This window comes from Alteromonas gilva (genome assembly GCF_028595265.1).
GTDB lineage: Bacteria > Pseudomonadota > Gammaproteobacteria > Enterobacterales > Alteromonadaceae > Alteromonas > Alteromonas gilva.
On sequence record NZ_JAQQXP010000003.1, the window covers coordinates 461091 to 518761 of the forward strand.

Below are 57671 nucleotides of genomic sequence, written 5' to 3' on the forward strand. Positions count from 1 at the left end.
TACCCAGTCACCGTCGTTAATGTAATGAACGCCATTGATCATCATGCTTTCCGGGTGGTGAATGTGGCCGCAGATAATACCATCAAGGCCGCGTTCGGCGGCGTAGTCACAGCCTGCATTACGATAGCGCTCAATCGCTTTATTGGCACCTTTGATGTGTTTTTTGATATAGCCGGCCAATGACCAGTAGTGGTTATTTCGCCAGGCTCTGAAACGGTTACACCAACGGTTAAGGAACAAAAGCAAATCGTAGCCCTTGTCGCCAATCCAGGCGTGAAACTTACCCAATGCCACATCAGCGTCAAACTGATCGCCATGCAGCACCAGATATCTCTTTCCTGAGGCGGTAGTGTGCACTAACTCACGTTCTATCTGGATGTCGCCAAAAGACATGCCGGCATATTTTTGAATGGGCGCGTCGTGATTACCCGGCAGATATACCACCCGGGTGCCACGATTGCTCATCGCCATTAGCTCGTGCATGACGCGATTATGGCTGTCCGGCCAGCGAAACTGCTTTTCCATTTGCCACATATCAACAATGTCACCAACCAGATACAGGGTATCGACAGAAATATTATGCAAAAATTCGAGCAGAAATTCGGCTTTACAGTCTTTATTGCCGAGATGGATATCCGATAACCAGACGGCGTTGTAATGAAGTGTTGGCATAGCGTCACCCTTGTCAGTCGCGAGCATTACTGTGCGGTACTGTAGCCGGGGCTATTGACAGTTAAGTGACGATGACTTGACGGTTTGGTGACGAGTAGTTGAAGGTTAAATGACAGGCATAAAAAAAGCGCCGAAGCGCTTTTTTAAACTATTCGTCGGTGGGGATTAACCCAGCGCTTTAATTTGCGCAGCCAGACGGCTCTTATGACGAGCAGCTTTGTTCTTGTGAATCAAACCTTTTGTAGCCATTCTGTCAAGAATTGGAGTGGCAGCAGTCAGTGCAGCCTGGGCACCTTCTTTATCACCAGAGGCGATAGCCGCTACTACTTTTTTAATACTTGTACGAGTCATGGAGCGACGGCTGGCATTATGCTGGCGACGCTTTTCGGCTTGAATTGCACGTTTCTTAGCAGACTTGATGTTAGCCAAGGTGTAACTCCCAAAAAAATTCATGTCAAAAACGAGGGTGCGGATTGTGCCTAGATACCGGCTATTTGTCAAACAATTTATCGAAGTTATCGGTATTTTTATTAACGGTGGTGATGACTGCCGTATTTTGCGACGCGCTGCGATACAACTTTTAACCGCTGCACAATACAATAAAGCGCCCTTTAAGGCAATACGTCTGCTTTGCCAAAGGCCGCTTTGGCTGCGGCATTGCGCCGCGGTGTACGCGCCGTGGCTGGCTATCGCCCATGCCATATGGCGAGGTGATACGCAGACATTAACCGCACAATTTAGTTAGCTCACTTTTGTCTGTTTACGCTAGAATAGCGCAAAATAGCTATCGGTGATGACGCTTTCGTTCAGCGTGCACCCAAAAAGGATTGTCGTGTCGAGGAAATTAATTAAATCGGGCCTGATTGTCAGTACCATGACATTGCTTTCGCGGGTCCTGGGGTTGGTAAGGGATGTGGTGATTGCCCGCTTTATGGGGGATGGCGCGGCGGCAGATGTGTTCTTTTTTGCCAATAAGATCCCTAATTTTCTGCGCCGCCTGTTTGCAGAGGGTGCATTCGCGCAAGCATTTATTCCGGTCCTCACCGAAGTCCATGCCGAACGGGATGAAAGCCAGTTACGCCTCTTTGTTGCCCATGTCTCAGGCACCCTCGGCGCTATTGTGTTTGTTACGGCATTGTTAGGCGTGATCATTTCACCGGTGATTACGGCCCTGTTTGGTGCCGGCTGGTTTATTGACTACCTCAACGACGAGCCGGCTGGCGACAAGTTTGAACTAGCCAGTACCATGCTCAAAATTACCTTTCCTTACATTGCGTTTATTTCACTAACCGGCTTGTCCGGGGCGATTTTAAATACACTCAATAAATTCGCCGTCGCGTCATTTACGCCGGTATTGCTCAACGTATGTATTATTGCCTGCGCCTACTGGCTCACCCCCTTCATGGAGCAACCAGCATTTGCGTTAGCCTGGGGAGTGTTTATCGGCGGTATTGTGCAGTTAGGCTTTCAGTTACCGTTTTTATATCGGGCGGGGTTGTTAGTTAAACCCCGCTGGGGATGGCGTGACCCCGGCGTCGTAAAGGTCAGAACCTTAATGATTCCAGCTTTGTTTGGCGTGTCGGTGGGACAGATCAACTTGCTGCTGGATACCTTTATTGCCAGTTTTCTGGTAACCGGCTCCATCAGCTGGTTGTATTATTCCGACCGCTTGCTGGAGTTTCCCTTAGGGCTGTTCGGCATTGCTATTGCCACGGTTATTTTGCCCACCTTATCGCGTAATCACGTGGGTAAGGACGCCCTCGGGTTTGCTGGTAATATGGACTGGGCGGTACGTATGGTGTGCTTACTTGGCATTCCTGCTGCGGCAGGGCTTGGGGTATTGGCCGAACCCATACTGTCGGTCATATTTCAACGTGGTGCTTTTACCGCTGAAACTGCTCGTATGGCCTCTTATAGCCTGATGGCTTATGCCTTTGGCTTACTGAGTTTTATGCTGGTAAAGGTATTGGCGCCGGGTTACTACTCGCGCCAGGATACCAAAACACCGGTTAAAATTGGCGTCGGTTGTATGGCTGCCAACATGGTGTTTAATCTTATTTTTGCCATACCGTATGGCTATATTGGCCTGGCCATTGCCACGAGCCTGTCAGCCACTCTGAATGCGGCGTTGCTCTATGTTGGCCTGAGCCGTCAAAAGGTCTATACCCTGAGTCGTTTGACCATTGGTTTTGTCGTGCGTGTGGTGTTGGCTACATGCGCGATGGTAGCGGCCATCGTGTGGTTTCAGCAGGATGTAACATTTACTGCGTTGACCTTCAGCGAGCAACTGGCGTCTTTAATGCTGACAATCGGCATTGCGCTGGCGGTGTTTGGCACCAGCATGCTCGCTATGGGTATTCGTCTGCGACATTTTAAATCTCAGCACATTAAGGCCTCTTAGCGATTGGTATTGCTGGCCGGGTAGTTTATAATCGGCCGCTTTGTAGCATTTTCATCTCAATAAAGGTTGCTGTTAAACGTGGAGCTAATCCGGGGCCTTAACAATTTAAAAGCCCATCATCACGGGTGCGTACTGACTATTGGCAAGTTTGACGGTGTTCATTTGGGGCATCAGGCTGTACTTGATAGTGTTATTAAGCAAGCCCGGCGCTTGTCCTTGCCCGCCACAGTTATGGTTTTCGAACCGCATCCTGAAGAGGTATTTACGCCACATTCCGCGCCGGCGCGGATCAGTCCGCTTGCTGAAAAGTACCAGTTGCTCAAAGCCCAGGGAGTGGACCGGCTGTTATGTGTCAGGTTTAACGCTGCCTTTGCTGCTCAGTCTGCTGATACGTTTATTGAGCAGTTGTTGGTGCAAAAGCTGGGCGTGAAATTTTTAGTTGTAGGCGATGACTTTCGTTTCGGTAAAGGCCGCACCGGTGATTTTGACCGTTTGCAGCAAGCCGGTGAAAAGTACGGTTTTGAGCTGGTAAGTACGCAAAGTTACCGGATGGCAGATTGCCGCATAAGTTCCACGGCGGTGCGCGAAGCTCTGGCCGATGGAAACTTTAGCCTCGCGCACAATATGCTAGGGCGGGCATTTTTTATTTCCGGGCGGGTGATTCACGGCGAAAAGAAAGGCCGTACTATTGGATTCCCCACCGCGAATGTATTGCTAAATCGCTGCCAAACCCCCATTACCGGGGTATTCGCAGTGAAACTCAATATCGCTGGCAGCTACTATACCGGGGTTGCTAATATCGGTTCCAGGCCAACCGTTAATGGCCAGCGTAAGCAGTTAGAAGTGCATATCTTTGACTTTGAAGGCTCCTTATATGGCCAGCGGATCCAGGTAATGCCGGTGGCAAAAATTCGAGATGAGAAACGCTTTGACGGGCTTGATGCCCTGCGTCAGCAAATCGCACGCGATGTTGAGCAGGCACAGCAAGTATTAATGAATAACGACGACCTGTTACAGGTCTGAACCGGGTTGACACCCGATAACGTGGACGGATAGAACAAACGCTATGAGTGATTACAAAGCCACATTGAATTTGCCTGAAACGCCATTCCCCATGCGCGGGAATCTGGCTAATCGCGAACCTCAAATGTTGAAAGACTGGGAACAACAAGGCTTGTATCAGCAGATTCGCCAGGCGAAATCGGGCAAACCACCCTTTGTGCTGCATGATGGCCCTCCCTACGCCAATGGCGATATTCACATTGGTCATGCGGTGAATAAAATCCTCAAAGATATTATTGTGAAGTCTAAAACACTGGCCGATTTTGACGCGCCTTATGTGCCGGGCTGGGATTGTCACGGCTTACCCATCGAGCTTATGGTTGAAAAGAAAGTGGGTAAACCGGGTAACAAGGTTAGCGCAGCGGAGTTTCGTCAGAAATGCCGTGATTACGCGCAAAAGCAAATCGATGGGCAATTGGCCGACTTTAAACGTCTGGGGGTTTTTGGTGAATGGGATAATCCCTACAAAACCATGAATTTTGACTCCGAAGCCAATATCGTTCGGGCGTTAGGTAAAATCATCGATGCGGGCCATCTTGAGAAAGGCTTTAAGCCGGTTCATTGGTGTACCGATTGTGGTTCGGCGCTGGCCGAAGCCGAAGTGGAATATCAGGATAAAACCTCGCCGGCAATTGACGTCAAGTTTCCTCTCAAAGACGTGGCAACCTTTGCCAGTGCCTTTGGTGTCGATGCTGACGCGCTCAATGCCCATAAAGCCGGTGTTGTTATCTGGACTACCACCCCCTGGACATTGCCTGCTAACCTGGCCGTGAGTCTGCATCCTGAACTTGAATACTCGCTGGTAGAGTATGGCGACGACAAACAGTGGATCATGCTGGCGACTGATTTGGTGGCAAGCTGTATGCAGCGTTACGGTCAGCAAGACTATACAACGGTTGCTACCTGCCTGGGCGCAGCGCTCGACAAAGCACATTTGCAGCACCCCTTTCTAGACAAGACATCGTTAATTGTACTGGGCGATCACGTTACAACCGACGCTGGTACCGGCTGTGTACACACAGCGCCTGCACACGGCGTAGATGACTTTAATGTGTGTAAGGGTTATGACATTGAGGTGTATAACCCGGTAGGTAACAATGGTGTCTTCCTGGAAAATACGCCGCTTTTTGCCGGTCAGCATGTATTTAAGGCAAACCCCCTTATCACTGAGACGGTAGCGGAACACGGCAACCTTATTCTCAATGTTGCCTTTGAGCACAGCTATCCTCACTGTTGGCGACATAAAACGCCGATCATCTTCCGAGCGACGCCGCAGTGGTTTATCAGTATGGATAAGCTCGACTTACGCGGCCAGTCACTGAAACAAATAAAACAGACGCAGTGGATTCCTGAGTGGGGCGAAAACCGCATTGCCAAGATGGTAGAGGGGCGTCCGGACTGGTGTATTTCGCGCCAACGTACCTGGGGCGTGCCGATCCCGCTGTATGTGCACAAAATCACTGGTGAATTGCATCCGCAAACCAGCGGTCTCATTGCACAGGTCGCAGCGGAAATTGAAAAATCCGGCATACAGGCCTGGTGGGATATTGATGATGCGGCTTTACTTGGCAGTGATGCCGATCAATACGACAAGGTCACCGATACCCTGGATGTCTGGTTTGATTCAGGCGTTACCCATTTCTTTGTAGTCGATTGTCGCGATGATATCCCGGCGAGTGCGGATCTGTATTTAGAAGGGTCAGATCAACACCGTGGCTGGTTTATGTCATCACTGATGACATCGACGGCGATGCATGGTCATGCGCCTTACAAGCAGGTGCTCACTCATGGCTTTACCGTGGATGCGCAGGGTAAAAAGATGTCTAAATCGCTGGGCAACGTGGTCGCACCGCAGGAGGTCACCAATAAGCTTGGCGCGGATATTTTACGTTTATGGGTGGCGTCTACCGATTACCGTGGTGAGATCACTGTTTCTGACGAAATCCTCAAACGTGCCGCGGATAATTACCGACGTCTGCGCAATACCGCGCGCTTCTTGCTGGCCAACTTAAACGGCTTCAATCCGCTGACAGACGCTGTGCCTGAACAAGACATGGTAGCTTTGGACCGTTGGATCGTGGCGCGGGCGAAGCAGCTCCAGGCTGACATTATCGCCTCCTATGATAAATACGACTTGCTGGTGGTGTCACAAAAACTTAGCCATTTTTGCTCTATTGAGCTCGGCAGTTTTTATCTGGATATTATTAAAGATCGCCAGTACACGGCTAAAGGTGACAGCGTCGCTCGTCGCTCTTGTCAGACTGCGCTGTATCATATTGCCGAGGCGCTGGTGCGCTGGATGGCGCCTATTACCAGCTTTACTGCGCAGGAAATCTGGCAGGAGTTACCGGGTGAGCGCGCTAAATTTGTGTTTACCGAAAGTTGGTATAACGGCCTGGATGCATTCTCGTCCGACAGCCAGTTTAGCGATACTTACTGGCAGCAACTCATGGCGGTTAAGGATGCGGTTAACCACGCACTTGAACAAGCACGAAAAGCACAGCTTTTAGGTGGCTCACTGGAAGCGGCAATAACGCTGTACGCCGATGATACGCTTAAACAACAGCTTGAGCTATTGGCCGATGAACTGCGCTTTGTGTTGATCACATCGGGTGTCACGGTTGCCAGCCTTGCTGACAAGCCTGCCGACGCCAGTAAGACTGACGTTGAAGGTTTGTACGTGGCAGTGGCGAAAAGCACCGGTGAGAAATGCGTACGTTGCTGGCATGTCCGGGATGATGTGGGTTCACATACATCGCACCCTGAGCTGTGCGGACGTTGCGTCACCAATGTTGATGGTGAAGGTGAAGAGCGCCACTATGCCTAGTCCAATAGTGAACTTATTTCGCACCACCGGTTTACGTTTTTTATGGATAAGTGCGATAACAGTGGTACTGGATCTGTGGAGTAAATATGCCGTCATGGATAACATGGAGTTATATGAGTCCATTCAGGTGACAGCGTTTTTTAACCTGACCTATGTGCATAATTATGGCGCTGCATTTAGCTTTTTACATGGCGCCGGTGGCTGGCAACGATGGTTCTTTACTGCCATCGCTGTCACTGTCTGCGTCGTTATTCTATGGTGGTTAAAGCAGACTCCACGGCAGCAAAAGCTGTTGCCCGTGGCGTTTAGCTTTATTCTGGGTGGTGCACTGGGTAACGTGTACGACCGCATCAACCATGGCTATGTGGTCGACTTTCTCGATTTTTACGTAAATACCTGGCATTGGCCGGCCTTCAATATTGCCGACAGCGCTATTTTTATTGGTGCGGCGTTATTGATTTGGGATATGTTGACCTCTAAGAGTGACGACACCCTGGCTAAAAAGCGCACTCACGCCAATCGTTAACCTAACTGACAACCTAGTAAGCCAGAGAGAATTTATTGTGACTGAACAAGTAGCGACAATTCGGGATAACAGCGAAGTTATTATGCATTTCGACCTTAAACTCTCTGATGGATCAGCGGCCGACAGTACCCGGGTCAATAAGAAACCCGCCAAGTTGGTGATGGGCGATGGTAGCCTGACGCCCAATTTTGAAGCATGTTTGCGCGGTTTAAGCGCCGGCGATAAAAAGTCATTTGAACTTGCCCCTGATGATGCCTTTGGGCAGCCCAACCCGGATAATATTCACCACATGGACCGCAGTCGGTTCGGTGCCGATATGGCGTTGGAAGAAGGTATGATTATGGCGTTTTCGCAGCCGGACGGCAGCGAAGTGCCCGGTATTGTTCGCAGTATCGCGGGTGATTCTGTTACCATCGATTTTAACCATCCTCTGGCTGGACAAACTGTCATCTTTGATGTTGAAATCATCGATGTTATCAACGCCGAACGCTAAGGAACCCGTCATATGCAAATTCATTTAGCTAATCCCCGCGGCTTTTGTGCCGGCGTTGACCGGGCGATTACCATCGTTGAGCGTGCCCTGGAAATATTTCAACCGCCTATTTATGTGCGCCACGAAGTGGTGCATAACAAGTTTGTGGTGGATGGGCTCAAAGAGCGCGGCGCGATATTTGTCGATGAACTGCATGAAGTGCCAGACGATAACATTGTGATTTTCTCAGCCCATGGAGTCTCTCAGGCGGTGCGCCAGGAAGCGCAGCGACGTGGCCTGAAAGTCTTTGATGCCACCTGTCCGTTAGTGACCAAGGTTCATCTTGAGGTGACTCGCGCCAGTCGTCGTGGCACCGAATGCATACTCATTGGTCATGCTGGTCATCCTGAAGTGGAAGGCACCATGGGACAGTATGATAATCCGCAGGGTGGGATTTATTTGGTAGAGTCGATTGCCGACGTTGAGCAACTTAAGGTTAAGAACCCCCAGGCGTTGTATTACTGTAGTCAGACAACGCTGTCGGTAGACGATACCGCCGAAGTGATTGATGCCCTCAGAGAACGTTTTCCGGCCATTGAAGGGCCTCGTAAAGATGACATTTGCTATGCCACACAAAACCGTCAGGATGCGGTGCGTGAGTTGGCAGAGGACTGTGAAGTGTTGCTGGTCGTTGGGGCACAAAACAGTTCTAACTCCAACCGCTTACGCGAGCTGGCGGGTAAAATTGGCGCCCAGGCTTACCTTATAGCGGACGAAAGGTGTATACAGCGTGAATGGCTGGAGGGGGTTCAACATATCGGTGTGACCGCCGGTGCTTCAGCGCCCGAAGTATTAGTAAAACGCGTTATTCAGCGTTTACTCGACTGGGGGGCGACCCAGGCCTCCGAGCGTAGCGGGCGCGAAGAAAGTATCGAATTTGCGGTGCCTAAAGAGTTACGAATCAAGCAAGTTAGTTAGGATGCTACCAACAAGTCGCTGGCAGGCGGTTTAACGACTGATCAAGGGTCAGTGCTGTACAGCCGCTGTCAGAGGTCTGACTCCCCTTTGCGGTCGCAGTAAGCGTAAAGGTGGTGGCGCTGACGTTACTTACCGAAAACGTGTAAAAATCTGATGACGGAAGCGTTATGTCGGCTGCCGTGGCGTAGCTGACATTTTGTAACCGGTAGTTTTCCTGGCGCATATGCAATTGCATCAACGCCGTTTGAGCATCTCCCCGGCGTGATTCTCTTACCTGATTTTGGTAAGCCGGAATGGCGACTGCGGCTAAAATCCCCATAATAACAATAGTAATCATCAATTCTATCAGGGTGAAACCGGTACTTTTTGCTTGCTGTTGCATAGTTTGAATATACCCACTAATTAAAATAAATACGTGCTTGTTGACGTATGCAGCATAGAATAAATCAAATACGAAATGTGTTGTGTATTGGTTATGCTAGCTGTGTATATAAAAATATGCCAAGAAACGACGAAAATTGATGCGAAGGTATTGCTATGCGCCAGATAAAGCTACAACAAGGAGTGTCGCTCATCGAAGTCCTCATTGTTGTTGCCATTATTGGTGTGGTACTGACGCTCACCGCGCCAGCCGTTACCTCTTTGCAGCAGCGTCTTACCGTGAAGGGTGCAGTAGAGAATATCTACTTTTTACTGCAGTTGGGTAAAAGCAATGCGATTCGTCAAAGCAATACAATTACGGTGGATACCCACGCTGACACCAGCGGTTGGTGTATGGGAATAACCGATAACCCGAATTGTGATTGCGCAACAGTAAACAGCTGCACCGTGGATGGCCGGGAGCAGGTCGTTAGTTCAGCAGACTTCTCACAGGTTATGATGCAAAATATTACCTTTGACGCAAACGGTCAGGCTCAGTTTGACGGTATACGCGGGATGCCGCCGCTTGGCGCGGCGCAGTTAGAAGTGTCCGACAACACCAATACGGTGCGGCTCAGCATTACGCCCACAGGGCGGGTGGATATATGCAATGTGGCCGGCGACATCGGAGGCTACGACGCATGCTAACTAACAGGCGTGAACAAGGATACACCCTGGTTGAAATCATGATCGCCATGGTTTTGGCTGTCGGCTCGCTGACAGCTGTCGCGTCGTTGGTGGGGTATGGTATTGGCGTCAATGCCAATCTGCTTAACAGCGCGCGTCTGAATGAAGAGTTGGGCAATGCCTATGCGTTGATGGCCAGCGATTTACGTCGTACGGGCTACACCAGCAGCACAGTTGCACTGGTGACAGACCCGGCCAATAACCCCTCACCATTTAATAACACGATTGTCGTCGGTGCTTTCGCCGGTGAACCTGCCAACAGCTGTATCTTATTTGCCTATGACAGCAACGATAATGGCGTATTAGATATTGCAGGCCCCGATGAACGCTTTGGTTTTCGTTTACGTGAAGGGGCTATTGAAATTCGCCGTAACGGCGCACTGTGTACCGATATTGGATGGGAAGACATTACCGACAGTGACTATATTGATGTTGAAAACCTGTTATTCACGCTTAACCAGGTGACTGATAACGGTATTACTACAAGTACCGTAGAGCTCACCCTGCTTGGTGTGCTGGTGGACAATGGTAATTTTTCGCGCGAGTACCGCTCTGAAATAGCAGTGAGAAATTATGATAGCTAAGTCTTGTTGTAGCGCTGCTCAGCGCGGTGCGGTTATCCTCACCGCCGTCATCCTGTTACTCACACTGGCAACGCTGGTGACGCTCTATACCGGCAGGGTAAAGTCCTTTGAAAACCAAATCATCCTCAATAGCCAAAACCGAACTATGGCATTTAACGTTGCTGAAGCCGGCCTGATGCGAGCCCTGGGTGTACTGACCGAAAATCCGCGCTGGGATGGCGCACTTTTTACTGAGGTAATGCCGGGGCAGGGGCGCTTTTCGGTGGCGGGAAACTGGCAAAATATTACCCGTGAATCATCCGTACTACGATTAGTTACCCTGCAGTCAACCGGGATATCGCCAGATGGTTTATCCACTGTTGTAGTGCAGGAGCAAGCATTACTTTATTCGGTTATTGCTAATCCACCGGACGTGCCACTGATTGTTGCCGGCGGCCTGGATGTAAGCGGTAATTTTGAAGTGGTGGCCAATCCTAATGGCGGCGGCGAGGGAGTGCCGTTATCTATCTGGACTGACCTTGATGTCGATATGAATAATGGTAGCGGCACAACCTGTGGTCTGCAGGAATTTACCGATGGTAACTGTAGCGGTTCCCCTTACTCCGAAAAAGGCTTTCAGGACTTAGATATTCTCGATAACGATCCGGATTTTCCGGATGATCTACTGGAATACATCTTTAATGTACCAGAAGCCGAGTGGGCGAGTTTGCGGGCAGAAGCAGATCAAACGCTGCTGTCGTGCGCGTCGCTGGGGCCTGCCAGTGTTGGGCTTATATGGGTAGATGGTGATTGTCAGCTCAATGCCGGTACCATCGTAGGTAGTGCCACGGACCCGGTGATTTTAATTGTTACCGATGGCGATCTCACCATGAATGGCGGTGCCGAAATCAACGGCATGGTGTTTTCGTTTCGCAAGCCAACTACTGTGGCAGCATTTGAAGTGAATATGCTCGGTAGTGCCAGAGTCAATGGTGTGGTGGCTTCTAATCACCCGGTTGGTCACGCAAACGGCACCTACAATTCGGTTTACGATGCGAATGTCCTGGACCAGTTACAACAACATGACGCCTTCCAGCGTGTCGCACGAGTTCCCGGTAGCTGGCGGGATTTTTAGAGGGCAAAATTATGCGTGGTTTTTCATTAATAGAAGTGTTGATTGCATCATTGATCATTATGCTTGGTGTGACCGGCTTTGTAACGCTTCAGTCTGCTTACATGCGCAGCGATGCCGACACTAACCTGCGTCAGGTCGCCATTCAGATGGCACAGGAAAAGCTGGACGACCTGCGCCGTTTTAATGTCATCGAAACTACCCCCGGCCAGATTGCGTATGACGATATTAATACTAACGTGGGTGGCAGCATACAAGCGGGCGACGCAAATGTGACCATCGGCGCTGACAATAAGTCTTATGCTTTTAACCGACAGTGGAATGTGGTTGAGCAATATTTTGTTGATACCGATTTTGACGGTATTGAAGACAGCTGGTTGGACGCCCCTGCCATTGGCGGCCTGGGCTTACCTGTGCCAGCACTGCCGGCCCAAAAGCAGGTTTCGGTTACCATCGGGTGGACTGATACTGAAGGCAATGCCATGAGTGTGGTGGTTGACGGCAATATTGCGCCGGTTAGCGCAGCCAACAGCTTGCAGGCGATCAATGAGAGCGATAATGCCAAGGTACAGCCTGAAGTCGCTTATGTTCCGGGGTTGGCGCCTGATGTTATCTCCTACGACTTAGGCAATAACGAAAGTGTGGAAACCAGCAAACCGGTGCCTGATATTTCCAACCAGGGCGACAACAATGTGGTGCAATTTGAAACCATTCGTTACGAGAGTAATGCCCAAATTGCGGAAAAGCTCGAGCAGGAAGATTTTTTAACCCTTAATTGCAGTTGTAAACTGGCAGGCTCCGGGGATGGCTATACACCGGCAATGACCGTACTTGATGGCGAGGAACTCGTGGTGAAACGCGGTGAAAAAGTCACCAAGGATATCGGTGTAGTTGCCGACAGTAAGCAACCTGCGCTATGCAATGTGTGTTGTCGCGATCATCACGATACGTCGTCGATGATCGCCAGTGAAACCTACTACCGGGCCGAAGCCGGGTTGCCTCACGCCCATTATGATTACCAGGGGGCCGGGAACTTTGTCAAAGCCAGCGGGGTTGGCGATCCCTACACTGAAGCGTGTCGCTTTAAGCGTCTCGACGGTTTTTATGAGCTTTATCCGGACTGGCAGCTTATTGATATTATTGAGTTTGAAACGTCTTACTTAAATGTTGATAGCGTCATTGCAAATTATCGCACGTACACCGAGGGAGTCATTGCCAGTGACATCCAGGGCTCAGCGTATCCGGTGAAACCGACCGATCGGAATATTGAGGTACCACCGGGGGGGTATCAGTTAATTGCGCGCGGTATCTACCTGGATAGAATGACAACGGCTCATCGAAACGCGGTCAAGGCGAAAATTAGCGCCGGCGATCCACAATGGAAGGCCCTGGTGCCATTTTACGACATTAACCTTACCTTACTGTCGGACTGGCAGTCGGCCAATACCAACGTTGCTACGGTCACTAACGAAGCCATTGAGACGATTATCGATCCGAGCAATAATTATTACGGTACTTACAGCCGCGGGCGCGCAGAAGCATTGAATGATGGCAGTACCAATATGAGTGTAACGGCCTTTGCCAATAATGCTGGTATAACCGGCACCGATCCGGTGTCGCCATTAGAATATAGTCAACGGTTAAGTGATGTCTCTATGCTGGTGACGGTTGACAGCAAATCCAGCGCCGAGAAGTTTTTTGGTATCATCGGCAATATCAGCTGTTTGATTACACAGAATAACGTGACCAAATCATGCGAGACCAATAACACCAATAAAGCGGAATATGTCGACTTATCAGACATGATTATTACGGTCACGCCAAGCAAATTCATTTGTCCCGTGACGGTGCCAAAGGGTAAATCGACACCATTTTTCAGTTGTACCAATGTCTCTGAAAACTGGCTCGGTAGCATAGAGTTTAACATCAGTAAGCCCGGCTACGGCGTGTCTTACAAAATTCAAATGCCAGATGGAAGCGTGATTGATGCTAACCAAATCACCCTTACGTCAGGGCTGACGGGTACATCTAATCAGGAATACGGCGTTATCATAGAGCTTAATCAAACCTATTAACAGTGCGGATAGTGACCTGTTGGTGGGGTGAGAGTGCAGACTCTGACTCTGCCAGTGTTACTTACGATCAATTTATACTGCTCCGTGTCATTGCTTAAGGTTAGCGAGCCGGCGTAACCACCGGCCAGACCTCTGGGAGGGGTAAAACGTGACTGGTTATCGTAGTTGGTAAAGGTAGACGCTGTTATCGACGTAAAACGAAACTCCCGCCACCGGACAACAGACTCTACTCCCATTATTGTGCAACTCGAGGCCACCCGGCAATCACAGTCAGTGGTGTCGGTGGTGCCGATACACCATTGATTACCCGGGTGAATGTCGACAACAATATTGTGCTGCTGCATAACGGCGTGGCTTCGTGCAAACTGGAACGAAAAATAAGCCGCCTGAATCGCTCCCTTTAAGTAATGGCTGTTCAGTAACGAGCGAAACCCGGCGGTACCCTGACTCGCAATAACAGTAACAACGGTAATTGCAATCAGCAGTTGTATAAGCGTAAATCCACCCCGATGTTGGTGCATAGTCTGTGTCCTGTAAGTGTTGGCAGACCATAGTAGAAATAACCAATAGCGCTGAGAACTGCGCCAAAGTATGGATTATCCTGCGGCAAGAACATGTTGCTCCGGCTAAGCGGTGTACCTGCGATAACGAGGCGATACCCCAGCGCCATCGATACGACTGTAAGGCGTTACCCTGTGGGGCGAGGTCAATCCAGGCGAAGAATCTTACTGCGACGGTATAATGCCTGCTGACAAGGTCACCAATTTTAACGTAGACTGTATACAGGTACTTAAAACACTCTGGATTATCTAATGGATAAACAAGCAGTTATTGAAGAAATGAAAGTGTTACCCAGTATCGACGTTGAGTTCGAAGTAGCGCGTAGGGTAGGTTTTATTAAACGGCAACTTAAGCAATCCGGTATGAATGCCCTGGTACTGGGCATTAGCGGTGGTATCGATTCGTGCACCCTGGGCCGGTTGGCACAGTTGGCCGTCGATGAGCTTAATGACGAGCATCACGAAAGTTATCAGTTTATCGCGGTGCGCTTGCCTTATCATGTACAAGCCGACGAAGATGATGCGCAGGCGTCGATCGATTTTATCAAGCCATCAAAATCTATTGCAGTGAATGTGCAGCCCGGCGCTGATGCTATCCATCAGCAAACCAGCGCGGCGCTTGATGCTGCTGGTTTGTTACCCGCCGACGAAGCAAAGCAGGACTTTGTAAAAGGTAATGTGAAAGCCCGGACCCGTATGGTCATTCAGTATGAAATAGCCGGTATGCTTGACGGGCTGGTGCTAGGCACCGATCACTCGGCTGAAAACATTACCGGCTTCTACACCAAATATGGCGATGGGGCATGTGATTTGGCGCCCCTGTTTGGTTTAAGTAAACGTCAGGTGCGTCAGGTGGCGGAGCATCTGGGTGCCCCTGCCAAAATTATTCATAAAGCGCCCACGGCCGATCTGGAAACCCTGACGCCGCAAAAGGCCGATGAGCAAGCGCTCGGACTCACCTATGATCAAATAGATGATTTTCTCGAAAATAAAGCGGTTGCACCGGAAGTATCGGAAAAGTTACTGTATATTTATAATCGTACGCAGCATAAACGTGTACCTATTCCTACTATTTACGATGAGTAAGCGACAATGAAAAAAATTGAAGCAATCGTTAAACCTTTTAAACTCGACGAAGTTCGTGAAGCTCTGGCAGATGTTGGTATCGCAGGTATGACGGTGACCGAAGTCAAAGGTTTCGGTCGTCAGAAAGGCCATACCGAATTGTACCGCGGGGCGGAATATCAGGTTGATTTTTTACCCAAGGTAAAAATTGAAATCGTCCTTGATGATGAGCGTGTAGAAATGGCGGTGGAGACTATCCTCAAGTCTGCCAAGACCGGTAAAATTGGCGACGGTAAAATCTTTATCTACAACGTTGAGCAGGCCGTTCGGATCCGGACATCAGAATCCGGTGACGAAGCGATATAATCAGACGCAGTGGTATCTGTAAAACAAAAAAAGCGGCGTGTGTTTACACGCCGCTTTTTTATTTCGAATTGCTCTAATTAATGGTTACAACCACCCGCACCGTGAACGTGGCCGTGGGTCAGTTCATCCTGGGTGGGCTCGCGTACATCGAGTATCTCAACTGAAAATGACAGAGCAATACCAGCGAGCGGATGGTTACCATCGATAATGACTTCGTCATCGGTTTTTTCTACCACAATAACCGACTGCTCTCCGGCGTCGGTGGTTGCCCGAAACTGCATGCCGGGCTCCACATCCATGCCATCAAACATCGTGGCTGGCACTGCCTGAACCAAATGATCAAGGCGCTCGCCATAGGCTTTCTCTGGCGCAATAGTGACGTCAAATTTCTCGCCTGAAGATTTTCCCTGTAACGCTTCCTCGAGTCCGCTAATTAAAAAACGGCTGCCCAAGAGAGCTGATAGCGGCTCGCCACCAGTCGAAGAATCAAGCTCAGTGCCGTCTTCAGTGCTTACCGTGTAGTGAAGCGTTACGACACTATTTGGAGAAATTTGCATAGTACCTGCCTTAATGGTTTTTTAGGTGAATGTTTGAAATTATCAGTGATTAATCTAGCGTATACGGCAAGTCGCAATGGATCAACTCTGCCGCTGTAAAAGTCGAGAGCCGGAAGGCATCATCGGCGCTGGTATTGTTGTTGACGATTGCCAGGATCCAGGTTTCTTCGCCAAGTTCGGCGAGCTGTAAAATTGTGCCACCAGAACGCCAGTGCTCACCGGCCTGTTTTTCCAGTTGAATAGCGCCATCAGCGGCGGCAGCACCAGACGAAGCCTCAGCAGCGATTGCGGTATCAAGTTTAAACACCATCGCGGCCCGTTTGTTTTTACCCAAATAGCGCGTTCGGGCCACAACTTCCTGGCCCATATAACAACCCTTATTAAAGTCAATTGCGTTCAGCGCCTGCAGATTCATCATTTGCGGCACATATTGATTAACGTGAGAGGCGGTTGTGAGCCAGGGAATACCTGCACGAATTTGCAGGGCATCAAAAACGGCTTCGTGATAACACACTATGCCGTCCTGAGAAAGTGATTGCTCAAAGGCCTGAAGGTGTTGTGAATCAATGCCGACTAACAAAGACCCTGCCGGATAATCAAGCTGCAGCGCTATTCCGGCAGGAGACTCTGACAGCGTTAACGCCTTATCGGGCAAACTCGTCATGAGCGTTTTCAACTGTGCTTTAGCGGCGTCGCCGGCAACATAAAAATAGTGGTATTTTGGCTCATCCGGGGCAATAGTAATTTTTGAAAACACCCCGTACTTTTGCAGCTGAGCTGTGGTCGCCTCTAACGCTGCTTTAGGCCCCAGTAATACCAATGCAGAGCTGGTGTGTGCCAGCAAACTGATACTCCAGCTCTTGCCCTTAAAGTCGCAATGAGCCGTGCGGCGAACCTCGCCTTGCGCCAATTTATTTACGTCGACGGTGAGTTGGCTGTGCAAAAAAGTGCTCGCATCGTCACCGGTTAACCGAAGCCCGGCCATCGTCTCCAAAGGCACAATAAAGTTGGCCGCCAGGTCTTTCAGGTTCGCAGGCATTACTGGTTGTAGTTGCATAATCTTAAGCACACTCATTGGTAAGTTTTAGCATTCTGGTAAGTATGTGGGGCGCAATATCAGAAGTTCAAGGGGGGCGTCGTGGCGAGCTTGGCAGACACTGTTACAAAACCGATCCGAAGCGGCTTTAGGTCAGTATCAACCACCTACCAACCGTGATATATTTGCGACCATGTCAATTACACCGAATCAACCTGTTATGTTTACTGCAAAGCGTTATGCTCGTTTAAAATGGGCTTGCCGTCGCGGCATGCTGGAGCTGGATGTACTGTTACTGCCGTTTGTAGAGGAAGCGTTTAATGATTTGTCGGAGCAGGATAAAGAAACCTTTGAACGATTATTAACCTGCGACGACCCGGATTTATTTGCCTGGTTCATGGGGCATCAACGCTGCGAGGATCCTGAACTGGCAAAGTTAGTTGCAACCGTTGTTAACCGAGTCAAAGTATAACGTCAGGCTGGCACTGACAAGGTGCTGGTGGCAACCGCGTCTGTGGCTGAGTGCCTCGGCGTGCGCCATAGCGGTATTGTTGAGTGAGCACCCTGAATGGACGCTGTTAGTGTGCTTGGTAGCAATGGGGCTTTACTGGTGTTTACCGCCAGCTGACACTAAACGACGGCGCAGCACGGTAGAGCAGGTGACGGTATCGGAGTCCGGTCGTTGGGTACCCCTGGTCGCTGAGCGTAACGACAGTCAGGACGCCTGGCAAATAGAAAGCCGTTCTAAGTTGTTGCCATTTGCGTTATATCTGGTGATGGTCAGCGAACGCACCGGGCGGCGAAAATCGCTTTGGATTTTTCCCCGGCATACCAGCGAACTCAGTTACCGGCGACTGGCCAGGATTGTTTTTCGGCAAGGAATACTCTGATTGGTAAATTTATACATCAACGCACTGTTTAAAAAACGCATTCCTATCACGGCTGACAGTTTAGACGCACTGCAGCGTGCTCCGGTGCTGTGGCAAACCTTTTCACCCAGCGTTAAACATTATCATCGCTACTGTCGATTACTGGACTGGCAAAATCAGGCGCAGGTCCATCCCCTTTACTGGCAGGTTCGCGCGCTCCCGCTGCAGCTTAAGTTACTGTCTCACCCGAAAAGCCCGTTTGCCCTGTTGGGGCTGGTGCACCTTGATAACGAAGTAACCGAATATGCTGATGTCCGGGTGGATATTCCCTGCGAAATGGTCGCCCGGTTTAACCGGGTCTATCAGCACCGTAGAGGTCTGGCCGTGGTTGTTCAGGTAACGGCGACGCAACGGGGTCGGCGAGTGTATGATGCGGCAGGCACGTATTTAATGCGCCGGGCGGGCAAAATACCCGGATTAGCCGGCTATGAAGGGCGCAATCAACCGGCCTCTGAGGAAGAACATGATGTGGCGCTGTTTTCGTTTAGTCCCGCTGATGTGCGTCGTTATGCGTGGATCTCCGGCGATGTTAACCCGATACACCTCAGTACGCTGACCGCACGTCTGTTTGGCTTTAAACGCGCTATAGCGCACGGTATGTTTACCAGCGGCCGCGCTATTGCCGCCCTTGACGCGCAACAGCCACTCAGTGGCGAAGCGCTGTCGATATATTTTAAGCGGCCCATGCTATTACCGGCTGACGCGCAGTTGCGCGCCGGTCCGCGCGCTTCCAGCCAATCTTTCTCGTTACAGTCGACCCGTCAGGCAGATCATGCTGAGACCTTTATAGAAGGCATCATTCACCGCTAACGGACTAGCGCTCGAAACCGCCGGTTAAATTACCCGGCTCCGGAGTGCTGTTTGACTTCAAAGGTGTCAATATGGAAGGGCTGGCCGATCCTGAGCGCTCCGGATAATCCAGGTTATAGTGTAACCCCCGGCTTTCTGCGCGCTGCATAGCACAGCGCACGATGAGTTCAGCCACAGTGACCAGATTACGCAGCTCTAACAAGTTATTGCTGACACGAAAGTTCGAGTAATATTCGGTAATTTCCTGTTCCAGCAGTTTAATTCTGCGCATCGCTCGCTCAAGGCGTTTGTTGGTTCGCACAATGCCGACATAATCCCACATGAACAGTCGCAATTCGTGCCAGTTGTGCTGAATAATGACTTCCTCATCTGAATTGGTAACTTTGCTCTCATCCCAGGGGGAAATCGGCTCTTCAGAAGTGGGTTCATCCAGGCGCGCCAAAATGTGCTGCGCTGCTGAGCGGGCAAATACCACGCACTCAAGCAGCGAGTTTGATGCCATACGGTTGGCACCGTGCAACCCAGTGTAGGCCACTTCGCCTACCGCATACACATTGTCGAGATCGGTACGGGCATTAATATCGGTCATCACGCCGCCGCAACTATAGTGGGCAGCAGGCACAACCGGGATGGGCTCGCGGGTAATATCAATGCCGAGTGACCGGCAGCGACGATAAATATTAGGAAAATGTTTTACGATAAAGTCAGCGGGTTTGTGGCTGATGTCTAAATACATACAGTCAGCGCCCAGACGTTTCATTTCGTAGTCAATGGCACGTGCTACCACATCCCGTGGCGCCAGTTCCTTGCGAGGGTCAAACTTTTCCATGAAAGGGGTGCCATCGGCATGCACCAGTTTTGCCCCTTCGCCGCGTAATGCTTCGGAAATCAGAAAGTTGCGGGCCTGTGGATGAAAAAGGCAGGTGGGATGAAACTGGTTAAACTCCATATTGGCCACGCGACAGCCCGCGCGCCAGGCCATCGCAATGCCGTCACCACTGGCGATATCCGGGTTCGAGGTATACTGGTACACTTTACTAGCACCGCCGGTAGCCAGGGTTATAAAGCGGCTGCGGATGACCTCTACCTGCTGGCGTTTGCGGTTCCACACATACACGCCTTTGCAATGGTTGCTGGCTTGTTCACTTTTAATTAAATCAATGGCGTTATAGCGTTCAAAAATATGAATATTAGGATGCTGTGACACCGCTTCATTCAGGGTGATTTGCAGAGCTTCGCCGGTGGCGTCGGCGGCATGCAGTATGCGCCTGAAACTGTGTCCGCCTTCGCGGGTGAGATGGTAACGGTTGTTGCCATCGCCACTGTTATCCTGATCAAAAGGGACACCGTGTTCAATCAGCCATTCCATCGCGCTCTTGGCATTTTGTGCGGTAAAGCGGACAACATCTTCGTCGCACAGATGGGCGCCGGCCTCGAGGGTATCCTGCACATGTGACTCTATGGAGTCGCGTTCGTCGAATACTGCAGCAATGCCACCTTGTGCATAGCGTGTAGAACCCTCATTACAGTCGCTTTTACTGACCAGAATAATACGGCAATAATTCGCGAGTGAAAGTGCCAGACTTAAACCGGCGGCGCCAGAGCCAATAATAAGAACATCACAACTGTGCTCAATATTAGCGTCGCCAGCATTAACCGCTGTATTAGGTGAAGAAGAATTTGAATTCATGTAGTGTAAGGTTCACAATGCGTGATTTCTGGCAAGTCTAATAAAACTCGGCGCAAACGTAAAAGGTTAAACACCATACAAGTGTGCTTTTTCATTAATACCTGGTGTTTAGTTGGGTTAAATAAAAAAAGATCACACTCTTTGCGAACTTTTTGCAAAACACGAAGTCTACTCAATTGCTTGCATGAGCTGTTTGGAATTTAGTTAGTAGGAGAAATAGCTCGAATGAGCGAGCAGATAACTGATCAGCAGTTGGTTGAACGCGTCCAGCGGGGCGATAAAAATGCGTTTAACCTACTGGTAACGCGCTATCAGCATAAAGTAATGCACCTGGTATCGCGCTATGTGAAAAACACCGGCGATGTAGCAGATGTCACGCAGGAAGCTTTTATTAAAGCGTACCGGGCGTTACCCAATTTTCGGGGCGACAGTGCTTTTTACACGTGGTTGTATCGCATAGCCGTAAACAGTGCAAAGAACTATATCGTGGCCCAGGGGCGTAAGCCGCCTGCCAGCGATGTGGATGCTGATGACGCAGATTACTTTGAAGGCAGCGATGCCTTAAAAGAGCATTCTTCACCAGAACGTAGTGTGTTGACTGATGAGCTGGAAGCAACCTTGTATAACGCAATGGAAAAGCTACCAGATGATCTGCGTATGGCAATTACCCTGCGAGAAATCGAAGGATTAAGTTATGAAGAGATTGCAAATGTAATGGCTTGCCCTGTTGGCACCGTGCGCTCGAGAATATTCAGAGCCAGGGAAGCCATAGATAAAGTCATTCAACCATTACTGGAAACTTGATATTGAGCTTAAGGGCTTGGATCAGTTAAAGTAGATTTTGAAACGGTGGTCTAGTGGCTGGATAGTTACCAGCCGGGCGTAACCAGGAAAGTACTATATGACGCAGCAACACGAAAAATTATCGGCTTTTATGGACGGCGAACTTAATGAAAGTGAGTTTGTTGACAATCTTAAAAACGATAGTGAGTTACTGGCAAAATGGCGAAGCTACCATGTAATCCGCAGCGGTTTACGCAAAGAAGCGTCGGTCATGCCGGAGTTTGATATTACTGCTCAGGTTGCGGCAGCTTTAGATGACGAAGCAACTGTCTTGGCACCGAGGTCAAAATGGAAAACAATGCCTGTTATTGGCAAAATTGTACCCCTGATACGTCAGTCGGGTCAGTTTGCAGTGGCGGCTTCGGTGGCGGCAGCGGTGATACTGGGCGTTCAGCAAATGAATATGCCGGCTCCGGAAGAACCGTTTACCACTTATCAGACACTGGGTGTCCCTCAGGCAGGGATGGCGCCGGTAAGTCTGGAACAAAGCAACATGGTGCCGAATACGCAAAATGTAGACAGCGATGCAAAACTGCAAAAACGTCGTCAAATCAATGCGTTGCTTGCCGACCATGAACAACAGCTAAAATTAAAGCAAGCTGAAGAACAAGCAAAACACATAGCGGAACCCGAAGCTAACCAGCCTTAATGAAGAAGTTAACGATGAGATTTTTAAAACAACGCACTGCTTTGGCAGTGCGTTTGTTGTTTGTGGCAGGCCTGTCTCTTGGCAATCAGGCCTTGGCCCTGCCGCAACAAAGTGCTACCGACAGCGAGTTACCGGTGCCATCTGACGCGTCGCCGGACAATGAGTCTGAAAGCAATGGTATAGATCAGGTAGAACGGTTGTCTCTTAACGGCTTGGAATGGCTGGAACGACTGGCACAAGCTAACCGACAATCTAATTTTGAAGTGTCATTTGTGCTTACCCGTCCCGGTCAGGAAGTTATTCCCTACTTGTGGCGTCACGCGCTGCTCGAAAACGGACTGGAAGCTGAGCAGCTGAATTTACAAAATGGCCCTGGCCAGGAAATGATTCGGCTTGGTAATGTCGTCAGTGTATTTGAGCCGGATGTACAACCTTACAGTATTTACGCTGATGCGATCACCGGGCCACTGCCCAGTGATTTGTTGTATGAGCCGCAGGCGCTGGTGGATGCCTATCAGTTTATCACCATCGGGCGAACGCGGGTTTCCGGTCGGCCAGCGCAACAACTGCGTATCGTTAGCCGTGACAACAAACGTTACAATTACCAGCTGTGGCTTGACGAAGAAACCGGCATGCTGCTCAAGCTTAATATGGTAGATTTACAGGGCGCGTTGTTGGAACAAGTGCAGGTGACGGGCATAAAAGTCAGTCCGGAGCCTGCGCCATACTTTGCCAAAATCAACCCTCAGGCGTTGCCCAGCGCCGTGGCCATGACGCCAAAAACGCGTCAGCATCAGTGGGAAGTCCAGTTTATTCCAGTGGGTATGCAGGAAATTAAGCGCGAGACCCGCCGACTTGCAATGACCGGGCAGGTAGTTGAATACAAGTTATTCAGTGATGGCATGGTTGATGTATCCGTTTACGTCCAGCCGGCCCATGATTCTCTCGACTCCGATGTAGTACTGCGCCATTCCACCAATACCTTCCTGTCGCTCACCACCGGGCAGATACAAATTACTGTGATTGGCAAAGTGCCGCCGGCCACAGCCTATGAGATCGCCCATTCGTTGCGTGCAGTGGGGACCTGATGATTACCGAGACAGCCAAAGTTGTGGCGGTGGACGATGATTTAATTACAGTGAGTGCCTCGGTGAAAACCGGCTGCAGTCAGTGTCAGCTGAGCAGTGATTGCGGCACCAGTGCGGTGGCAAAAGCGTTTACCCCGCGTCAACAGCTCCTGTCACTGCGTTCGCCATTGCCGCTGCGCGTTGGAGACCATGTTGTGATCGGCATTCCTGAGCAACGCGTGTTGTTAGCCTCCTGGTTGTTGTATATCGTGCCATTGTTGAGCCTGGTGGGCAGTACGGTATTGCTAAGTCAGTTTACCGCCTGGCATGAACTGGTGGTGTTTGCCATTGGGCTGTTGCTGTCGAGCGCCAGTTTGTGGCTGGTTTCACGGTTTTTCAAGCGCCAACAACACAGCCGTTTTGAGCCGGTGATCATCACTCAGAAGCCCAACAAGGCGCTGCCACTCTAATCCCATCAGCAAACCAAAGCCGGTCAATGGCGAATAGTTAAGCTTGATATTCGCTTTTAAGGCAATAAGTAGGTAAAATCCGCATCCTCGAACGGTGTCTGGGTGATTCGGCTAGCTTATTTTTCAGCCATATCGACAGGCGATTGAACAAATTATTTTGTAGGTAATTTCCAAGCATTATGCAACATAAGCACATACGCAACTTCTCTATCATTGCGCACATCGACCACGGTAAGTCGACATTGTCGGATCGGCTGATTCAACATTGCGGAGGCTTAACCGAACGAGAAATGGCTGCGCAGGTCCTGGACTCCATGGATTTAGAAAGAGAACGGGGAATTACGATTAAGGCGCAGAGTGTGACACTCGACTATAAAGCGCGAGACGGTGAAACCTATCAGCTCAACTTTATCGATACCCCCGGGCACGTAGACTTTAGCTATGAAGTATCCCGTTCATTAGCAGCTTGTGAAGGCGCGCTGTTAGTGGTCGATGCTGGTCAGGGCGTTGAGGCGCAAACGGTAGCAAACTGTTATACCGCTATCGATATGGACATGGAAGTGGTGCCTATCCTGAACAAGATTGACCTGCCTCAGGCCGAGCCTGATCGGGTCGCTGAAGAAATCGAAGATATTATTGGCATAGACGCCCTGGATGCGGTGCATTGCTCGGCTAAAACCGGCATCGGCATTGAAGATGTGCTGGAAGTTATCGTTAAACAGATCCCACCGCCAGAGGGCGACCTGGATGCGCCGCTCAAGGCACTTATCGTCGATTCCTGGTTCGATAATTATCAGGGCGTTGTCTCACTGGTGCGTATTGTTGAAGGCCAGCTTAACGTCAAAGACAAAATTCAGATCATGTCTAATGGTCAGGTACACCAGGCAGATAAAATTGGTGTGTTTACACCTAAACCGGTTGAACGCAAAACCCTGAAGGCCGGTGAGGTTGGTTTTATCATTGCTGGTATCAAAGAAATTCACGGTGCGCCAGTGGGCGATACGATTACCCTGGCTAAAGCACCGGCAGAAAAGATGCTGCCCGGCTTTAAAAAAGTAAAACCACAGGTTTATGCGGGAGTATTCCCGGTAAGCTCTGATGACTACGAAGATTTCCGTGATGCATTGAACAAGCTCAGCCTCAATGACGCCTCGCTGTTTTTTGAGCCGGAGAGCTCCGCTGCACTGGGCTTTGGTTTTCGGGTTGGCTTCCTCGGTATGCTGCACATGGAAATCGTTCAGGAGCGCCTCGAACGCGAGTACGATCTGGATTTGATTACGACGGCACCAACGGTAAATTATCAGGTGTTAAAAACCAACGGTGATCTCATCGAGGTTGATAATCCATCCAAACTGCCTGCCATTAACGATATAGAAGAAATTCGTGAGCCCATGGTAGAAGCCAGTATTCTGGTGCCACAGGAATATCTCGGTAATGTGATAACGCTGTGCGTAGAAAAGCGAGGGATGCAAACCAATATGAGCTACCACGGCAAGCAAGTGGCTGTGGTGTATGAGTTGCCGATGGCCGAAGTGGTTCTGGATTTCTTTGACAGGCTCAAGTCAACAAGCCGCGGCTTTGCGTCCCTGGATTATAGTTTTAAACGTTTCCAAAGCTCGGATATGGTGCGCCTGGATATTCTTATTAACGGCGAGCGGGTTGATGCGTTAGCCGTCATCACGCACAAAGAGAACGCTCAGTCACGCGGGCGTGATCTGGTCGAAAAGTTGCGTGAGCTTATTCCAAGACAAATGTTTGATATTGCTATTCAGGCTGCTATTGGTAATCACGTGGTTGCCCGTAGTACAGTAAAACAGCTACGTAAAAACGTAATCGCCAAGTGTTATGGTGGTGACGTGAGCCGTAAGAAAAAACTGCTGCAAAAGCAAAAGGAAGGTAAAAAACGGATGAAGCAGGTGGGTAATGTGGAACTTCCACAGGACGCGTTCCTGGCCGTATTGAAGGTATCAAAATAATGGCAAATTATTTTTCGATTTTATTAGTAATACTAACCGTCGGCTCTGGCTTGATCTGGCTTGTTGATTCACTGGTTTTTGCACCCAAACGCAAGGCGCGCCGCGAAGCGTTAGCCGGTCATGGTGAGTCGGCGTTAGCACCGAATGAGGAATTGCCCTACATTGTGGATACTGCGCAGCAAATTTTTCCGGTGATTGCGTTTGTGCTGGTGTTGCGTTCTTTTTTATATGAACCCTTTCAAATACCGTCGGGTTCAATGATGCCTACGTTGCTGGTGGGCGATTTTATTTTGGTTGAAAAGTACGCCTATGGCTTAAAAGATCCCGTCTTTCGCCATAAATTCATCGATACGGGAAAACCCGAGCGCGGCGATGTAGTGGTGTTTAAGTATCCTGAAGAGCCTACTGTAGATTACATTAAACGCGTGGTGGGTTTACCCGGCGATACGGTGATCTATCGTGATAAGAAGGTTTATGTTAAGCCGCGCTGCGACAGCGGGCAAGACTGTGCGCCCCAGGCAGTGATGGCGCAGGAATTTGTAAACAGTGGCGAGTTTGTGCAAAACCTGGCCCCGTTAAAACGCGTCACTGAAACACTCGGTGACGTGAAGCATGATATTTTGCAACACCCGGTATCCGAAGCCCATCCATCCAATTTTTATACCCAACCGGGTACAAAAATGAATGAGTGGATTGTTCCTGAAGATCAGTACTTTGTACTGGGTGACAACCGTGATAACAGTCGCGACAGTCGTTTTTGGGGCTTCGTACCGGATGAGAATTTAGTTGGCCAGGCGGTCGCTATCTGGATTAGCTTTGAGTTTGAGCGTGATCCGGACAGTTGGTTACCCTCGTGGATTCCGTCGGGTGTGCGGTTTAACCGGATCGGTGGCATCGAATAATGATCGGTATTGATCGTTACGCCAGATTGTCTCAGTATCTGGGCTATCAATTTGTTGATCAGAGTTTGCTCAAACAGGCGTTAACCCATCGCAGTGCCGCTAAACTTCACAATGAACGCCTCGAATTTTTAGGCGACGCGGTTCTGGGCATGGTCGTCGCGCAAGCATTATACAGTCGTTTCCCAACCGTGCCGGAAGGCAAACTTACCCGCATGCGCTCTTCGTTAGTGAAAGGCGATACCCTGGCCGAGCTTGGCCGTGAGGCGGATGTAGGTCAGTTGCTTGAATTAGGGCCGGGCGAGCTCAAAAGTGGTGGTCACCGCCGCGGGTCGATTATTGCTGATGCAATGGAGGCCATATTTGGCGCGATTTACTTAGAAGCCGGGCTGGAGATCACTTCTGAAGTGATATTGCGCCTGCTACAGTCGCGTATAAAGAAACTCGATCCTAATGAACACCCTAAAGATGCAAAAACCCGGTTACAGGAGTACTTGCAGTCGCGTAAACTGCCTTTGCCGGTCTATGAAGTCGTTCATATCAGTGGTCAGGATCATGATCAGACCTTTGAGGTGCATTGCCATATTGAATCGATGAATAAACCCATGAAAGGCGTCGGCAGCAGCCGCCGCAAAGCCGAACAACAGGCTGCCCGCACGGCACTGGAGATACTCTGTAATGACTGATTCTGAACTTCCTGATATACCAGAAGCTGAAACACGCTGTGGTTTAGTGGCCATTGTAGGGCGTCCTAACGTGGGTAAGTCAACCTTACTCAATCGATTGCTCGGGCAAAAGGTGAGTATCACCTCCCGCAAGCCACAGACCACCCGGCACCGTATACTGGGTATCGACACTGACGGCGATTGCCAGACCGTGTATATCGACACTCCCGGCTTGCACGCGGAAGAAAAACGCACTATTAACCGCCTGATGAATCGTGCTGCATCCAGCTCCTTAGGTGAGGTGAGCCTGGTATTGTTTGTGGTTGAAGGTACGCGCTGGACCACTGACGATGAATTGGTGTTAAACAAGGTTAAGCAATCAGGTTTACCCTGTATCCTGGTGGTGAACAAGTTAGATAAAGTCAACGACGAAGCGTCGCTTATTGCACAGTTGCAAAAGTTATGTGCAATGCATGATTTTGAAGAAGTCATGCCGCTGAGCGCCAAGCAGGCAAAGCAGGTTGAACGGCTACGCGAGCTGGTCAGACGGCGACAACCTCAGAGTGAATTTTATTTTCCCGAAGACTATATCACTGACCGTTCCAGTCGTTTTATGGCGGCCGAAATTATTCGTGAGAAGCTGATGCGTTTTACCGGTGATGAATTACCTTATTCAACAACGGTGGAGATTGAGCAGTTTAAACTGGGTGATAACGGGGTCTACCGCATTAACGGCCTCATACTGGTTGAGCGTGAAACGCAGAAGCGTATGGTCATTGGTAAAGGAGGTAAACACCTTCGTACCATTGGAGAACAAGCCCGGTTAGATATGGAACGATTGTTCGACAACAAGGTGTTTTTAGAACTGTGGGTGAAAGTGAAATCAGGCTGGGCTGACGATGAGCGGGCATTACGCTCACTAGGCTACGGCGAGGACTGAGGATTTGTTATGAGCATTGCCGATCTACGCCGTCAATACAGTCAGGGGCATCTGACCGATACCGATCTGACAGCGCACCCTGTTGATTTATTTAAACGCTGGCTGGGTGATGCGATTAGCGCCGGGATCCCGGATCCCACGGCGATGACAGTGGCGACCGTTGATGCGCACGGTCAACCCTCACAACGTATTGTATTGCTCAAAGACTACGACTCTGAGGGCTTTGTGTTTTATACCAATTTAGGTAGCCGTAAGGCCCGGGAATTGGCTAACAACCCGCGAATTTCGTTGCATTTTCCGTGGTTTTTTATGGAGCGACAGGTACGTATTTGTGGTATTGCTCAAAAACTTTCTGCAGCACAAAATGCCAGATACTTTCTTTCCCGGCCCAAAGACTCACAGCTTGCCGCCTGGGCGTCGCAGCAAAGCCAGCCGATCTCGAGTCGCGAACTGCTTATGACCCAGTTTCAGCAAATGAAAGACAAGTTTGCCAAAAAGGAAATTCCGCTGCCCGATTTTTGGGGCGGCTATAAGGTTATACCCAGTCAAATAGAATTCTGGCAAGGCGGCGAAGACCGCCTTCACGATCGTTTCGAATACACTAAACAAGCGGATAACAGCTGGACAACCCAGCGCCTGATGCCCTGATGATAGATTCGCACTGCCATCTCGACTTACCAGCCTTTGCCAAAGACTGGCAGGCTGTGGTGGCAGAGAGTCAGGGCTGTGGGGTGCGCCGTATATTAATACCGGGCACCACGCCGGCCGGATGGCAGCAACAACGCCGCATGGCAAATCAATGCGCTGTTTTAGACATTGCCTTTGGTTTACACCCTTATTTTTTTCCGCAAAATTCCGACACGGCGCTGAGCGAGCTTGGCGATGCACTGGCCACCAGCGATAGTGCGAACAGGCTTGTGGCGCTCGGTGAGATTGGTATCGACGCGAGCATCGATACGCCGCTTGATACGCAACAAGCGTTATTTGAAGAGCAGCTAAAGCTCGCTGCGCAGTACAATCTGCCGGTTATTCTTCATCACCGCCGCTCGCATCATTTGTTAATCGAATCGATTAAACGCTGTCAATTTTCAGGTGGTGGGGTGGTGCATGCATTTTCCGGCAGCGAGCAGGTAGCACAGAGCTATATCGATATGGGCTTTAAGCTTGGCGTTGGTGGTACCATTACCTACGAGCGGGCGCGCAAAACCAGAAAAGCCCTGGCCAACACTGATATCTGCCACCTGTTACTGGAAACCGATGCCCCGGACATGCCTTTAGCAGGCCGGCAAGGGCAAAGAAACTCGCCTGTCTACCTGCCGGAAGTTGCTGCGGCATTGGCAAGCTTACATAATACGAGCGTAGCTGACGTAAGTGCTCATACCGATGCCAATTACGACTCGCTGTTTGGCAGGCTTGACCACTGTAAATAGCCAATAATCTGTGACTGGCTGTAAATCGCGACCATTGACGTCTGCAATTGAGGCATAACGCGTAACAATGTGGGCAGAGGGCGCGTATCTCCCTGCTGCGCAATGCGCTCACCGTCAGGCAGATAAACCGCGGCCTGCAGGATTGCCGCATCGGCTACCATACTGCGCAACAGACGTTGCAATTCATCACTATTTTGGGTTACCACCGCGCTGGCAACAATTCGGCTGTAGTGCTCGCCAAGGGTTGCGTTTGGCGGGTATTGCATTGTGCCAGAGGGGGCAGACGCGAGTTTCCATAGCACCACAGCCGAAATGACCAGGATCAGGCCGGCGGTAAAAAGAGCAAGAGTTGGTCTAAGCTGCAAGATGAGGCCCTATAGAATAAAAATTAGCTAACTTATTACTAACTGCGCATTTCCCAATGGGCCGGTATCCGTTAGGATCTAAGGATAACAATCACCATGTCGGATTGGGACACTACATCTTGGAACAACAAGCACTTAGTACAACGCAACGGGACAGCGCTTCGTATTTGCGCAGTCTGTTAAAAGAATATCAGAATCTTCGCTGGGATAACACTTACACCACACTGCTCGTAAATGCCGATACCAGCCGCAGTGATAATCAATTACTGGTTAGCAGTCAATTACTTACTGCAGGGCAGCTGGCCGCTATCGCAGCTCAGCTTGAGCCTGTCTTGCAAGTCGGAGCCATGTCGCTGCATCCCCATGACAGCCTGACTACTGCTACCGTGGTGGTGTTTAACATTACCCAAATGGATCAGGATAAGCAGCGTGTTTATGAGCTGCTTGATGCAGCAGCTGCCAGCCATCATTGTGAGGTCGCCCTGGTCAACCGGAATTTGCCGACCTTAAGTGAACCGGGTTTACTTGTTATGGATATGGACTCCACCGTTATTCAAATTGAGTGTATCGACGAGATAGCCAAGCTGGCCGGGCTGGGTGAGCAGGTTTCGGCTGTCACCGAGCAGGCCATGCGGGGAGAGCTGGATTTTAAAGAAAGCCTGCGCTCCCGGGTTGAATGCCTGCGCGGTGTGAATGTGAGTCAACTGGCGCAAATTCGCGCCGGTATTCCGCTTATGCCCGGTCTGCAAAATTTGCTTGCTGTATTGCAGCAGCATGGTTGGAAGATTGCCATTGCCTCTGGCGGGTTTACCTATTTTGCCGGTTATCTGGAGCGCCGCCTGGGCCTGGACGCCTCCAGGGCCAACGAGCTTGAGGCGCAGAACGGCGTACTGACCGGTAATGTGGTAGGCGATATTGTCGATGCCGAGGTTAAAGCGCAAACGGTCCGGGAGTTAGCGGCCAGGTGGCAAATTCCAATGTCGCAAACCGTTGCCATGGGCGACGGCGCTAACGACTTAAAAATGATGAATGTCGCAGCATTGGGTGTCGCCTTTGAAGCTAAGCCTGTGGTCAATGCGCAAGCCGACGTCGCCATTCGCTATTCAGGTCTGGATACCATGCTGGCTTACTTACAATAGCAGTTACTGAGGAGCGGTAGGCTCGTCAGTGATATCGCTGTCGTCATCGTCAGCACCGTCTTCATCGGTGCTGTCAGAACTTTTCTTCGTTTGTAAAATCCGATGGTTTTTGGCAATTGCCTGAACGTCAAAGTTATAACGCATCAATACCTGATCGGTGACATCCACAGCATGCACACAGGCACTGATACTCCATAACCGCGCTTCTAACTCTTTTGCACGGTGAATGGCGTAAACACTGATGTAGTTGATTTCGGACTGGAGCATTTCGACATCGGGTTTGCCCGTCGTTGAAATCGTCACATTGATGGCAATAAACAACCCGTTGCTCATTGCGTCCTGGATAAACTGGCGGCGCTTTTCATCAGAACTGAACCGCTGTGAATATCGCGCATCGATGACCTCGGTCGACTCCGTCGCCTGGGGTTTAAATGCCACTAAAAGTTCGCTGGCGACGGACTGCATTTCGTTTTTTACCCGTCTGATTGCCTGTTGGATAAATGGGGTTTCGAGGTTACGGTCCCGGAACAATGGCTCCAGATTTACTTTCTGACGGTCAGCAAAATGACTGAACAACATTTTCAGACGTGGGTTAGAGTGCCCACTGAGTACCCCGACCTGCGGCTGATATCGACTGCCGTTTTTGGATAACACAAACGCCAGGGTCGAAGGGTTTTTGGCATTAATACACCGTAATGCATGACCAATACCTGGAATTTCTTCTTCATCCGGGTACGTCTTCAGCGACGATTTATTATTTTTGATCAGTTCTGCAAAAAAGCGTCTGGCTGGCAGCCCTTCTTCACCGTTTACCGTTCTCAGGTGGAGTACGTTTCTATCGCCACTGATATGGACGACCCGGTACTGGAGTCTGGAGAGGTCAAATTTGGTGGTAAGTTTTTGCAACTTGGGGAGGCCTACGTCTACCCGCATATTCAAGTCGCCATCGTACTCGCCGTCAATTTCAATGCGCATCCCATTCACGGAGATATCTTCGCTGATGGCACTGATGTCCTGGCCACGGGCATAAACCTGTACCGTTGTTCGCAGCAAGTAGCGAGCCTCCATCCGCTGTTCCTGAAACTTATACCGAAACGATTTAATTGCGGTGGGGACTTTGTTGCGTGCATGACCAAAAACCTTTAGCGCTTTAAGCCGGCTTCGATCCACTTTCAGCTGACTAAATAGCAGCTGTTCCTGATCAGACGTTACGTCAGTAATCTGGGCGATATGTGCCAGGTTTTTTAACTTCGCCATCAGTCGCGGTGCCGGTTTGGCGTTTTGTCTTTTGACTTTTGTGCCCACTTCATCCGGTAATGACAACGGCGCATAAGCCTGCTCTGGCGACATGTCACATATACCTACTTTGAACACACGCCAACTGACTTTTCTGGCACCAAAACCAACAAACAGCTGCTTTAATCCGGGGTCACGGTTTAGCTCGTCATGGGCTGCCGAATAAAAATAAATCCGGCCATTCTGAATATGATTAAAGCTGTAAATATACATCTCTGGTGAGCGGTGTTTGCTTTTCAGCAAACGCTCCAATCGTTTAGGGGAGATCAGGTAACCAAGCCTTAACTCATCTTCTTCATCGTTCCAATAGCTTAAAATGTGGCGGTTCAGATCGTTAGCCATCGCAAAACGAGGAATGACCTTACCGTCGGCTACTTCTAAAAACACCGGTAATGTCGGACAGCTGGGCGAAAAATACTGTTCACAGGATTTGTTGATGATGGCGTCAACCGTGTTATCCATATTCACTTTATAACGGCGTTTATTGCCATGGATAAACTTATCAATGAACTGATCGAAAGGATCATTAGGGGCGCTTTCCAGTCGCTTCATCTGCAGAAACTGAAAGTCACCTTTACGGCTAATACTGACCAGCTGATATTTAATTGGCGCTGTTTTATCCAGCGCATACTCACTTTCCAAGCCCCTGAAATAGACTCCGAGAACCTGCCCCAGAGTGAACTTGTAGTCCTTCGGTAGCTTGATTTTCATGCCATGACTTGAAATGTCGACGCTGGTTGCTCTGACGCTATTATTGGTGTCCGTTACCACTTCTAATGCGACGGCAAAGTTCATACGCTCTTCAGTTCGCTGGGCGTATTCCAACAAACTGATATTGGGCACGTCAAACTGTTTTACATTTCCGGATAGCTTTTCTGGCGGGGGTGGTGGCGCGTCACCGTTTCGTTGTGCTTCGGCTTTTTCGCGAATGACTTTAAAGTTATTTTCAGTGGCCATGACCGTTTCGTAAACGCCAAAACAATAGTGGCCAAAAATTCTTACCTGTTGCTCAAAAACCTCAATGGCGACGTCATCCAAGTAATGCGTTATTCCGCCGTATTCGTATAACCGGCATTCACCATCAACCTGATTACGTAAATCAATGACACGCATGCAGGGACGCGCCAGGCGCTTCATTTCCATTTTGAGAAGAAAGCGTTTTTCTTTGGGCACACTCGCCGCTATCTGCTGCAAAACCTGATTAAACTCAGGTTCTTTAACCATAGGTTTGAGCTGTTCAATCAGTGATGCGTACTGTGATAAGTCCTGAGTCATAATCAAGGTTTTGCTGTGTACCTAAACGCTTTTTAGTATAGTTAATGTTTTATCGGCAACTTGAGGCAAGGCATGAGTACGGTGGTACACTTAATGCCGGTCAACACGCAAATCTCTCTTTTTGAGATGCCTGAATGAATCATAATACTAAAGCACTGGGAAACCAATAATTATATGGCAAAACGAAAAACAGCCTATGTGTGTTCAGACTGCGGCGCTGAATTTCCGCGCTGGCAGGGGCAATGTAGCGAATGTAAAGCCTGGAACACCATTTCCGAATTTGTAGTGAGTCCGGCTAAAACCACAACCCGGGGCAATCTGGCGGGCTACGCGGGGCAAACTGCCAGTCAAATTCAAACGCTGAACGAGATCAATGTTGAGGACCTGCCGCGCTTTAGTTCTGGCTTAAAAGAACTTGACCGTGTGCTGGGTGGCGGCATTGTGCCGGGCTCTGCTATCCTGATTGGTGGCTCGCCAGGAGCCGGTAAAAGTACCTTATTACTGCAGGTCATGTGTCAGCAGGCAGCGAGCCATTCCGCGTTGTATGTCACCGGTGAAGAATCTCTGCAGCAGGTCGCGATGCGTGCTAAGCGTCTGGGATTACCCGACGACAAACTGATGATGCTGGCCGAGACGAATGTGGAAACCATTTGTAACCTGGCGCTTGATAAGAAACCCCAGATTATGGTCATCGACTCTATCCAGGTAATGCATGTGAGCGATGTGCAATCGGCACCGGGCAGTGTTTCTCAGGTGCGCGAGAGCGCAGCATACTTAACCCGTTTTGCCAAACAGCATCATATTGCCATGTTTCTGGTTGGCCATGTCACCAAGGACGGCAGTCTGGCGGGCCCGAAGGTACTGGAGCACTGTATTGATTGTTCGATGATGCTCGAAGGGGAAAGCGATGGCCGTTTTCGTACCTTACGCAGTCATAAGAACCGCTTCGGCGCGGTGAACGAGCTGGGTGTGTTTGGCATGACCGATAAGGGCGTTAAAGAGGTCAGTAACCCGTCGGCAATTTTTTTAAGTCGCGGCGACAGCCAGGCGCCCGGCTCGGTTGTAATGGTGATCTGGGAAGGCACAAGGCCATTACTGGTAGAGATCCAGGCGCTGGTGGATTATTCGCAGTTGAGTAATCCGCGTCGGGTAGCGGTTGGTCTCGACCAAAACCGGTTATCCATGTTATTGGCTGTCATGCATCGCCACGGTAACGTACAAATGAACGACCAGGACGTATTTGTAAATGTTGTTGGCGGGGTAAAAGTAGCAGAAACCGCCGCTGATCTGGCTTTGTTAGTCGCGATGGTATCCAGTTTTCGCAACCGCGCCTTACCCAGAGAGCTGATTGTTTTTGGTGAAGTGGGACTGGCGGGAGAAATTCGTCCGGTGCCCAATGGCAGTGAACGGCTGAGTGAGGCAGTTAAGCACGGTTTTAAACATGCTATTGTGCCCAAAGCTAACGCCCCCAAACAAAAAATTAATGGCTTAACCGTTATCCCCGTGGTCAAGCTAAGTGATGCATTGGAGGCATTGGAAAACTGGGCCTAATTTAACGCTTTCCAAATTTGCTCAAGCAGCGCGGACAGTTCGAGACTGTCTAAATCCTGTTGGCCACTGTTAAGCTGTAATAGCCGTCGCAGCTGGCTCATATCTTCTACGCTGATATGGGTGAGCTGAATCCCGGCGATGGCAAAATCCGTGTCGTCGGCTAAGGGCGTTATGTTAGTGATAGATCCCCTCACCGTAATCACAGGGCTTTCTGCATTGGCTTTAAAGGTGAGCGTAACGGGTTGGTTTTGTGAGGATGTTGTCGCGGGTAAACGGACACGCATGCCTTGCAGCGACAAGTCCTGAACTTGCGTAGTGACCGTCTCACCGGCAATCACTAAATCACCGGGTAAGTTAATGGCAATACGTTGGAACTGACGTTTTTCTTGCGACATTGATTCCTCGATATTTTTTGTTCAGGTTATGCACACCCAAATCATAGCGTTAGCGTCTTCATTGAGTGTAGTGCATAACCTGTCAGGCAGCAGTAAATTACTTGCTGATTTTCTTATATTTTAAACGATGAGGTTCAACAACATCCTGACCGAAGTTGGCTTTTAACCATGCCTCATAGTCCATGTAGTTACCTTCATAAAAGTTAATTTTGCCCTCGTCACGGTAATCCAGAATGTGCGTGGCAACCCGGTCCAGAAACCAGCGATCGTGCGAAATCACCATGGCGCAGCCAGGAAACTCCAGCAAAGCATTTTCCAGCGCGCGAAGCGTCTCGACATCCAGATCGTTGGTCGGCTCATCGAGCAGCAGCACGTTGCCGCCTGCTTTTAGCAGTTTGGCTAAGTGCACGCGGTTGCGCTCACCGCCAGACAAATCCTTAATGTATTTTTGCTGATCGGTACCTTTAAAGTTAAAGCGGCTGCAATAGGCACGGCTATTTAATTCAAAATTACCAATACGCACAATATCCTGGCCATCGGATAATTCCTGCCAAACGGTATTGTTGCCGTCCATGTGATCGCGAAACTGTTCAACGCTGGCCAGTTTTACCGTATCACCAATCGAAATGGTGCCGCTGTCGGGCTGCTCTTTACCACTTAACATTCTGAACAGGGTTGATTTACCGGCGCCGTTAGGACCAATAATACCGACAATGGCCCCTTTAGGGACTTTAAATGTCATGTCATCAATTAACTGGCGATCGCCGTACGATTTTTGCAGATGCTCAATTTCAATGACTTTATCGCCGAGACGCTCACCAGGCGGAATAAACAGCTCGTTGGTTTCGTTGCGTTTTTGATAATCGCCACTGGATAACTCTTCAAACCGTGACATCCGGGCTTTGCTTTTTGCCTGGCGGCCCTTTGGGTTAGTACGTACCCACTCCAGTTCTTGTTTGATGGATTTCTGACGGGCGTTTTCGGTGCGCTCTTCCTGTTCCAGACGCGCATCTTTTTGCTCCAGCCAACTGGAGTAGTTGCCTTCCCATGGAATACCGTGGCCACGGTCAAGTTCAAGTATCCAGCCCGCTACGTTATCAAGGAAATAGCGATCGTGGGTAATGGCCACTACGGTGCCTTCATAATCGTGCAGAAAGCGTTCTAACCAGGCAACAGATTCAGCATCAAGGTGGTTAGTTGGCTCATCGAGCAACAACATGTCTGGCTTTTCCAGCAACAGACGGCACAGGGCAACGCGTCGGCGTTCTCCTCCGGACAGTTTCGACACATCCGCATCCCAGGGTGGCAGGCGCAAGGCATCGGCAGCACGTTCCAGAGCGTTCTCGAGATTGTGGCCGTCTTTGGCTTGAATGATTGCTTCCAGTTCGCCTTGTTCTTTTGCCAGTGCGTCAAAATCAGCGTCCGCATCGGCATACGCGGCATACACTTCGTCGAGGCGCTTTAATGCGTGAGCAACATCGGCCACGGCTTCTTCAATATTGCCGCGGACATCCTTACTTTCGTCCAGCTGCGGCTCCTGTGGCAAATAGCCAATATTTATACCGGGCTGTGCGCGGGCCTCACCTTCAATTTCGGTATCGACACCGGCCATGATGCGCAGCAATGTTGATTTACCAGCGCCGTTTAAGCCGAGCACACCAATTTTAGCGCCGGGAAAAAAACTAAGGGAAATATCTTTTAGAATCTGGCGGTTAGGCGGAACAATTTTGCCTACCCGGTGCATGGAGTATACGTATTGAGACATGCTTGGTCCTGACTATTACAAAAGTAGCTATTGTAATCAAAGACGCTGACACATGATAGTCATGCGCAGCATCGTTAGCTTGTAAAGATTAATACGTTCTATTACAGCACATATTTTTTAAGTCAGTTATGAGCCAAGCGATTATTTTTTTTGTAAACTATGCCCATTGAGTAAAGTTACTCTGCATATTTGAAGGACTTTCATGCCTGCACAACCTAAAACGCTTTCTCTTTCTCAACTGGCTGAACAGGTTGGGGGAGATGTTCAGGGCGATGGCTCTGTTATGTTAACCGGAGTGAGTACACTAAGCAGTGCAACACCGGTACAGATTTCATTCTTAACCAACGGCAAATACCGCGCTCAACTGCAAACCAGTCAGGCCGGGGCGGTGATACTGCATGCTAAAGAAGCAGAAAACTGCCCGTTGCCGGCGTTAATTCACGGCAACCCTCACGCCGCTTTTGCCCGTATTGCGCAGATTTTTGATACCACGCCAGGGGTAGCAACAGGGCAACATGCTACCGCCCAGGTGGCAGACTCAGCAGTGCTGGGCAAGAATGTGGCGCTGGGGCCTTATTGCGTAATAGAAGAGGGCGTTGTACTGGGTGATAATGTAGTTATCGGTGCCCATACTGTGATTAGCCGCGATACCCGGATCGGCGATGGTAGTGTGATACACCCGAATGTCACTATTTACCATAGCGTTCGCATTGGCAAACGCGTGCGTGTTCATAGCCAGACCGTTATCGGCGCCGATGGGTTTGGCTATGCCAATGATAACGGCGTGTGGTTGCCTATCCCGCAAACCGGCTCGGTGGTTATCGGTGATGACAGCCAGATTGGTGCCTCCACCACTATCGATCGTGGTGCATTGGATGACACCATTATCGGCACTAATGTGATTATCGATAATCAGGTACAAATTGCCCATAACTGTATCATTGGTGATCATAGTTGTATATGTGGTTCGACCGGTATTGCCGGCAGTGCGACCATTGGTAAATACGTCATAATTGCCGGCGGATGCGGCATCGGTGGCCACCTGAGCATTTGTGATAAAGTACAAATCACCGGCTACACCATGGTCATTAGCGATATCAAAGAGCCTGGTGTGTACTCGTCAGGCCAACCAGCTCTGCCAAACCGGGAGTGGCGCAAAAATGCCGTACGCAGCCGACAGCTGGAGCAACTCTTTGACCGTGTAAAACAGTTAGAGAAACGCGCGGATTAGTGCCACTGAGTGATTAAGCGGTAGTAACCGGCTTATACCTAAATACCTGATCGTTATTGCTTAGAATAAAGTTTGTGTATTGAGGATTTGCCTGTTGCTGCCGGTAACGATTCGATATCAATTTATTATTACCAAATTAATCAGTGTATTAGGTGTTTAAGCGCGTGTTCCATGTGGTTTTGCGTTGAGCGTTTTTAAGGCTTGCCTGACTATTGTATCTGACAGTTGACAGCTGCGAATAAAAATTAGCCGCTAAATTGTCATAAATCAGCCATAAACCAGTATACATAACACGTAAAATGACTAGAATATGCCGTTCAAATTTAGATGCGACCCACTAACGCAGTAAGGAGCCTTCATGTTACCGCGCCAAATGAATATTGCCGATTTTGATCCGGAATTAGCCGCCGCGATAGATAAAGAAAATCAACGTCAGGAACATCACATTGAACTGATTGCATCAGAAAACTATTGCAGTCCTCGTGTATTGGAAGCCCAGGGGTCGCAATTAACTAACAAATACGCCGAAGGTTATCCGGGCAAGCGTTATTATGGCGGTTGTGAATACGTCGATATCGTCGAAGAACTTGCGATAGAACGGGCAAAACAACTGTTTGGCGCTGAATATGCCAACGTGCAGCCACACTCAGGATCGCAGGCAAACTCAGCCGTATTCATGGCACTACTCGATGCTGGCGACACCGTACTGGGCATGAGCTTATCTGAAGGTGGCCACCTGACGCACGGCGCTCACGTTAACTTTTCTGGCAAAACTTACAACGCGGTGCAGTATGGCCTGAATGAAGAAACCGGCGAAATCGATTACGATCAGGTTGAAGCATTAGCACAAGAGCATAAGCCAAAGATGATCATCGGTGGCTTCTCTGCTTATTCAGGCATTGTTGACTGGCAGCGTTTCCGCGCAATCGCTGACAAAGTGGGTGCCTATCTGATGGTTGATATGGCGCACGTGGCGGGCTTGATTGCGGCCGGTGTCTATCCAAATCCACTGCCGCATGCACACGTGGTAACCACTACAACACATAAAACATTAGCGGGTCCTCGTGGTGGTTTGATCCTGTCGGCCTGTGGTGATGAAACCCTGTACAAAAAATTCAACAGTTCGGTGTTCCCGGGTAACCAGGGCGGTCCTCTGTGTCACGTTATTGCCGCCAAGGCGGTAGCCTTCAAAGAAGCGCTTGAGCCTGATTTTAAGACGTACCAGCAGCAGGTGGTAACCAATGCCAAGGCGATGGTTAGTGTGATGCAGGAACGCGGCTATAAAATTGTCTCTAACGGCACTGATAACCACTTGTTCCTGTTGGATCTTATCGATAAAGATATCACCGGCAAAGACGCCGATGCCGCACTGGGTCGCGCCAATATTACCGTGAATAAAAACTCCGTCCCTAAAGATCCCCGTTCTCCCTTTGTGACCAGCGGTCTGCGCATTGGTACCCCGGCTATTACCCGTCGCGGTTTTGGCGCAGATGAAGCCAGACAGGTTGCCAACTGGATTTGTGATGTACTGGACAATCTGGGCGATGAAAGTGTTGAACGTCGTGTTCAACAGGAAGTAATTGAGCTGTGTTCACGCTTTCCGGTTTACGCTTAACAGGCTTGATACCGCCGCACGCAGGCCCGATATTGAGCGTCGGGCCATAAGCTTTACAGGAGCGTTTAATGCATTGCCCGTTCTGCTCGGCAGAAGAAACCAAAGTTATCGATTCTCGCTTAGTTGCTGAGGGCCATCAGGTGCGTCGGCGCCGCGAATGTGCCGATTGCCATGAACGCTTTACAACCTTTGAAAGCGCCGAACTGGTGATGCCGCGAGTGATTAAGCGCGACGGCACCCGCGAGCCATTTAACGAAGAGAAACTGCGGGCAGGTTTGCAACGGGCGCTCGAAAAGCGGCCGGTCAGCACCGAAAAAGTCGAGCAATGTGTGTTACAGTTAAAGTCCACGCTGCGTGCCACCGGTGAACGGGAAGTCGAGAGCGCGTTTTTAGGCAACCTGATTATGGATGCCCTGAAAGAGCTCGATAAAGTGGCTTATGTGCGCTTTGCCTCGGTTTATCGCTCCTTTGAAGATATTAAAGAGTTTGGTGAAGAGATAGCCAGACTCGGGGATTAGTTCCCATGTCCCATGTTACGCCAACCCCTCTTTTAAAAACCGATGAATACTGGATGGCGCGAGCTGTTCAGCTGGCGGCCAGGGGCCGTTATACCACTTCTCCCAATCCCCGTGTTGGCTGCGTCATTGTCAAAAATAATCAGGCTATCGGTGAGGGGTATCACATTCAGGCGGGTACCCCCCACGCAGAAGTCCACGCATTAAGAGCGGCCGGCGATAATGCGGCCGGCGCTACCGCTTATGTAACGTTGGAACCCTGCAGTCATACAGGCAGAACGCCGCCTTGCGCTGAGGCTCTTGTAACTGCGCAGGTAGCCAGGGTGGTCGTGGCGATGACAGATCCTAATCCACAGGTCAGTGGACGTGGTATTGCCCGTCTTGAAGCCGCTGGCATTGCCGTTACCCAGGGCGTGCTGACTCAGCAGGCAAAAGCGCTTAACCCGGGCTTTATAAAACGTATGGAAACTGGCTTACCCTGGGTGAGGGTCAAACTGGCCAGCAGTCTGGACGGTAAAATCGCCCTGGCTAATGGCAACAGTCAATGGATCACGGGGCCGGCAGCACGGCGCGATGTGCAGCGTTTCAGAGCGCAAAGCTGCGCCATTATTACCGGCAGTGGCACGGTCAGCAAAGATGAGCCGAGTTTGTTGGTACGTCCGGAGCAGGCGCGAATAACAGACTATCCGCTGGCAATTGTGCGTCAGCCACTGCGGGTGGTGATTGACTCACAGCAACAGCTGTCGCCGCAGAGGCAAATGTTTAATGATGGGCATCCGGTATTGCTGGTCAATAGTCATGTGCAAACGGGTTTTGCTGCGGCCGTCGAACAGTTTACTGCACCGCACTCGCCGGCGGGCAAAACAGATCTCAATGCCGTGCTTAGTGAGCTGGGCTCGCGGGGTATCAATGAGCTGTGGGTCGAAGGCGGTGCGGGGTTAGCCGGGGCCTTTATTAGCGCTGGTCTGGTTGACGAACTGATTATATATCAGGCGCCCAAATTGCTGGGTGACAAAGGTTTATCGATGGTTAATTTGCCCGGCTATGAGCAGGTAAACGAAGCACCACACTTGAAATTGATCGACATCAGACATATAGCACAAGACATTCGACTGACTTATCAGTGGGTCACTGACGGGTCATAATAGCGGGCAACGCAGCGTTACTGCGTATGCCTTTTACTCAAAAATGTACACTGAGACTACCGTTATGTTTACTGGAATTGTTGCAGCACTGGGCACCATCGAGTCGATGACCGACCGCGGTGAAGCTATTCGGCTCAAGGTCGCCAGCGGCAAGCTCGATATGACCGATGTAGCCCTCGGCGATAGCATTGCCACCAATGGGGTGTGTCTGACCGTGGTGGATTTCAGTCAGCACCATTACAGCGCCGATGTGTCAGCGGAAACGATTCGCCTGACCGGGTTTGCCCATTATTCGCCGGGTATGCAGGTAAACCTTGAAAAAGCCATGCAGGTGGGTGACCGTTTTGGTGGTCATATTGTGTCGGGTCATGTGGATGGCGTTGGCGAGGTGTCAAAGGTCATTCCTCACAGTGACTATGTGGAGATCTGGATCAAAGCACCTGATGATTTAGCGCGCTATATTGCCCACAAAGGCAGCATTACCGTTGATGGTGTGAGCCTGACGGTGAACAAGGTTAATGGCAGTGAATTTATGCTATGGATTATTCCCCACACTTTGCAGGAAACCGTGTTGGGAACCTATAAAACCGGTACCCGGGTAAACCTGGAGGTGGACGTTATTGCCCGCTACCTGGAAAGACTGATGCTCGGCGACCAAGCCGCGAATAAGAAAAACGATATCAGTCTGGAATTTCTCGCCGAACACGGCTATTTAAAAAAATAACCCTACAAGAAACTATATTTATGCCACTGAATACTACCGCAGAAATTATTGAAGATATCAAACAAGGTAAGATGGTCATTCTGATGGATGATGAAGATCGCGAAAACGAAGGCGATCTCATTATGGCAGCAGAACACATTACGCCGGAAGCGATTAACTTTATGGTTAAACATGCCCGCGGATTGGTGTGCTTACCCATGACTGCTGAGCGCTGCCAACTGCTCAACCTGCCATTAATGGTAGACCGCAATAAAGCGCAGTTCTCGACTAACTTTACGGTCTCTATCGAAGCGGCTGAAGGGGTTACAACCGGTATTTCAGCGGCCGATCGTGCGACCACCATTCTGGCCGCAGTTGCCCCGGATGCCGCCGCCAAAGACATTGTTCAGCCCGGTCATATTTTTCCGCTCATCGCCAAAGACGGTGGTGTACTGAACCGTGCCGGTCATACCGAAGCGGGGGTTGATTTAGCGCGGCTTGCAGGTTGTGAACCGGCCGCGGTGATTGTCGAAATACTCAATGATGACGGCAGCATGGCACGACGTCCTCAGCTTGAAACCTTTGCTAAAGAGCATGATATCAAGATTGGTACGATCGCCGACCTGATTGAATATCGAAACCTGAACGAGACCACCATTAAAAAGGTGGCAACCTGTCAGCTTCCTACCCAGTACGGTGAGTTTGAATTACATACTTTCAAAGACGTTATCGATAACCAACTGCACTTTGCGCTTAAAAAAGGCGATATCAAAGCCGAGGAACCGACCCTGGTCCGGGTACATTTACATAATACCTTAAGTGATCTGCTTGGTTCGACGCGGGGCATTTCCCGCTCAATGACCCTGCCGGATGCCATGCAGAAAATTGCCGATAACGGTGGCGTGTTGGTGCTGCTGGGCAAAGAAGAAGATCTTGAGTCGCAGTTAACTCGCTTTGCGGCGGAAGATCGCGGCGAACAGCCCGTGGGTAAAAACTGGCAGGGCTCATCGCGGACGGTCGGTGTGGGCAGTCAGATTCTGTCTGCAATGGGGGTGCAAAAAATGCGTTTATTAAGCAAACCCATCAAATATCATGCGCTGTCCGGGTTTGGTCTTGAGGTTGTGGAGTATATTCACGACTAACGATTGGGTTTTGGCGCTGATGTGGTATACTTCGCGCCGTTTTTCATACGGGTTTTATACAGGGTTTGGGCTATGCAGGTTATCGAAGGTAATATCCGCGCGACGGGCAAAAAATTTGCCATTGTTGTATCACGTTTTAACAGTTTTGTGGTTGAAAGCTTGCTGGAAGGCGCGCTTGATACGCTGGAACGCCATGGCGAAGTAAGCGATGATGATGTTACCCTGGTACGGGTACCGGGTGCGTATGAGCTGCCGGTTGCAGCCAAAAAACTAGCAGAATCGAAAAAGTTCGACGCTATTATTGCGTTGGGCGCGGTTATTCGTGGCGGCACGCCTCATTTTGATTTTGTTGCCGGCGAATGCAACAAAGGTCTTGCTCAGGTTTCACTGGAGTATGGTTTGCCTGTTTCATTTGGTGTGATTACCACTGACTCGATTGAGCAAGCCATTGAGCGTTCAGGCACCAAAGCCGGTAATAAAGGCTCTGAAGCGGCCCTGGGTGCACTGGAAATGGTCAATGTCATGTCTTCTCTCGACGATCTGATCTAAGGATATTTTTGTGAAAGTATCTCCTCGTCGTCGTGCCCGTGAACTGGCTGTTCAGGGCATCTATTCATGGCAAATGAGCCGCAATGCGGTTGAACAGGTAGAGCTTAGCCTGGCTACCAGTAATGATATGAAAAAAGTCGATATGCCTTACTTTCAGTTGTTGCTACGCGGTGTGGTTAAACAAGCCTCTCATCTCGACGCTGCTATCAAACCCTATTTAGGCCGTCTGCCGGAAGAACTCGATCCTATCGAAAAGGCGATTTTACGCCTCGCTACCTTTGAACTAACCGAGCAGATGGATGTCCCATACAAGGTCATCATTAACGAAGCTATAGAACTTGCCAAGTCCTTTGGGGCTGAGGAAAGCCACAAATTTATTAATGGCGCGCTGGATAAAGCGGTTAAAACCCTGCGTCGGGACGAACGCGGTTAAGTCATTCAGGTTTCATCGTTTGTGGGCATTATGCTCGTTGTTGTTCAACCTTAATATTTCCGGATTACAGTGAAAGAGTTTGACCTGATAAAACGGTATTTTGCCCAAGGCGGTCATACCCGTAAGGATGTGCTGCTGGGTATTGGCGATGATTGTGCTGTCACTAAGGTGCCAGAAAATCAACATCTTGCCATAACTACCGACACCCTCATCAGTGGTGTGCACTTTTTAGCTGACGCCCCTGCGCGGTCGGTAGCCTACAAAGCGGTGGCTGTGAACCTCAGCGACCTTGCTGCCGCCGGTGCTGAGCCTGCCTGGATCAGCCTGTCATTGTCGTTACCTTCATACGATCAGGCATGGGTTGACGAATTTGTTAAAGGGCTTTTTGAGCTAACCGAATATTATTCTGTGCAACTCATCGGTGGTGATACGGTGACAGGGCCACTGGCTCTCACTATCACCGCTCAGGGGTTTGTGCCACCTAATACTGAGTTACGACGCAGTACCGCCAAACCTGGCGACTGGATTTACGTTACCGGCAATCTGGGTGATGCCGGGGCTGGCCTGGATATCTTACAAGGTAAGGTTGAGGCCAGCGGCGAAGACCGTGATTATCTGATAAACCGTCATTATTACCCGACGCCTCGTGTCATGGCCGGTACTGCTTTACGTCGTACCGCGAATGCATGTATCGATGTATCGGACGGGCTGGTGGCCGATCTCACGCATATCCTCAATGGTTCCGGGTGTGGCGCAACGGTGCATGTCGATCGTTTGCCGGTTTCCTCAGCGTTGTTTGACACGGTTGGTGCGCAACAGGCTTACCGTTATGCATTGTCTGCCGGCGATGACTATGAGCTGGTATTTACGGTTAACGAAGAACAGCGCGGCAACCTTGAAACATCGCTGACTAACGCCAATGTGAAAGCAACGTGTATTGGCCAGATTACCGGATATGCGGGTCAACTGGACTTGCGATTGTATGATGCCAGGTACGAGTTAGACGACGACGCAGGTTACGAACACCGCTTTAAGCATGGATAAAATTCTCAGATCCCGTGTTTCACTGAAAAATCCCGTGCATTTTTTAGCGCTTGGATTTGGCAGCGGTCTTATACCTTTAATGCCAGGCACCTTTGGTTCGTTGGCTGCATTACCCTTATTGCTACCCTTTGTATGGCTTGGCCCGACTGCCTTATTGCTGGCTGCAGTGCTGGCAAGCATAGTGGGTATCTACTTATGCGGCAAAACAGCCAGCGATATGCAGGTGCACGATCACGGTTCAATTGTGTGGGATGAAGTCGCGGGTATCTTACTGACCTTCCTGTGGGTCCCACTTACGCCGCTGACGGTTGTAGTCGGGTTTGTATTATTTCGCTTCTATGACATTTTGAAACCCTGGCCCATTAAGCCCATCGATAAATACATTCATGGCGGCTTTGGCATCATGCTCGACGATATTGTTGCCGGTATTATGGCTTGTCTGAGTCTGCATGCCCTGATGCTGTTGCTGTAACGTCTCGGTAACCGCAATCCTCTGACAATAACTCCCTTCACCCTGATGAGTAAAAACCAGGTGGCTCTGCTGCTTAGGTTAATCATAAGTGGGCATGAGACGTCCGTTAACCTAAAGTCCGAATTACCATTGAGTAGCAACGCTGGCCATAGGCTAACAGGAATGTATGCCTGCACAGCGGCAAACAATCTCTAAGCCAGTGTGTCCGGTGACTTTCTTTATCGCCCTCACTGAGTTAAAAATGAAAAGGCAATTCATCAGAATGTCCAGCTTATCGGGGCAGGGTTTTAATTGTGTTGCCGGAGCGTGTAAATGGTTTGCTTATGCAGACATTCCACTTGCTTCAGCAGGTAAACTACGAAAACGTACAATTATTGGGTATGGTATGCTGATAGCGTAGTAAGCAACATAAGCTAAATCGTTATGTGAAAGTTGACCGACCAAACGTTGGTTTCGATACATTCATCCATCTGATTTATTGTTTAGACCCAGGGGCGCTATGCAGAATTTAACCTTTACCCGGAAATTGGATTACGTTGCCCATGGAGCCATGGTGGCTATTGTGGCGGTTGCCTTGTGGGGTTGGCAGGCGTATCCGCAAAATATTGACGAAAACTTTGGCAAACTGGCGCCGGCGATGATGGTCTGGCCGCTCGTTATTGTGTATCAGGCCTGGTTACTTTATGGGTTTGCACGGTCACCTGAACAGGTCAGTATTGACGCTGACAATCAGCAGTTAAAGATCAATGGCGAGGACTTCTACCCCCTTGAACAACTCGATATGCTGAAGGTGAGCTATATGGGGTATCGCTACAAAGTTAAAATCGTACAAAGTGGCAAAACCGTATTCAAAACCGGCCATTGCTATACCACGCTGACAGACAAGGAAGAAGTTGAAAACTGGGTTCGCCATCGTCTCAAAGGCGCTTTTCACGCCTGGAACAAATAACGGTGTGGATAGGTCAATAAGCGCCTGAACAGGCCGCTGGCTGAGTACGGGTACTAATGCTAAACATTAAACCCGTACGCAGCCCTGCAAAGTGAGATTACGAGGTAAACTGCTTGACGCAGCTGATGATGCCTTCGCTGTCCAGACCCAGTTCAGCGTACATTTCTTCCTGAGTGCCTTGCAGGATAAACTCATCCGGCAGGCCCAGTTGTTTTAAGCGAACGGACAGTTGATGCTGCAGGATATATTCACCTACTGCACTGCCTGCACCGCCCATAATGCAACCGTCTTCAAGAGTCACAAAATAGTCATGGTCGACAGCTAACTTAGCAAGTATGGCGGTATCCAGTGGCTTAACAAATCGCATGTCAACTAAGGTAGCGTTGAGTTCCTCAGCGGCCTTTTCGGCAAAAGGCAGCAATGTACCAAAGTTGAGAATAGCGACCCGCTCACCACTGCGCAGAGTGCGACTCTGACCAAGCATGATTTCGCTCATAGCAGTATCTGGTACTACGCCTTTACCGGCGCCGCGCGGGTATCTGACCGCCGCCGGAGCATTGGCTTTATGGCCGGTGTATAACATTTGTCGGCATTCGTTTTCATCAGACGGTGTCATTATGATCATATTGGGTATACAACGCAGGAACGCTATATCAAAGGCGCCCTGGTGTGTGGGGCCGTCGGCGCCAACAATGCCAGCGCGGTCAATAGCAAATAATACCGGCAGGTTTTGTAAGGCAACATCGTGAATAAGCTGATCGTAAGCCCGCTGCAAAAAGGTCGAGTAAATCGCCACGACCGCATTTAAACCTTCTTTGGCCATACCGGCGGCAAGGGTAACAGCGTGCTGCTCGGCAATAGCCACATCAAAATACTGCTGCGGGTACTGCTGAGAAAACCCGACCATTCCGGAGCCTTCCCGCATCGCCGGAGTAATCGCCATAAGCTTGGGGTCAACTTTGGCCATATCACACAGCCAGTTGCCAAAAATAGCTGAAAAGGTTGGATTGGATGCCTTGGCTTTGGGTAAGGCCTGATCGGCAGGGTTAAACTTAGGCACCGCGTGAAACTTGATCGGATCTTTCTCGGCTTCAGGGTAACCTTTACCTTTGCGGGTAACCACATGCAATAGCTGCGGTCCCTTAAAACGGCGCATATTACGCAGTGTGTCCACGACACCATTGACATCATGGCCGTCAATCGGACCAATATAGTTAAAGCCAAGTTCTTCAAAAATGGTGCCCGGTACTACCATACCTTTGATATGTTCTTCGGCGCGGCTGGCGAACTCTTTGATGGGCGGTACATTACTTAACAGTTTTTTGCCGCCATCCCGGATGCTGTTAAACAGGTTGCCAGTTAATAAGCGGGCAAGGTGACTGTTCAGGGCGCCGACATTTTCCGAAATCGACATTTCGTTGTCGTTTAAAATCACCACGAGATCTTTGCTGATATCACCCGCGTGATTAAGCGCTTCAAAGGCCATTCCAGCGGTCATGGCTCCATCACCAATAACGGCGACGACTTTGCGGCCCCTGGCTTCTTTTTCTGCAGCAATAGCCATGCCCAGCGCGGCGCTGATGGACGTAGACGAGTGGCCCACAGCAAAGGTATCAAAGTCGCTCTCGGCAGGCCAAGGGAATGGGTGGAGACCGTTTTTTTTGCGAATCGTTGACATTTTTCCGGCCCGGCCAGTGAGTATCTTATGCGGGTAGGCCTGATGGCCGACATCCCAGATAAGCCGGTCGAACGGGGTATTATAGATATAGTGCAGGGCAACCGTTAACTCGACCGTGCCGAGACCCGAGGCAAAATGCCCGCTGCTTTGACTCACACAGGTTAACAGGTACTGGCGGAGTTCATCGGCTAGCGTGCGGAGTTTTTCCTGCGGTAACTGGCGTAACGCCTCGGGCGTGCCGGCTAAAGCCAGTGTAGGGTAGTGCGCTAAATCTAAAGTCATGCTGTTATTATTCTGATGCGTTGAGCTGGTCAATGATTACGGCTGACCATTAAATCCGTAAAAGCAATTAAGTACTGGGTATTGTAGGGCAAACCGTGCAAGGCTTGAAGCGCCTCGTGATGTAATTTTGCTAACTCCTGTTTAGCCCCTTCCAGGCCTAACAATGAGGGAAACGTATTTTTGCCCTGTGCCACGTCTGAGCCGTTAGGTTTACCAAGGGTTTCTGTCGAGGCAGTAATATCTAAAATATCATCCTGAACCTGAAATGCCAGCCCAATCGTTTGCGCGAACTGACACAGTGCACGCTGGTGTGTGGTGGTAATATCCGGTGACACCAGACAAATCATCTCGACACACGCGGTCAGTAATGCGCCTGTTTTTAGTTGATGAAGCTGTTTTAATTCGGCAACCCCGATAGCGTCTCCGGTAGTCGCCAAATCAATAGCCTGACCACCGCACATGCCCTGATAGCCCGCCGCTCTGGCTAATGTAGCGACGAGGCGGGCGCGATGTTGATTAGCATAGTCACTCATGGGGTGTTCACACAAGAGTGTGAAAGCCTGAGTTTGCAAGGCATCACCTGCCAGTATTGCGGTCGCTTCATCAAACGCAATATGGCATGTGGGCTTGCCACGACGCAGTTCATCGTCGTCCATGGCAGGCAGATCGTCATGGACCAGAGAGTACGCATGAATACACTCAATGGCCATGCTGATAGTGCGTTGGTCAGTTTCCGGGATGTCGAGCATATTACCGGTTAAGTGCACGAGCAGCGGACGCATACGCTTTCCGCCGTTGGTGAGCGAATACAACATCGCTTGCTTTAATCTGGTGGCGGTGTCGGGTAGCTGATTGATAGCTTGCTCAAGCTCGGTATCGATACGCCGCTTAATATGCTCGTGCAATGACGCTAATTGCATGCTAGTCCTCTTGCGCAGCAGAAAAATCCTGTAACTGGCTGTCGCCGTTTTGTTCAGTCAGGATTTTGACCTTTTGTTCGGCATCGACAAGGGCTTTTTGACTCAGCCGTGAAAGCTCAATACCGCGTTCAAATTTTTTCAGCGCGTCATGAAGCGGCAGATCACCCTGTTCCATTTCTGTCACAATGGCTTCTAACTCGCTAATGGTTTGTTCAAATGACTGACTGGGTGGGGCGGATTTTTCGCTCACGATTCCCTCTTAGTGTCTCTGGCTGCGTAAAGATGGCACATTAACTGAGGGTTGCGCGGGGGTCAAATGGTTTACTCCCGGCAGGGTAAATTTAGATGACGCGCAGGCTGGCGTGCCGCTTAGGTTATCGGTGATGATGAAATGGTAGTAATATCAGTATAGAAAAAAAATAAACTGCCGATAAAATGGCAGACAGAGTTAAACATAATGATTGTTATAGCCTAACCTTACCAGTACAGTTCACCGCACGTGTGTCTGTATTATGTGTATAGAGTAGCTATAGTTAAACCATGAATTCAGTTACGCCCTGAATAAATGACGAAATGAGGGAATCAAGTGGATTTAGCAACCCTGGTAGGTATGTTAGGCGGCATCGGCTTTATTGTCATGGCGATGATCCTCGGCGGGGATCTCAGCATGTTCGTCGATGTGCCGTCAGTACTAATTGTGTTCTGTGGCAGTCTTTTCGTTGTTATGTCGCAATTTACCCTTGGCCAGTTTTTTGGTGCCGGTAAAATTGCCGGCAAAGCGTTTATGTTCAAAATAGACGTGCCCGAAGATCTCATCGAAAAAGTCGTTGAAATGGCCGATGCCGCCCGTAAAGGCGGATTTTTGGCCCTTGAAGAGGCTGAAATTGGTAACCCTTTTATGCAGAAAGGGGTGGATATGCTGGTCGATGGTCATGATATTGAAGTCGTGCGCGAAACACTGGCAAAAGATATTTCAATGACTACCGAGCGGCATGAGTTTGGTGTTTCTATTTTTAAAGGGCTTGGTGACGTAGCGCCTGCCATGGGCATGATTGGAACATTAATTGGCTTGGTGGCGATGCTGTCAAACATGGACGATCCTAAAGCGATTGGACCGGCGATGGCGGTAGCGTTGTTGACCACACTTTATGGTGCGTTCCTGGCCAACGTAATTTGCTTGCCTATTGCCGCAAAATTAAGTAATCGCTTAAACGAAGAAAAGCTCAATCAGTCGTTAATTCTTGATGGCATTGTCGGTATTGCCGATGGACAGAACCCGCGGGTTATAGAAGGTATTCTTAAAAACTATCTGGCGGCCAGTAAACGCGGTGCAGCCGGCGAGGAAGAGTAGTTTATGGCGCGGCAGGAAGAGTGTCCCAAATGTCCTCCTGAAGGACTGCCCGCCTGGATGGGCACCTTTGCTGATCTGATGTCACTGCTGATGTGCTTTTTTGTGTTGCTGTTAGCCTTCTCTGAAATGGATGTGCTTAAGTTTAAACAAATTGCCGGCTCCATGAAGTTTGCCTTTGGGGTGCAAAATAAGATAGAAGTGAAAGACATTCCTAAAGGCACCAGTGTGATCGCGATGGAATTTCGCCCCGGGCGGCCAGACCCTACCCCCATCGATACGATTCAGCAGCAAACGATTGATATGACCCAGCAGATGCTGGAGTTTCAGGCCGGCGATGAAGACTCTGCCGGTGGCCGTCAAAAGCAGCGTGGCACCCAACGAGGCGGTCAGTCGCAACAAACAGCCACCGAGCAGGCCGCGTCGCCTCAACAAAGTGCAGCGGAAGAGCAAGTCGCTGAAATGATGAAAAAAGTTGCCCAACAGCTGCAAAAACAAATACTCGATGGTTCGATTGAAATGGAGTCTCTGGGTCAACAAATTACCATTCGGATTAAAGAAAATGGTTCGTTTTCCGCGGGTTCTGCTTTTTTACAGCCACAGTTTCGGCCGGTTATTCGTCAGATAGGGGAAATATTAGCGGATATGCCCGGCAAAATAGAAATATCCGGGCACAGCGATCAACAGCAGATTTCCAACGAGTTGTATCGCTCCAACTGGGATTTGTCATCGCAGCGTGCAGTGGCCGTCGCCGAGGAGCTTCGCATGGCTCAGGGGTTCGACGAAGGGCGTATGTCAGTGGTCGGTAAAGCCGCTACCGATCCGCTGATCGAAAATCCGGAAACGGCCGATGACAGGGCCCGAAACCGTCGGGTTGAGATTAATATCAACCAGGGTGAGCCGATTCGTTCCAAACCCATATCGGTGCTGGAGCAGGACGCATAGATAACACAGCATCTAAACCTTACCCGCTGACCTGGCGGGTAAGGTTATTCACATAGCGCGGCTTGCTCAGAACCAGTTGTACAGTGCTAATGGTGCGCTCTAAAAATCCACCTTCACAATACTTCAGATAATACTCCCACATACGGGCAAAACGTTCATCATAGCCGTTTGCCTCGAGCTCCTCGCGGGCGTTGGTAAAGGCGATAAACCAATCCCGTAAGGTTTTGGCGTAGTCCAGTCCAATATCCTGTAGATCCCGGATTGAGAAATCACTGGCTTGTTTGATGTGTTGGTTAAGCACCAGTTGCGACGGCAGGAAACCACCAGGAAAAATGTGCTTCTGGATAAAATCGACACCTTTATGGTAACTGTCGTAGCGCCGATCATCGATGGTAATTGATTGCAGCAGCATTAAACCGTCGGCCGTGAGCAGGCTCGCGCATTTATTAAAAAACTGGTTCAGGTAGCGTTTACCCACGGCTTCAATCATTTCAATGGACACCAACTTGGTGTATTGGCCCTCGAGCAAACGGTAATCTTTCTTTAATAAGGTCACCTGGTTTTCCAGGCCCTCACGTTTCACCCATTCTGTGGCGTAAGCATACTGCTCTTCTGAAATTGTCGTGGTAGTCACCTTGCAGCCGAAATGCTTGGCTGCGTGGATAGCCAGACCGCCCCAGCCAGTGCCAATTTCCACTAAGTGGTCATCCGGGGTGAGTTGCAGTTTATGACAAATAGTATGCAACTTATGGTATTGCGCCTCAGCCAGGCTGGCGTGCGGGTCGGGATAAATGGCCGAGGAATACATCATGCTTTTATCCAGAAAACGGCTATACAGGTTATTACCCAGGTCGTAATGTGCTGCGATATTCTTTTTGGCCTGATCCTGAGTGTTGCTGCGCATCACATGCTGGATCTTGTCCATCGGAAACGATAACCAGCTAAAACGATTTTCCCATTTATCGAGAGTCTGCAAATTTCGTGCAAAAATACGAATCACATTCGTCAACTCCGGGCTCGACCAGAGTCCATCGGTATAGGTTTCACCTGATGCAACGCTACCGCCGAGCAAGAGCTTTTTATAGGCTTTAGGCGAGTGTATATTGACCTCGGCATGGAGATCGCTTGCATGATTGCCGCACTGGGCGACTAACTCACCATTTTCTTTTATTACCAGATAACCTTCTGGTAATGCCTGCATTAAACGAATAAAGATTTGGCGGCTGCAACGTTCAATGTAAGAGAACGATAATGGCTGTGCGATGGATGATTCAGTATTGGCCATGATTTATTCCTGACTATTTATCGGATGTGAATAAACTGGCGTGCGTTTTAGCCATAAGCGCAGCGCTTGCCAGTAGATTCCGATGACAGTTCTTAGTGTCATATTAGGGATTGATTTAATTACGCTGCTGAGCGACTTTGAGTTTAAAGGTTTTTGTTCTAAGTGCATCAGCGCGGTGAAATGTTTATTGCCTTTGTAACAGCTCAAGCCCACAGAGAAGGTTGGTGCAGGCGGCTGAATGTGCCATTTATACACCATATCAATGGGATTAAACGGCGACACATGAAATGCTTTTGGTGTGTTAGCCTGGCTGGCTAAATTAACCAAGTAATGATGACGTTCATTCCAAGGCGTGTTACTGACTTCTGCGAGCATGTAGGTAAATACGCCGGTTTGTTTGTCGCGTAGAAAATACAGATTTACCGGGCTGAAATAAAAACCGAAGTGACGCGCCTGCCCAACCAGAAAAACATCCCCGTTGAGCGTGGCACCATCGTCGTTTAAGTCATTCATTGTTAACAGCACTGACTGTTTAAGCGGTATTGACGGATCGCCCAGGTAGTCACTACGGCGAAACTCAAAGGCGGCTCTGCCGGTGTTTGAAAACCCTTTGACTGTGCGCGCCAGGTGATTTACTTCGTCCAGATTTAAGCACATCATGGCAATGTCATAGTCAAAGGCGTGCTGTGTAGGGCGAAATCGCTCGTGGACAACTTTACCAGTGCAGAGTGTGCTTTCCACTACAGTGACGCTCCAAATCGCTGACATACATCGAGGGCAGAGCGCACACCATCTTCGTGAAAACCGTTGTACCAGTATGCACCGCAAAAATGCAGGTGCGCTTTACCACATATCTCAGAGCGTTGTTGCTGGGCATTCACCATCGAGGGGCTGAACTGAGGGTGGGCATAACGATAGGTGCCCAGTACCTTTTCAGCTGCAATGTCCGGCGTATTCAGACTAACGCAATAGGTAGTATCAGATGACAGACACTGCAGTATATTCATGTCATAGGTTACTGCTGCCGGTCGTTTCTGCTCCATGGGATCTCCGGTTAAGCGATAATTCCAGCTGGCCCAGGCCAGTTTTCGCTTGGGTAGTTGTTGGGTGTCATGATGAAGCACCACATCATTCTCTGCATAGCCTATCGCACCTAATATACGCGATTGGGCCTCATTTGGATGCGCCAGCATGGCTAAAGCCTGATCGCTGTGGCAGGCAAAAATGACCTCATCAAAGGTTTCCTGGTTGCCATTGTAGTCTGTTACAACAACGCCGTGACCGTCACTTTCGTTGTGGGCAACCTGCCGGACCGGCGTATTCAGCCGGATATGCTGTTCGAAGGGTTTAACCATTTTGCGCACATATTCTCTGGAACCGCCTTTAATCGTAAACCACTGCGGCCGGTCATTGATATTCAGTAAGCCATGGTTATTGAAAAACTGCAAAAAGAAAGTAAGCGGAAAGGCTTTTGTTTGTTCCAGGCTGGCCGACCAAATCGCTGCACACATAGGATAAATGTAGTGTTCGCTGAATTCGTCGCTAAACTGATGCTCGGCAATAAATGAAGATAAGGTCTCGTTGCTGGTATCCGTATCGCTGTCGAGTACTTCTTTGCACAATGAGTTAAAACGCACGATATCTTTAACAATTTTCCAAAAACGGGGACGAAACAAATTGCGTCTTTGGGCAAACAGCGTATTCAGATTATGGCCGTTATACTCAATATTTGAACCAAGGTGACGAACTGAAAAGCTCATTTGTGTTGGTTGATACTCAACACCCAGTGCAGTGAGCAATTTAATAAAGTTAGGATACGTCCAGTCGTTAAACACGATAAAACCGGTATCAATAGCGGCTTGTTGGTTATTAACCGTGACATCTTTGGTGGCCGTATGACCGCCTATGTAGTCATTGGCTTCATAAACAGTAATTGCATGGTCTTTGTTGAGAAGATAAGCGCAGGTCAGGCCGGATATACCGGAGCCGATAATGGCAATTTTTTTAGTCATACTGCAAACCTGTGAGTCCTGTTGTTATTGTAATTTTGACGATAGCCAAACCTGCATACGCCCCGGTAAACGCGAAAGTGAACGCAGTATGAGGCCAAATACGGTTGGAAAATAAATAGTACTATGCTGTTTTTCTATGCCTTTCAAAAGTGCTTTCGCCGCTTCAGGCGCAGTAATTTTCATCGGCATTTCAAAGTCATTTTTATCGGTTAACGGTGTTTCCACAAAACCGGGTGACACTGATTGCACAATTACATTGCGCTCTTTTAAATCAATTTTCATACTTTCGGTAAAGTAGCGAACCGCCGCTTTGCTCGCACCGTAAGCCTGACTGCGCGTGAACGGCAGCAGGCGTGCCATTGAATCGATGATCACTATCTGGCAACCGGCCTTAGCAGAGGGTAATAAGCCTTTAATACAATTTACGATACCAAAAAAGTTCACTTCGAAAACGCGCCGAAACATATCTGGTTCGAAATCGGGCAAGTCAACGTATTCGCAAGTGCCGGCATTTAACACCGCTATGTCAAAATGAATGTCGTTCAGCGCGGCGGTTACCGAATCAATGTCGGTGACATCAAATTGTAGCGTCGTAATATTACTGCGCTGGTCCAGTTCATTCAGCTTGTCACTGTTTCTGCCGCACGCAATGACCTGATAACCCTGTGCTGCCGCGTGGTTGGCAAGTGCTTCGCCGATCCCTGATGTTGCTCCGGTTATAAGCATGGTTTTCATGATAATAGCTTCTTTTTGATGAATTTAATGATGTGTTTTAACAGCGGAATATGTTCGTATACCATTTCGCCCAAATCATAATAATCCCGGTGATAGAGAATTTTATCGTCGACGACTTTCAATAGGGTAACGCCTGCCAGCTCAATCCAGTTAGGTTTACCGGATAGTTTGAGCTTCATTGTCCACTCCAGAACATCGCTGCAATCCATTGCGGAGCTGGCATTTTGATGGGAATCATTACTGGCTATGTTATGCCAGTTATTGATTTCAAACTGGCATGACTCGGTAGCGTCAAGCAGACCTTTAAAGTATGTATTAACCGCTGTGAGACCGTGATGTGTTGTTACCGGATCAATAAATACAACGTCCTGATGATATATTGATGCTAAATCTTCGATGTCGATCTGCGCCAAATCCCGATATAAGTTAACAAACTGTTCCTTAAACGACACGGTGGTGATTCCAATGGTTGTAATTGTCAATAATACCCACACTATCAGCGGATAGATCATCTTCTATATGTAATTTTGCCTGGTAAGATCCAAAGCCGATGTTGAGGCGTATCTTTGTCATCGTCCAATGAACTCACTTACTGTTAATGAAAATCTATTATGCGTAAAGCTCATATACCATTATTCCCGCTTTCTGCTCATTTACTACCGGGTGGGCACATGGCGCTGCGAATTTTCGAGCCAAGGTATGTACGTATGGTTAAGGAAGCCTGCGCCGGCGACGGTCGTTTCGTGCTTTGTATGCTCAATAGTCGTGGCGAACAAGAGAGTAACCAACATATCTTTGATATTGGCACGATGTGTAAGATTGTCGACTTTGATCTGCTTGAGGATGGTTTGTTAGGTATCAAAGTTGAGGGTCAGTATTGTGTACGCGTGGCAAACATCAAGACAGAAAGTGATGGACTGCGAGTGGGAGAATACGAGCAGATCTCTGACTGGGCCACTAATATAGATGACTCGGCCATTGAGCCTTTACGGGAAAAGCTGGAGGTTATTTACTCGCGGTACCCGGAGATTGCCAAGCTGTATCCGGAATTAAAATTTTCAGAACCACTTTGGGTCATTTACCGATGGTTGGAGTTGCTGCCGGTGGACGCTGAA

At 49.5% G+C, this 57671-nt stretch carries 61 protein-coding genes (2 of these 61 cut by a window edge); 42 read left to right on the plus strand and 19 right to left on the minus strand.

Annotation, left to right across the window (positions count from 1 at the left end; translation table 11 throughout):
- Positions 1-672 carry the 5' portion of a UDP-2,3-diacylglucosamine diphosphatase gene (locus tag OIK42_RS18400; RefSeq protein WP_273642581.1) on the minus strand. 129 nt of this gene lie to the left of the window's left edge, so the window shows 672 of its 801 coding nt (coding positions 1-672); it begins with the start codon at positions 670-672; its stop codon lies off the left edge, out of view.
- A 165-nt stretch (positions 673-837) separates the two neighbouring features.
- Positions 838-1101: a 30S ribosomal protein S20 gene (rpsT, locus tag OIK42_RS18405; protein WP_273642582.1), complete on the minus strand. Its 264-nt coding sequence runs from the start codon at positions 1099-1101 to the stop codon at positions 838-840.
- 46 nt (positions 1102-1147) lie between these two features.
- On the opposite strand from rpsT, the gene OIK42_RS18410 reads away from it, so the two are divergent.
- From OIK42_RS18410 to ispH, 7 genes are all read left to right on the plus strand, one after another.
- Positions 1148-1417 carry a hypothetical protein gene (locus tag OIK42_RS18410; RefSeq protein ID WP_273642583.1) on the plus strand — a complete coding sequence of 90 codons (270 nt, stop codon included), beginning with the start codon at positions 1148-1150 and terminating at the stop codon, positions 1415-1417.
- A gap of 87 nt (positions 1418-1504) precedes the next feature.
- Entirely contained in the window at positions 1505-3073 is a 1569-nt protein-coding gene (gene murJ / locus OIK42_RS18415) for a murein biosynthesis integral membrane protein MurJ (protein WP_273642584.1), read from the plus strand.
- 78 nt (positions 3074-3151) lie between these two features.
- Positions 3152-4096: a bifunctional riboflavin kinase/FAD synthetase gene (ribF, locus tag OIK42_RS18420; protein ID WP_273642585.1), complete on the plus strand. Its 945-nt coding sequence runs from the start codon at positions 3152-3154 to the stop codon at positions 4094-4096.
- A gap of 43 nt (positions 4097-4139) precedes the next feature.
- The gene (gene ileS / locus OIK42_RS18425; protein WP_273642586.1) at positions 4140-6962 is read left to right on the plus strand and encodes an isoleucine--tRNA ligase; all 2823 of its coding nucleotides are present in this window, start codon (positions 4140-4142) and stop codon (positions 6960-6962) included.
- A 4-nt stretch (positions 6963-6966) separates the two neighbouring features.
- Complete coding sequence (gene lspA, locus OIK42_RS18430; protein ID WP_273642670.1) at positions 6967-7488, plus strand: signal peptidase II; 522 nt, start codon at positions 6967-6969, stop codon at positions 7486-7488.
- Between the two features lie 37 nt (positions 7489-7525).
- A complete protein-coding gene (fkpB, locus tag OIK42_RS18435; protein ID WP_273642588.1) occupies positions 7526-7981 on the plus strand; it encodes an FKBP-type peptidyl-prolyl cis-trans isomerase in 456 nt (151 codons plus the stop codon).
- A 12-nt stretch (positions 7982-7993) separates the two neighbouring features.
- Positions 7994-8938 carry a 4-hydroxy-3-methylbut-2-enyl diphosphate reductase gene (gene ispH, locus OIK42_RS18440; RefSeq protein WP_273642589.1) on the plus strand — a complete coding sequence of 315 codons (945 nt, stop codon included), beginning with the start codon at positions 7994-7996 and terminating at the stop codon, positions 8936-8938.
- Positions 8939-8942: 4 nt separating this feature from the next.
- Here the strand turns inward: ispH and OIK42_RS18445 are convergent, their stop codons facing one another.
- On the minus strand, positions 8943-9320 hold the full coding sequence (locus OIK42_RS18445) for a type IV pilin protein (protein WP_273642590.1): 378 nt from the start codon (positions 9318-9320) through the stop codon (positions 8943-8945).
- 155 nt (positions 9321-9475) lie between these two features.
- Between OIK42_RS18445 and OIK42_RS18450 the strand changes: the two genes are divergently transcribed.
- From OIK42_RS18450 to OIK42_RS18465, 4 genes are read left to right on the plus strand one after another with little or no spacing between them, the layout of a single operon-like run.
- Positions 9476-10006, plus strand: coding sequence for a GspH/FimT family pseudopilin (locus tag OIK42_RS18450; protein WP_273642591.1), 531 nt, complete (start codon positions 9476-9478; stop codon positions 10004-10006).
- Positions 10000-10629, plus strand: a complete 630-nt coding sequence (locus OIK42_RS18455; protein WP_273642592.1) for a prepilin-type N-terminal cleavage/methylation domain-containing protein — start codon at positions 10000-10002, stop codon at positions 10627-10629. Before OIK42_RS18450 ends, OIK42_RS18455 begins: the two co-directional genes overlap by 7 nt.
- Complete coding sequence (locus OIK42_RS18460) at positions 10619-11743, plus strand: PilX N-terminal domain-containing pilus assembly protein (RefSeq protein ID WP_273642593.1); 1125 nt, start codon at positions 10619-10621, stop codon at positions 11741-11743. Before OIK42_RS18455 ends, OIK42_RS18460 begins: the two co-directional genes overlap by 11 nt.
- 11 nt (positions 11744-11754) lie before the next feature.
- Complete coding sequence (locus OIK42_RS18465; protein ID WP_273642594.1) at positions 11755-13815, plus strand: hypothetical protein; 2061 nt, start codon at positions 11755-11757, stop codon at positions 13813-13815.
- Here OIK42_RS18465 and OIK42_RS18470 read toward each other — a convergent pair.
- On the minus strand, positions 13812-14336 hold the full coding sequence (locus OIK42_RS18470; RefSeq protein ID WP_273642595.1) for a GspH/FimT family pseudopilin: 525 nt from the start codon (positions 14334-14336) through the stop codon (positions 13812-13814). The two genes, OIK42_RS18465 and OIK42_RS18470, sit on opposite strands and share 4 nt — an antisense overlap.
- 291 nt (positions 14337-14627) lie before the next feature.
- Here OIK42_RS18470 and nadE point away from each other — a divergent pair, with 291 nt between their 5' ends.
- Both nadE and OIK42_RS18480 read left to right on the plus strand, forming a co-directional pair.
- Positions 14628-15461, plus strand: coding sequence for an NAD(+) synthase (gene nadE / locus OIK42_RS18475; protein WP_273642596.1), 834 nt, complete (start codon positions 14628-14630; stop codon positions 15459-15461).
- A 6-nt stretch (positions 15462-15467) separates the two neighbouring features.
- Positions 15468-15806 carry a P-II family nitrogen regulator gene (locus OIK42_RS18480; protein WP_273642597.1) on the plus strand — a complete coding sequence of 113 codons (339 nt, stop codon included), beginning with the start codon at positions 15468-15470 and terminating at the stop codon, positions 15804-15806.
- A 77-nt stretch (positions 15807-15883) separates the two neighbouring features.
- Here OIK42_RS18480 and OIK42_RS18485 read toward each other — a convergent pair whose 3' ends face one another.
- Complete coding sequence (locus OIK42_RS18485) at positions 15884-16363, minus strand: FKBP-type peptidyl-prolyl cis-trans isomerase (protein ID WP_273642598.1); 480 nt, start codon at positions 16361-16363, stop codon at positions 15884-15886.
- A 49-nt stretch (positions 16364-16412) separates the two neighbouring features.
- Positions 16413-17420, minus strand: coding sequence for a CAF17-like 4Fe-4S cluster assembly/insertion protein YgfZ (gene ygfZ, locus OIK42_RS18490; protein WP_273642599.1), 1008 nt, complete (start codon positions 17418-17420; stop codon positions 16413-16415).
- A gap of 199 nt (positions 17421-17619) precedes the next feature.
- Between ygfZ and OIK42_RS18495 the strand changes: the two genes are divergently transcribed.
- The 3 genes from OIK42_RS18495 to OIK42_RS18505 are packed head-to-tail and all read left to right on the plus strand — an operon-like array spanning position 17620 to position 19138.
- Entirely contained in the window at positions 17620-17871 is a 252-nt protein-coding gene (locus tag OIK42_RS18495; RefSeq protein WP_273642600.1) for an FAD assembly factor SdhE, read from the plus strand.
- A complete protein-coding gene (locus OIK42_RS18500) occupies positions 17840-18289 on the plus strand; it encodes a protein YgfX (RefSeq protein ID WP_273642601.1) in 450 nt (149 codons plus the stop codon). The genes OIK42_RS18495 and OIK42_RS18500 overlap by 32 nt, the downstream gene beginning before the upstream one ends.
- Complete coding sequence (locus tag OIK42_RS18505; protein WP_273642602.1) at positions 18290-19138, plus strand: MaoC family dehydratase; 849 nt, start codon at positions 18290-18292, stop codon at positions 19136-19138.
- A gap of 4 nt (positions 19139-19142) precedes the next feature.
- Here the strand turns inward: OIK42_RS18505 and nadB are convergent, their stop codons facing one another.
- Complete coding sequence (nadB, locus tag OIK42_RS18510) at positions 19143-20828, minus strand: L-aspartate oxidase (protein WP_273642603.1); 1686 nt, start codon at positions 20826-20828, stop codon at positions 19143-19145.
- 225 nt (positions 20829-21053) lie between these two features.
- Between nadB and rpoE the strand changes: the two genes are divergently transcribed.
- From rpoE to OIK42_RS18560, 10 genes are all read left to right on the plus strand, one after another.
- Complete coding sequence (rpoE, locus tag OIK42_RS18515; protein WP_273642604.1) at positions 21054-21632, plus strand: RNA polymerase sigma factor RpoE; 579 nt, start codon at positions 21054-21056, stop codon at positions 21630-21632.
- Positions 21633-21729: 97 nt separating this feature from the next.
- Positions 21730-22320, plus strand: coding sequence for a sigma-E factor negative regulatory protein (locus tag OIK42_RS18520; RefSeq protein WP_273642605.1), 591 nt, complete (start codon positions 21730-21732; stop codon positions 22318-22320).
- Positions 22321-22334: 14 nt separating this feature from the next.
- Positions 22335-23408, plus strand: a complete 1074-nt coding sequence (locus tag OIK42_RS18525; RefSeq protein ID WP_273642606.1) for a MucB/RseB family sigma factor regulatory protein — start codon at positions 22335-22337, stop codon at positions 23406-23408.
- Positions 23408-23857 carry a SoxR reducing system RseC family protein gene (locus OIK42_RS18530; RefSeq protein WP_273642607.1) on the plus strand — a complete coding sequence of 150 codons (450 nt, stop codon included), beginning with the start codon at positions 23408-23410 and terminating at the stop codon, positions 23855-23857. Before OIK42_RS18525 ends, OIK42_RS18530 begins: the two co-directional genes overlap by 1 nt.
- A 179-nt stretch (positions 23858-24036) precedes the next feature.
- A complete protein-coding gene (gene lepA / locus OIK42_RS18535; RefSeq protein ID WP_273642608.1) occupies positions 24037-25833 on the plus strand; it encodes a translation elongation factor 4 in 1797 nt (598 codons plus the stop codon).
- On the plus strand, positions 25833-26735 hold the full coding sequence (lepB, locus tag OIK42_RS18540; RefSeq protein WP_273642609.1) for a signal peptidase I: 903 nt from the start codon (positions 25833-25835) through the stop codon (positions 26733-26735). The genes lepA and lepB overlap by 1 nt, the downstream gene beginning before the upstream one ends.
- A complete protein-coding gene (gene rnc / locus OIK42_RS18545) occupies positions 26735-27418 on the plus strand; it encodes a ribonuclease III (RefSeq protein WP_273642610.1) in 684 nt (227 codons plus the stop codon). Before lepB ends, rnc begins: the two co-directional genes overlap by 1 nt.
- Positions 27411-28337, plus strand: a complete 927-nt coding sequence (gene era / locus OIK42_RS18550) for a GTPase Era (RefSeq protein WP_273642611.1) — start codon at positions 27411-27413, stop codon at positions 28335-28337. The genes rnc and era overlap by 8 nt, the downstream gene beginning before the upstream one ends.
- A 9-nt stretch (positions 28338-28346) precedes the next feature.
- Positions 28347-28985 carry a pyridoxamine 5'-phosphate oxidase gene (gene pdxH, locus OIK42_RS18555; protein ID WP_273642612.1) on the plus strand — a complete coding sequence of 213 codons (639 nt, stop codon included), beginning with the start codon at positions 28347-28349 and terminating at the stop codon, positions 28983-28985.
- Positions 28985-29767 (plus strand): TatD family hydrolase, encoded by a 783-nt coding sequence (locus tag OIK42_RS18560; RefSeq protein ID WP_273642613.1) that lies wholly within the window; start codon positions 28985-28987, stop codon positions 29765-29767. The genes pdxH and OIK42_RS18560 overlap by 1 nt, the downstream gene beginning before the upstream one ends.
- On the opposite strand, the gene OIK42_RS18565 is transcribed toward OIK42_RS18560, so the two are convergent.
- Positions 29728-30132 carry an AhpA/YtjB family protein gene (locus OIK42_RS18565; protein ID WP_273642614.1) on the minus strand — a complete coding sequence of 135 codons (405 nt, stop codon included), beginning with the start codon at positions 30130-30132 and terminating at the stop codon, positions 29728-29730. The two genes, OIK42_RS18560 and OIK42_RS18565, sit on opposite strands and share 40 nt — an antisense overlap.
- A 119-nt stretch (positions 30133-30251) precedes the next feature.
- Between OIK42_RS18565 and serB the strand changes: the two genes are divergently transcribed.
- Complete coding sequence (gene serB, locus OIK42_RS18570; protein ID WP_273642615.1) at positions 30252-31271, plus strand: phosphoserine phosphatase SerB; 1020 nt, start codon at positions 30252-30254, stop codon at positions 31269-31271.
- Positions 31272-31274: 3 nt separating this feature from the next.
- Here the strand turns inward: serB and OIK42_RS18575 are convergent, their stop codons facing one another.
- Entirely contained in the window at positions 31275-33842 is a 2568-nt protein-coding gene (locus OIK42_RS18575) for a PilZ domain-containing protein (RefSeq protein ID WP_273642616.1), read from the minus strand.
- Positions 33843-34016: 174 nt separating this feature from the next.
- On the opposite strand from OIK42_RS18575, the gene radA reads away from it, so the two are divergent.
- A complete protein-coding gene (gene radA / locus OIK42_RS18580; protein ID WP_273642617.1) occupies positions 34017-35393 on the plus strand; it encodes a DNA repair protein RadA in 1377 nt (458 codons plus the stop codon).
- Here the strand turns inward: radA and OIK42_RS18585 are convergent.
- Positions 35390-35788 carry a PilZ domain-containing protein gene (locus tag OIK42_RS18585; RefSeq protein ID WP_273642618.1) on the minus strand — a complete coding sequence of 133 codons (399 nt, stop codon included), beginning with the start codon at positions 35786-35788 and terminating at the stop codon, positions 35390-35392. The two genes, radA and OIK42_RS18585, sit on opposite strands and share 4 nt — an antisense overlap.
- Before the next feature lie 97 nt (positions 35789-35885).
- A complete protein-coding gene (gene ettA, locus OIK42_RS18590) occupies positions 35886-37553 on the minus strand; it encodes an energy-dependent translational throttle protein EttA (protein ID WP_273642619.1) in 1668 nt (555 codons plus the stop codon).
- 202 nt (positions 37554-37755) lie between these two features.
- On the opposite strand from ettA, the gene lpxD reads away from it, so the two are divergent.
- From lpxD to OIK42_RS18645, 11 genes are all read left to right on the plus strand, one after another.
- Positions 37756-38784 (plus strand): UDP-3-O-(3-hydroxymyristoyl)glucosamine N-acyltransferase, encoded by a 1029-nt coding sequence (gene lpxD, locus OIK42_RS18595; RefSeq protein WP_273642620.1) that lies wholly within the window; start codon positions 37756-37758, stop codon positions 38782-38784.
- Positions 38785-39142: 358 nt separating this feature from the next.
- Positions 39143-40399 carry a serine hydroxymethyltransferase gene (glyA, locus tag OIK42_RS18600; RefSeq protein ID WP_273642621.1) on the plus strand — a complete coding sequence of 419 codons (1257 nt, stop codon included), beginning with the start codon at positions 39143-39145 and terminating at the stop codon, positions 40397-40399.
- A gap of 68 nt (positions 40400-40467) precedes the next feature.
- Positions 40468-40917, plus strand: coding sequence for a transcriptional regulator NrdR (gene nrdR, locus OIK42_RS18605; protein ID WP_273642623.1), 450 nt, complete (start codon positions 40468-40470; stop codon positions 40915-40917).
- 5 nt (positions 40918-40922) lie between these two features.
- Complete coding sequence (gene ribD, locus OIK42_RS18610; RefSeq protein WP_273642625.1) at positions 40923-42059, plus strand: bifunctional diaminohydroxyphosphoribosylaminopyrimidine deaminase/5-amino-6-(5-phosphoribosylamino)uracil reductase RibD; 1137 nt, start codon at positions 40923-40925, stop codon at positions 42057-42059.
- A gap of 64 nt (positions 42060-42123) precedes the next feature.
- Positions 42124-42783 carry a riboflavin synthase gene (locus tag OIK42_RS18615; protein ID WP_273642626.1) on the plus strand — a complete coding sequence of 220 codons (660 nt, stop codon included), beginning with the start codon at positions 42124-42126 and terminating at the stop codon, positions 42781-42783.
- 20 nt (positions 42784-42803) lie between these two features.
- Positions 42804-43904, plus strand: coding sequence for a bifunctional 3,4-dihydroxy-2-butanone-4-phosphate synthase/GTP cyclohydrolase II (gene ribBA, locus OIK42_RS18620; RefSeq protein WP_273642627.1), 1101 nt, complete (start codon positions 42804-42806; stop codon positions 43902-43904).
- Positions 43905-43976: 72 nt separating this feature from the next.
- Positions 43977-44453: a 6,7-dimethyl-8-ribityllumazine synthase gene (gene ribH, locus OIK42_RS18625; RefSeq protein ID WP_273642628.1), complete on the plus strand. Its 477-nt coding sequence runs from the start codon at positions 43977-43979 to the stop codon at positions 44451-44453.
- Between the two features lie 10 nt (positions 44454-44463).
- A complete protein-coding gene (gene nusB, locus OIK42_RS18630; protein ID WP_273642629.1) occupies positions 44464-44886 on the plus strand; it encodes a transcription antitermination factor NusB in 423 nt (140 codons plus the stop codon).
- Positions 44887-44955: 69 nt separating this feature from the next.
- Positions 44956-45930, plus strand: a complete 975-nt coding sequence (gene thiL, locus OIK42_RS18635) for a thiamine-phosphate kinase (RefSeq protein ID WP_273642630.1) — start codon at positions 44956-44958, stop codon at positions 45928-45930.
- Positions 45923-46402 (plus strand): phosphatidylglycerophosphatase A family protein, encoded by a 480-nt coding sequence (locus OIK42_RS18640; protein ID WP_273642631.1) that lies wholly within the window; start codon positions 45923-45925, stop codon positions 46400-46402. The genes thiL and OIK42_RS18640 overlap by 8 nt, the downstream gene beginning before the upstream one ends.
- 499 nt (positions 46403-46901) lie before the next feature.
- On the plus strand, positions 46902-47351 hold the full coding sequence (locus tag OIK42_RS18645) for a hypothetical protein (protein WP_273642632.1): 450 nt from the start codon (positions 46902-46904) through the stop codon (positions 47349-47351).
- Positions 47352-47448: 97 nt separating this feature from the next.
- On the opposite strand, the gene dxs is transcribed toward OIK42_RS18645, so the two are convergent.
- The 3 genes from dxs to xseB are packed head-to-tail and all read right to left on the minus strand — an operon-like array spanning position 47449 to position 50481.
- Positions 47449-49311: a 1-deoxy-D-xylulose-5-phosphate synthase gene (gene dxs, locus OIK42_RS18650; protein WP_273642633.1), complete on the minus strand. Its 1863-nt coding sequence runs from the start codon at positions 49309-49311 to the stop codon at positions 47449-47451.
- A 29-nt stretch (positions 49312-49340) separates the two neighbouring features.
- Positions 49341-50231, minus strand: a complete 891-nt coding sequence (locus OIK42_RS18655) for a polyprenyl synthetase family protein (RefSeq protein ID WP_273642634.1) — start codon at positions 50229-50231, stop codon at positions 49341-49343.
- Position 50232: 1 nt separating this feature from the next.
- Entirely contained in the window at positions 50233-50481 is a 249-nt protein-coding gene (gene xseB, locus OIK42_RS18660; RefSeq protein ID WP_374211882.1) for an exodeoxyribonuclease VII small subunit, read from the minus strand.
- Between the two features lie 336 nt (positions 50482-50817).
- On the opposite strand from xseB, the gene pomA reads away from it, so the two are divergent.
- Both pomA and OIK42_RS18670 read left to right on the plus strand, forming a co-directional pair.
- On the plus strand, positions 50818-51582 hold the full coding sequence (pomA, locus tag OIK42_RS18665) for a flagellar motor protein PomA (RefSeq protein WP_273642635.1): 765 nt from the start codon (positions 50818-50820) through the stop codon (positions 51580-51582).
- A 3-nt stretch (positions 51583-51585) separates the two neighbouring features.
- Entirely contained in the window at positions 51586-52524 is a 939-nt protein-coding gene (locus tag OIK42_RS18670) for a flagellar motor protein MotB (protein WP_273642636.1), read from the plus strand.
- A 19-nt stretch (positions 52525-52543) separates the two neighbouring features.
- Here OIK42_RS18670 and OIK42_RS18675 read toward each other — a convergent pair whose 3' ends face one another.
- From OIK42_RS18675 to OIK42_RS18695, 5 genes are read right to left on the minus strand one after another with little or no spacing between them, the layout of a single operon-like run.
- Entirely contained in the window at positions 52544-53809 is a 1266-nt protein-coding gene (locus OIK42_RS18675; RefSeq protein ID WP_273642637.1) for an SAM-dependent methyltransferase, read from the minus strand.
- A 3-nt stretch (positions 53810-53812) separates the two neighbouring features.
- Positions 53813-54550, minus strand: coding sequence for a DUF1365 domain-containing protein (locus tag OIK42_RS18680; protein WP_273642638.1), 738 nt, complete (start codon positions 54548-54550; stop codon positions 53813-53815).
- Positions 54550-55821, minus strand: a complete 1272-nt coding sequence (locus OIK42_RS18685) for an NAD(P)/FAD-dependent oxidoreductase (protein ID WP_273642639.1) — start codon at positions 55819-55821, stop codon at positions 54550-54552. The genes OIK42_RS18680 and OIK42_RS18685 overlap by 1 nt, the downstream gene beginning before the upstream one ends.
- A 24-nt stretch (positions 55822-55845) precedes the next feature.
- Positions 55846-56556 carry an SDR family NAD(P)-dependent oxidoreductase gene (locus OIK42_RS18690; protein WP_273642640.1) on the minus strand — a complete coding sequence of 237 codons (711 nt, stop codon included), beginning with the start codon at positions 56554-56556 and terminating at the stop codon, positions 55846-55848.
- Positions 56553-57008, minus strand: a complete 456-nt coding sequence (locus OIK42_RS18695) for a nuclear transport factor 2 family protein (protein ID WP_273642642.1) — start codon at positions 57006-57008, stop codon at positions 56553-56555. The genes OIK42_RS18690 and OIK42_RS18695 overlap by 4 nt, the downstream gene beginning before the upstream one ends.
- 159 nt (positions 57009-57167) lie before the next feature.
- On the opposite strand from OIK42_RS18695, the gene OIK42_RS18700 reads away from it, so the two are divergent.
- Positions 57168-57671 carry the 5' portion of an LON peptidase substrate-binding domain-containing protein gene (locus OIK42_RS18700; RefSeq protein WP_273642643.1) on the plus strand. 72 nt of this gene lie beyond the right edge of the window, so 504 of the gene's 576 nt are visible here — the first part of the coding sequence; its start codon is at positions 57168-57170; the stop codon falls past the right edge of the window.

Coding starts and splice junctions, on each gene's coding strand:
- OIK42_RS18675 (WP_273642637.1), bottom strand. CDS start 53,809: ATGGCCAATACTGAATCATCCATCGCACAGCCATTATCGTTCTCTTAC.
- OIK42_RS18640 (WP_273642631.1), top strand. CDS start 45,923: ATGGATAAAATTCTCAGATCCCGTGTTTCACTGAAAAATCCCGTGCAT.
- ispH (WP_273642589.1), top strand. CDS start 7,994: ATGCAAATTCATTTAGCTAATCCCCGCGGCTTTTGTGCCGGCGTTGAC.
- pdxH (WP_273642612.1), top strand. CDS start 28,347: ATGAGCATTGCCGATCTACGCCGTCAATACAGTCAGGGGCATCTGACC.
- OIK42_RS18520 (WP_273642605.1), top strand. CDS start 21,730: ATGACGCAGCAACACGAAAAATTATCGGCTTTTATGGACGGCGAACTT.
- lpxD (WP_273642620.1), top strand. CDS start 37,756: ATGCCTGCACAACCTAAAACGCTTTCTCTTTCTCAACTGGCTGAACAG.
- OIK42_RS18645 (WP_273642632.1), top strand. CDS start 46,902: ATGCAGAATTTAACCTTTACCCGGAAATTGGATTACGTTGCCCATGGA.
- era (WP_273642611.1), top strand. CDS start 27,411: ATGACTGATTCTGAACTTCCTGATATACCAGAAGCTGAAACACGCTGT.
- OIK42_RS18670 (WP_273642636.1), top strand. CDS start 51,586: ATGGCGCGGCAGGAAGAGTGTCCCAAATGTCCTCCTGAAGGACTGCCC.
- ribBA (WP_273642627.1), top strand. CDS start 42,804: ATGCCACTGAATACTACCGCAGAAATTATTGAAGATATCAAACAAGGT.
- OIK42_RS18485 (WP_273642598.1), bottom strand. CDS start 16,363: ATGCAAATTTCTCCAAATAGTGTCGTAACGCTTCACTACACGGTAAGC.
- OIK42_RS18560 (WP_273642613.1), top strand. CDS start 28,985: ATGATAGATTCGCACTGCCATCTCGACTTACCAGCCTTTGCCAAAGAC.
- OIK42_RS18480 (WP_273642597.1), top strand. CDS start 15,468: ATGAAAAAAATTGAAGCAATCGTTAAACCTTTTAAACTCGACGAAGTT.
- lepB (WP_273642609.1), top strand. CDS start 25,833: ATGGCAAATTATTTTTCGATTTTATTAGTAATACTAACCGTCGGCTCT.
- lepA (WP_273642608.1), top strand. CDS start 24,037: ATGCAACATAAGCACATACGCAACTTCTCTATCATTGCGCACATCGAC.
- OIK42_RS18460 (WP_273642593.1), top strand. CDS start 10,619: ATGATAGCTAAGTCTTGTTGTAGCGCTGCTCAGCGCGGTGCGGTTATC.
- OIK42_RS18525 (WP_273642606.1), top strand. CDS start 22,335: ATGAGATTTTTAAAACAACGCACTGCTTTGGCAGTGCGTTTGTTGTTT.
- OIK42_RS18690 (WP_273642640.1), bottom strand. CDS start 56,556: ATGAAAACCATGCTTATAACCGGAGCAACATCAGGGATCGGCGAAGCA.
- rnc (WP_273642610.1), top strand. CDS start 26,735: ATGATCGGTATTGATCGTTACGCCAGATTGTCTCAGTATCTGGGCTAT.
- OIK42_RS18615 (WP_273642626.1), top strand. CDS start 42,124: ATGTTTACTGGAATTGTTGCAGCACTGGGCACCATCGAGTCGATGACC.
- OIK42_RS18450 (WP_273642591.1), top strand. CDS start 9,476: ATGCGCCAGATAAAGCTACAACAAGGAGTGTCGCTCATCGAAGTCCTC.
- nadE (WP_273642596.1), top strand. CDS start 14,628: ATGGATAAACAAGCAGTTATTGAAGAAATGAAAGTGTTACCCAGTATC.
- glyA (WP_273642621.1), top strand. CDS start 39,143: ATGTTACCGCGCCAAATGAATATTGCCGATTTTGATCCGGAATTAGCC.
- dxs (WP_273642633.1), bottom strand. CDS start 49,311: ATGACTTTAGATTTAGCGCACTACCCTACACTGGCTTTAGCCGGCACG.
- OIK42_RS18445 (WP_273642590.1), bottom strand. CDS start 9,320: ATGCAACAGCAAGCAAAAAGTACCGGTTTCACCCTGATAGAATTGATG.
- OIK42_RS18495 (WP_273642600.1), top strand. CDS start 17,620: ATGTTTACTGCAAAGCGTTATGCTCGTTTAAAATGGGCTTGCCGTCGC.
- OIK42_RS18465 (WP_273642594.1), top strand. CDS start 11,755: ATGCGTGGTTTTTCATTAATAGAAGTGTTGATTGCATCATTGATCATT.
- OIK42_RS18655 (WP_273642634.1), bottom strand. CDS start 50,231: ATGCAATTAGCGTCATTGCACGAGCATATTAAGCGGCGTATCGATACC.
- OIK42_RS18470 (WP_273642595.1), bottom strand. CDS start 14,336: ATGCACCAACATCGGGGTGGATTTACGCTTATACAACTGCTGATTGCA.
- nadB (WP_273642603.1), bottom strand. CDS start 20,828: ATGAATTCAAATTCTTCTTCACCTAATACAGCGGTTAATGCTGGCGAC.
- OIK42_RS18530 (WP_273642607.1), top strand. CDS start 23,408: ATGATTACCGAGACAGCCAAAGTTGTGGCGGTGGACGATGATTTAATT.
- ribD (WP_273642625.1), top strand. CDS start 40,923: ATGTCCCATGTTACGCCAACCCCTCTTTTAAAAACCGATGAATACTGG.
- nrdR (WP_273642623.1), top strand. CDS start 40,468: ATGCATTGCCCGTTCTGCTCGGCAGAAGAAACCAAAGTTATCGATTCT.
- ettA (WP_273642619.1), bottom strand. CDS start 37,553: ATGTCTCAATACGTATACTCCATGCACCGGGTAGGCAAAATTGTTCCG.
- ileS (WP_273642586.1), top strand. CDS start 4,140: ATGAGTGATTACAAAGCCACATTGAATTTGCCTGAAACGCCATTCCCC.
- rpoE (WP_273642604.1), top strand. CDS start 21,054: ATGAGCGAGCAGATAACTGATCAGCAGTTGGTTGAACGCGTCCAGCGG.
- OIK42_RS18455 (WP_273642592.1), top strand. CDS start 10,000: ATGCTAACTAACAGGCGTGAACAAGGATACACCCTGGTTGAAATCATG.
- ribH (WP_273642628.1), top strand. CDS start 43,977: ATGCAGGTTATCGAAGGTAATATCCGCGCGACGGGCAAAAAATTTGCC.
- OIK42_RS18685 (WP_273642639.1), bottom strand. CDS start 55,821: ATGACTAAAAAAATTGCCATTATCGGCTCCGGTATATCCGGCCTGACC.
- OIK42_RS18585 (WP_273642618.1), bottom strand. CDS start 35,788: ATGTCGCAAGAAAAACGTCAGTTCCAACGTATTGCCATTAACTTACCC.
- radA (WP_273642617.1), top strand. CDS start 34,017: ATGGCAAAACGAAAAACAGCCTATGTGTGTTCAGACTGCGGCGCTGAA.
- OIK42_RS18575 (WP_273642616.1), bottom strand. CDS start 33,842: ATGACTCAGGACTTATCACAGTACGCATCACTGATTGAACAGCTCAAA.
- ygfZ (WP_273642599.1), bottom strand. CDS start 17,420: ATGCAACTACAACCAGTAATGCCTGCGAACCTGAAAGACCTGGCGGCC.